Here is a 57,671-nt window from a genome sequence, read left to right as displayed (position 1 = left end):
CCCGATTCAGGATCACGTCTTCGGGCGAACCGGTGTGCCCGACATTGAATTGGTGTTCATTGAGCGGGCCGAAACCGTCGAAAGGAAACGCGCAACGCCAGGCGCCAGTGTAATAACGCGGCGTGTCGCCTTCCACCCGATTCACGATCGCGTCGAGCCGGGCGACCCACGGCACCCTAGCGTCCCGTAAATTCCAGATCATGCCGAGCTTGCCCCCCGGTTTCAAGACCCGAAGAATCTCCGCAAGCGCGGCGTGGGTCGAGAACCAGTGAAATGATTGCGCGCAAACCACGGCATCAACCGATGCATCAGGAAGCGGGATTGACTCGGCCGTACCGGCGCACGTCTGCACTTGCGGGAGCGCTGCGGACAGCTTGCCGAGCATCGCGGCCACGGGTTCGACTGCGACCACCTTGGCGCCCGTGCTGATCAGGCGCGGTGTAAATTTTCCCGTGCCCGCGCCGAGATCCACGACGGTGGTCCCGGCGCGCAGCCCGAGCTGATCACGTAACCAGTCCCCGATCTCCGGCGGATAGTCCGGCCGGCCGCGCACATAGGTATCCGCCGTTTCTGCTGTCGCGTAGCCGTCCGCTGCGGCGTGATGCACGCCATGTATTGTCTTGCTCATCATGTGCTCCTGTTCAATTGATCCCATACGGCGTTGTCTGGAAACTGGAAACAGGATAAGCAATCGCAGCTTGATTTACCATGCAAACCAACGTCATTTTTGCTACTTTCAAGGTGCGGGAACCATCGATCTCCACGGGTTTCTGGCGCGGGTAGACGCGAGCTCGCTTGCTCAACACCAGCGTGCCCCCATGCGCCATTGCGATGCTTTTCGCAATGCTCAGCCCCAGCCGGGTCCCTTCGGTTTTGCCCGGCTGCGCGCGGAAATACGGTTTGACCGCCGTACCTTTCTGACGGCATTGCAACGGACCTACGGTGCACGCGTGAATTATTCGATTGGAGCAGGGAAGGTGGGGTTCGTCTGGACGCGCACACCGTCGAGGTGGTCATTCGTCACCCATCATTCGTAATTCGAGAACCGCGACTCAGGCTCAGGCGGTGAGGGCAATGGTGTGTAGCCGGGAATGCTCGCTTTGAATTGCTCGGACAGCCCGTTGTCGATCTTCGTCAATCCCTTGAGTTGAAGCTGCAACAGGACGCGAGTAGCGCTGCTGGCAGCGGTCGTGGTGGTCGACACATTCGTATATTTTTGCACCGCGAAGCTGAGCGACCAGCAATCAGCGTCATACTGAACGCCGAGCAATCCCGCAACCAGCCGATGAGCGACCATGTCGAAATTGGCCTGGCCAACAGCGTAAAGCTTGCGGCTCAGTGGCCATTGACCGGACGCCACGATCTGGTTTTCCGCCTCGTTGTCAAGGTCTTCATCGGCACGGGTATACCGGTAAGCAATGCTGATTACTTCCCGGTCCGCCGGCTTCCAGGTGAAGCCGGAGGTACCCTGGTCCAGCTGGTTGCGCTGCTCGTCGTACTGGACGGCCTGTTCGGTCGTAAAGCCCGGGCCAATCTTGAGCGACGCCCCGACAATGACGTCGCTGCCGCGAATGTCGGTCACGGATGCGCCCGAATCCAGCGTCACTTGCGGATTAGTGAAATAGTATTCCTGCGCAACCACAAAGCGAGCTCGTTCGTCGCCGGTCGCCTGGTTGATGAACCGAGTCGTCAGGGCAGCCGTGACACGGTTCAGGTCGGCAACCCGGTCGCCGCCCACGAAGGTGTTGTCGGTGAAAATCTGGGCGAGTCCAAAGTCCTCCTCACCTGTGTCGAAGACCGGTGCGAACGTCTGGTTCCGGTAGGGCGTATAGACGTAGTAGAGGCGCGGTTCCAGCGTCTGGATATAGTCCGTTCCGAACAGGCGAATGCTGCGTTCGAACACGAGCCCCGAGTCCAGGCTGAGTGTGGGCACATTGAACGAGAAACTCTTGGGCTGTCCGGTTGGCGCTGTGCTTCCGATCGACGACAGGTCGTAGGCCACGTAGTGCCACTGAACCTTTGGCGTGATGAACCATCCCGGTCCGGACAATGGATAGCTGACGTATGGATTGAACGTAAGACGACTGCCCTCCGTGGAGTCCGCCGTTGAAATAGTGAAGCGCGTGGCGTCAGCCTCGGCGCCGAAATCAAATCCGCCCACGTTGTACTGATTGTATTTGACGTCCAGTTCCGGCGCCCGGTTGTAGGGCGGCGCGGTACTGAACGATTGCCAGCGCTGCACCCGCGTCAGCACTGACCATGGACCGTTGTTGTAAGTCACCCCAGCCTCCTGCTGGAAAATGTCCTGCCCATTGACCAGCGATGCGGTATTCGAGTTCAGGTCCGTCGTGACGTTGACGTCCGACACCTGCGAATAGTTAACATACGCAGCTAAGCCGTCGCCGAAGTTCTGGTTGTGCTGGATGTTGATCGAATAACGGTTGGTCTTGGTCAGCGCATCGTCGGGCAGATAGGCGATAGTGACCGAGCCCGAATACGTGGGCGACAAATAGCGGAAATTCGTTGTCAACATTGCGCCGCGTTTTGACATGTAGCGCGGCGTCACCGTCAGGTCGTAGTTCGGCGCAATATTGAAATAGTACGGCACTGTGAGGTCGAATCCATTCGTCGAGCTCAGCGAGAAGGTCGGCGGGAGAAAGCCGCTCTGGCGAGCGTTGGACAACGGAAACGACAACCACGGACTCGCGAAGATGGGCACGCCCTGGAAGAACAGCACGCCATTGTGAGCAATGCCTTCGTTCGACCCTTGGTCCATGTCGAAACTTGCCGCCTTGAGATACCAGGCGGGGTCAGTTTCGCACTGGCACGCGGTGTACGTGCCGTGATGCACGACTGAACGTTCGTTATCGATCAGGTCGATGCTGTCGGCGCTCCCCGAGCCGCCTGTCAGATTGAAGTGATAGCTCGGCGTTGTCATGGTGCCCTCGTTCGCCTCGACCTGAAGATGTGCTTCGGGACCGGCAAAGACGTCGTAGTTGTCGACTATACGCACGTGTCCGTACGCATCGACCACGTTGCGGTCGATGTCGTAGTGAACAGCGTCGCCTCTGACAATGGTCGCGTCGCGCCGAAGCTCTCCGTGGCCCTTGAGCGAGAGGTCGCGGTCCTCGTCGCCGTCTGCCGCATCGGCGATGCCGAATATTGCCGCAGACGTGTTAGCCGGCAACGGATGCTCCGTCATTTCCGGCGCCAATCTAAGGCCCCAGGGCGGGTCGGCCGGCCCCGCCTGTGCCGCTGCGCCGCTCAGTTGTGCACGTGCGGGCGAGGGTGCGAGGGACATGACTATCGCCGCCGCAACGGCGATATGACGCATGCGCGGCGTGAACCGGATGAGCGTATCTGCTGACCGCACGGGTTAAAACGACGTGCCGATCTGAAACTGGAACTTCTGGTACTGGTCTCCCGCGTGCCGCACGATCGGCAAACCGAAGTCCAGCTTGAGCGGCCCTATCGGGGAAATCCATTCAAGTCCGGCGCCATAGCTGTAACGCAGGCCGTTGGCGCCCACACTGTTGCCCTCGTCGCCCCAGACGTTGCCGCCATCGACAAAGGTAAACACGCGCAAGGTACGGTCGTATCCCGTGCCTGGCAAGGGGAAGGTCATTTCTATATTGCCGACGACCATCTTCGACCCGCCGATCGGGTCGTTGGTCGTGGCGTCGCGCGGCCCTAGCGAACCGGACTCATAGCCCCGCACCGAGCCAATACCTCCGCCGTAGTAGTTCTTGAAGATCGGATAGGCATCGCCGCCTATGCCGTGACCATAACCCGCCTGGAAATTCAGGCCGAGAATGAAACCCCTGGAGGGCGTGTAATAGTACTGGGCTTGAAGATCTGATTTGTAGTACTGGGTATTTCCAGCCGGTGTTCCCAACTCTCCGTTAGCCTGGAGGAAATAGCCTTTGCTGGGTATGAGCGCGCTGTCGCGTGCGTCATGCGACCAGCCGACTGTCACCGGGACGTTGTTCACCACGCGCCCGAACTCAGCAACATAGTCCAGGTAGCTTTGTGGCGTTGACGAGTCCGTGTTGAACCGGTCCTGCTCGAATCCGGCACCAAAATAAACCACGTCCGATTCGGAGAACGGTATGCCGAACTTCATATCGGCGCCAATCGATGTAATTCGAAAACTCGTGTCGCTGAAGTTGTAGAGCGGGTAGGTGGTCCTGTAATACATGTCCGTAATGCGCTTGATGCCATCGATTGTAAAGTAGGGATCGGTTTGCGTCACCGACAAGGTCCGGTAGGTCTGCGCTGTATTGACGTTGACAGCCAGCGTGGTCCCCGAGCCGAACACGTTGTCCTGCGACACGCCCGCGGACAACACGACCTTGTCGCTTGAGTCATAGCCTGCGCCTAACGTGATTGCACCCGTTGGTTTTTCTTCAACCTTGACGTTAATGTCGACCTCGTCGGTGGTACCCGGAATCGGCACCGTGGTTACGTCGGTGTTGGTAAAGTAGCCCAGCCGATCAATCCGTTCCTTCGAGAGCTTCACGCGGCTACTGTCGAACCATGAGCTTTCGATCTGACGCATTTCACGACGTATCACCTCGTCGCGCGTCCGGGTGTTGCCTTCGATGTTCACGCGGCGCACGTACACGCGGCGTCCCGGATCGACCTGCAACGTCAACGCGACCGTATGATGGACCTGGTCAATCTCGGGCTGCGCATTGACCTGGGCGAACGCGTAGCCGTACTCCCCCAGCTTGTCTACCAGTCCTTGGGTCGTTGCCTGCAATTTTTCGGCTGAGAAACGCTCGCCCGCGCGGACCGACACGAGCTTTTGCAGCTCAGCTTTGCGATCGAGCAGGTTGCCGCCAAGCCTGATGCTGGAGATGGTGTACGGCTCGCCCTCGTGAATGGTGATGGTCAGGTACATGTCCTTCTTGTCGGGCGAGATCGATACTTGCGTGGAGTCGATGTTGAACTCCAGATAGCCGCGGTTCAGGTAATACGAGCGCACCTTTTCCAGATCCCCCGTTAGCTTGTCCTTCGCGTAGAGGTCGTTCTTCGTGTACCAGGAGAACCAGTTAGGGGTCGACAACTGCATTTCGTCGAGCAACGTCGACGAGCTTGCAATCTGATTGCCCATGAAGTTGATCTGACGAATTTTCGCGCTCGGACCTTCCGTTACCGAGAACAGGATGGATACCCTGTTGCGGTCGATCGGCGTGACCGTGGTGGTGACCTCGGCGGCGTAATAACCGCGCGTCAGGTATTGGCGTTTCAGTTCCTGTTCGGCTTTACTGACAAGGGCTTTGTCATAAGTGCTGCCTTGCGACAGGCCGACCGAATGCAATGCTTTGGTGAGGTTGTCCTTGTCGAACTCGTGGATGCCAGCAAAGTCGATTGACGAGACGGCAGCGCGCTCCTGTACCTTCACAATGACCACACTACCTTGAGTCTCGACCTGAACGTCGTCGAAGAAGCCGGTTGCATAGAGAGCACGAATGGTTTCTGACGCTTTGTCGTCCGAGAAGACATCGCCCCGCTTGAGCGGGACGTAGGCGAAGACCGAGCTCGGTTCGATGCGCTTCAGGCCCTCGATCTGTATGTCGTTGATGACAAAACTGCTGGTCGCCGCGTAGACGCTCGGCGCAAGGAACACGTTCAATGCGATGACAACGGCTGAGTGAGCGGTGCTTAAGGTGCTTAAGGTGCGGAAGGTTCGGAAGGTTCGGAAGGTTCGGAAGGTTCGGAAGTTGAGTTTCATTGGATGTACTTGACGAGCATATCGGCCCGAATGTGTTGCGCTGCTTTTCCGCGTCGCTTTTCGGCGTCGTTCCGGACGTGACCGGTGCCGTGCCTGGCCTGGACGTGTGTCTCGTGGATGCTCAGGAACTGCGTTGCATTAGCCGTTTATTGCAACGGGCCGCTCGCGTGGGCTGGAATCTGAACCAGTCGTGCTGCCGATATAAGCGCGTCGACCATGGGAGGGATCTGCTCCCGGGGAAGACAAAAGGAAACGTCGGCGCCGCCTTGCAGCCGGAACGTAAGGACGAGGCTTTTGCCGTTATCGATCGCGCCGAGCTCCCATCCTTCGCAGCCCATCGCAAAGTTGATGTGCGGCGTTCGCTGAAGCATTCGCTCTGACTGCATGATCGCGGCGGGAAGTACGGCGAGCAGTTCGCGAAATACCGAGTAGTGGAACGTCAGGGTCGACCGGTCGCTATGCACCACCATATGTTGGCCGTCGGGTGCAAGCTCAATGCGCTCGATGGAAGCAACCCGCACGGGATCGGGCAGGGCGTTCCTTTCGATCCCTTCAGCATGAGCCGGACTGCGCTGAGGATCGATCTTTCCTTTCACTAACGGCATACTATGTATTCCTTATTTATTGCGTAAGATATTGAATTGACAGGCAGCGGCCTTGTGAAAGGCTAGCTACCTTGCGGTTCGATTGCGAGCGGATTCGAAAATGCGGCGACGTCTGTTCCTTGTCCGCAAGCGGACAACGGAGATCCCCGGCGTTAGCGGCGGCTGCTTCGCCGCAAGGACGCGGCGCTGGTGGAACCATCGCGAAAGAAAGTTGCGCGTTGTCGCCCCGCTGACATGGCAACCAGCATTTCCGAAGATAACGGCGTTGAACTGGCTCGCAGCACTGCTGCAAGAACCTGTGCGGAAAGAATGTGTTTCATCATGGTTGCTGCCCTCGCGTGCAAGTCGCTAGACGAGTCACTAAAGTAGCTCGCTATATGACGCGGTGCGTTACGGCTTCATTACCGCATTTCTCACTGGAAATAGGGGGTACATCGGCTGAGCAGCAGGGCGCCGTAACGGGCGCGGTACGTTGGCTGGTCGTTCAGGCTTGTGGCTCAAGCCTCCGATCATGTTTGCCGCATGCTGTGGCTTCTCTTTCTCATGAGAGAAAGGAGTTCAAGGTGTCGTTCGTGACGAATACGGAGTTCGTGCTTAGAGACACAGTGAAATGCTAGGTGAGGAATTAGCGCGGCTTGGCTTAACTAGCGAAGCAATGGGGTCAACGTCTTTAGCACGATCCCATGCGCACGTTTCATCTTGGTTTGACGATAGAACGATTATGCTGTTGCACACTAAGAACGTCAGCGCGCACGCGCGCAGCGATGACCTTTCTCCCCTTACATGGAGCGCCGCCTGACGGCGTTCTATGCATCACCAAATTGTTCCAGAATGTTCCCCTTCATGACCGCTGGGTACGCGTCGCACAATTGATCACGCCTCGCGTCTCGCCGGCCATTGCACGGGAGTACCCGCGCATGCCTTGCCAGAGAACGCTTCGCTGGGCTTGGGCATTCACTGAGGCACCCTGTCTTTCGCAAATTATTACGTTACCGTTTTGGCCGAGTGCAACGCTTGGTAACGATGCTTGTTGTCCGCTTCCAACAGCCCGCGCAAAACGCTGCTGTTTAATGGTGCCCGTCTGATCGACGCACGGCGACGTCGGTCAGTACGTGCAGCGATGCACGTTTATCTGACGAGATCGCGGTGTTTGCAACCCTTGGCACTGGGTCAGGCAGACCGCGTTGCTCAATCGTATTTTCGGAGAAATTGAAATGAAGAAATCCCTTCTTGCTCTCGGTGTCTTCGGCACCTTCGCCGGAGCGGCACACGCTCAGAACAGCGTGACCCTCTATGGCCTGATTGATGCGGGCATCACCTACACAAACAACCAGGGCGGCAGCAAGAACGTCCAGGCAACTAGCGGCCAGGTCAACGGCAGCCGTTGGGGCCTGCGTGGCTCTGAAGACTTGGGCGGCGGTCTCAAGGCCATCTTCACTTTGGAAAATGGCTTTAATATCGACACCGGCAAGTTAGGGCAGAACGGCCTGGAGTTTGGTCGTCAGGCATTCGTCGGTTTGTCGAGTGATCAGGCGGGTGCAATTACCCTCGGCCGGCAGTATGACTCAATGGTTGACTACGTCGGCCCGCTGGCGCTTACGGGCACACAGTTCGGCGGCACGCAGGCCGCTCACCCGTTCGACAACGACAACCTCGACAATTCGTTTCGTATCGACAACTCGGTCAAGTACCAGAGCGTCAACTATGGCGGTTTCAGGTTCGGTGGCCTGTATGGCTTCTCGAACGACGCGGGCGGGTTCTCCGACAACCGCGCATACAGCCTTGGCGTGTCATATAACTATGGTCCTTTGACCGCCGCCGCCAGCTACATGCAACTCAACAGCGCGGGCTCCACGTTGAACTCCTCCGGCGCGGTGAACACCGATGCTACGTTCGCAGCGGGCCGTCAACGCACCTACGGCGGGGGCGTCAACTACGCGTTCGGAGCAGCGAATGTCGGTTTTGTGTTCTCGCAGACCCAGTTGAGCGACTTGACGGGTATTGGCGCGTCGGCCTCCGGCACGACAAACGGCATTGCCCTGGCAGGTGGCGGCGCGCGCTTCACCAATTATGAGGTGAACGGCCGCTACAACTTCACGCCTGCGTGGACGCTGTCGGGTGCCTACACGTTCACCAATGCGAGCCTGGATGGGGTCAGCCCGAAATACAATCAGGTGACCCTGCAGACGGCGTATGCGCTGTCCAAGCGTACTGACGTTTATCTGCAAGGCGTGTATCAGCACGTGAACGGTACGGGTGATTCGGGCTTGACCGCCAACATCAACGGCTTGAGCGCGTCGTCGACCAATAGCCAGGTTGCTGCAACCATCGGCTTGCGTGCTCGCTTCTAAGTGAACCGCTAAGCGAATGAATGCAGCCTTTGGCGTGAGCGACACGAAGGCCACGACTTAGCGCGGTGTGCTTGGCAGGATGCTTTGCTAAGCCGGGAAGTTCTCCCGGCTTTTTCCATTTTCAGTCTGCGGTTAACTGAAGACGGGACGAAAGAAGCTGCGCTCGTAGCTGACAATGCACTGCGTTTCTTCCGCATATTTGAATGCTGCCTGGCATTGCGGGTCAAGCTGCGATTGTTGACGGTAGCCTTCGTACGTTGTCAGGCTCGGAAACGAGAACAGCGCCAGCGCGACATTGTTCGCGCCCTCCGACGGAAGGAAATAGCCATGATGCTGGCCACCGAATTTCTCGACCAATGGAATCCACATCTTTCCATAGGCTTCGAATTCTTTGAGTTTCGATGGGTCGATCATGTAGCGAAGGTAGCAAGTGATCATGGTATGTCCGTTTAGGGAGAGAGGATCGATCGGATAATATCGTGTCCATTGATGAATGACTTTTCTCGAGGGACGCACTAAGCGCGGGCACCGGCTGATCAGGTAGGTTTTATTGCCAAGCACCGGATATGAATGTTCCCCTAGCGTGATCCCGGGCCGACCCCTTCGGTGATCGCCCGGCAAGCGTCCTTCAATGGCGCGATGTAAGTTTCCAGCGGCGTCGCGCTTTTTCTATAGAGGGGAATGCTGATGCTGATGCATGCGATCGGTTCGCCATTTGCTCCCAGGATCGCGCTGCCGTAGCAGAAGATCTGCTCCTCGTTTTCTTCGCGATCTTGCGCATAACCGCGAGCCTGGGTCGCATCGAGCTCGGCATCGAGCGCCGTGCGTTCAACGATCGTATTCGGCGTGAAACGCTCGAAGTTCAGGTTGGCAAGCAGCGCGTCGCGATCCGGCCGCTTGAGCGAAGACAAATAGGCTTTGCCGACAGAACTTGAATACAGCGTGACGCGTGTTCCTATTCGCGACGCCATGCGCACGGCGTGCGGACTTTCGAGCTTTTCGATGTAGACCATTTCGGAACCGCTGCGCACCGCCAGATGAACTGTTTCCTGGGTAAGGTCGCGCAAGGTCTGCAGCGCCTCGCTGGCGGCCACGCGCAGGTCGGAGCGCTCCCAGCTCCGGCTTGCCAGGGATAACAAACGAGGACCTAGCGAATAACTGCCACCGCGCGGCGTTTCGACTACCATGCCTTCGGCGATCAAGGCTCCGACAATGCGGTAAACCGTTGGTCTTGGATAGTTCGATGCAGCGGTAAGCTGGGCGATGCCGGGTGGCGCGGGTGCGTCGGCTATGCACTGAAGTACCACAAGGAACTTGGAGAACGCGGCGGTGCCGGTTGGCTTGGCATCGTCCGGCACGGGCTGCGCATGTGAGTGTCCGATTGCGGACTTAAGTGGTTTTGGCATGGCTTCCCGAGAGAACTTGACGGTGTACCGGTGGTGTTGAAAAGCAGTGATCGAGGCGCCGGAGATTATATTGGGCCCCCCTACACAACCAAATAACCCCCATCGACGGGGACTACCGCCCCGGTCATGAACGCCGCCGCTGGCGAGCAAAGGAACGCCACCACTTGCGCGACGTCGTGAGGCTGGCCCCATCGTTTCATTGGCGTGCGATCAAGAATTGCTTGCGAACGATCGTCGCTATCCTGCAGAGCCTGTGTAAGCGGCGTAGCTATCCAGCCTGGCGCGACTGCGTTGACGCGAATGTTGTCGGGGGCATAGGCAATGGCCAGCGACTTGGTCAATTGCACCACGCCACCCTTGCTTGCGCTGTAAGCGGGTACAAGACCGCCGCCGAAAAAGCTCAGCATCGACGCCGTGTTGACGATCGATCCCTCGCTAGCCTTCAACCGCTCGCGTGCCGCGGCGCAGACACGCATTGTCCCGCTTAGATTGACGGCGATCACACGTTCGAATACGTCGATAGCCAGTTCATCGCCGCGTCGGATCATGCCTGCGCAATTCACTAGCATGTCGATGGAGTCGGCCCTCGCCATCAGCGACGCTACGCTCGCGTCGTCGCTGACGTCGAGTTCGACGACTTCTATCTCGGGGCCTAGCGCCTCGCGTTGAGCATCGGCCGGGGCGATGCCCGCAGCGAGCACGCGTGCTCCGAGCGCCGCGAAGCATTGGGCGATGCCGGCGCCAATGCCCTGCGTGCCGCCAGTCACAACGGCGGTTTTACCTTTGAAAAGATCGGTCTGGAAGGTCATGGTCGCTCAGGGAAGGTCCGATAGCGCAACGGGCGAAACGACGGTCTCGCTATCCTCGATTCTCGTGCGCACCACGAATATATAAACCAGCGCCGCGGCGAATGCGATGCCCGCGCTGATCAGGAACGCGTTGACGAAGGAATGCGTTTTATCCACAACAATGCCCGTGATGAACGGGGCAAATGAACCGCCGAAATACCCGCCGAAGTTTTGAATGCTGCCCAGCGAGGCCACCATGTGACGAGGGGCTGCGACAGTCGCCAATGCCCAGCACGCACCGCTTGCCATGTTGACGAAGTACATGGCGGCGCAAAGATAGATCATTGCAAGCGTCAGGTTCGGGGTGAACGCCGCTGGTACCGTGAAGAGCGCAGCGCCCAGCAAGCCGACGCAGATCGGCCACTTGCGGCTTCTCATGGGCGCCATGCCGCGCGCCATCAGGCCATCGGCTACGAATCCGCTGGACAGCATTCCAAGCGTGCCGAAGAGGTAGGGAATCGATACGAGCCAGCCTGTATGCGCAATGGTCAGGTGGCGTTCATGCTCGAGGTACGCGGGCAGCCAGGTGAGATAAAGCCACACCATATAGATCACACCCATGTTGCCGAAGATCATGCCCCATGTGGTCGATTTACTGAACAACGCGCGCCATTCCCGCATGGTCATGCGGCGATCGGCGCGCTGCTCCGGTTCTCCCTGGGTCAGGAAGGCGACCTCTTGAGAATCGAGGGGGATGTTGCGGCGATCACGGTACGCGAGGTACCAGCCAATCGACACCGCGATGCCAAGCACGCCCATGACGATGAACATGGTGCGCCAGCCAAAGGTCAGCAGGAGCACGGTGAGAACGGGCGGTGCAAGAGCAGGTCCAATGGTCGATGACGTGATGAAGATGCCTGTCGGACGGCCGCGCTCATGCACGCCGAACCATTCGCTGACCACCTTTGCACCGGCAGGAAAATTCGGCGCCTCGCCAATACCAAGCGCGACCCGCGCGACCAGGAACTGGGGCAGGCTCGTCACAAGACCACCGCACAATTGCGCGGCTGACCACACGAACATGCCCAGGCCGAGCATCACGCGTGCGCCGAAACGATCAAGCAGAATGCCGATGGGTAACTGCGAAAACGCATAGGCGAATGAGAAGGCGGACAGCAGCAAGCCCATCTGCGATGCGGACAGCCCAAGTTCCTGGCTAACCGAATGATTCGCTATGGAAAGCGTGCTCCGGTCGAGATAATTCACGATCCCGGCCAGTGTCAGGAATGTGATTGCGACCACCTGAATGCGCTTGAGGCGCGGCGATTTCTGCAACATGGTGTCTCCTCCGGTGCTCGTTGAGAGTCTGGGTGGAAGGTGCTGCGGGTGTTAAGTTTTGCTCCGGCTTAACGGATGAACTGGTCGACGAAATCTTCTCCCAACCCTACCGATGAAAAATGCCTGCGGCACATGTCGACCTTGGTGAAAACGTCTTCGTAGCCGGTGTAGTTGCCATACGGATCACAATAGAACATCACGCCATTGACCTGGAAGTAGGTGATCATTTCTTCTACGTCTTCAGGCACATATAGCGTATGGGTTTCACCGGGCGGCTCGAATACATAGCTGCCCTCGGTGGCTTCCCAATTGTGTTCGAGATAACGCCAGCGGCCCTTGAGTACCATGCCGTGCACCGCTTGCGGATGCCGGTGCCGGCTTAACACGCCGGATTTGCGCACGCGCAGCAGATTCATCCAGTACCCGGTCGAGACATTCAGGCACAACGGGCGGAACCAGACGTTCTCAGCTTGAGGGACCCAAAGGCGTTCGTCTTTAGGGATCGCCGATTCAACCACGATCTCCTTGGCCGCTTCTTTAGGGAATGGAAGCTGATACGGCGTCATTGCGTCCGCGGGTTTAGCCTCTGCCATGAGCTAGCTCCTTGTCCATATTGTGGATATATCAATCATTTTGTGGACACACTATTCTTCATGCGAACCCTCTCTGTCAAGAGGCGCTGATCGTGCGGTGCGTCATGAATTTTCCTTACGTAGGTCCGCTGAAAAGACCCTTGGTCGCGAAGCTTTCGACAATGCAAGGACTGAATCCGCCGTGATGCCGGGCCGCCGAACGCGTCCATGGCCCATGACATATCGCTGAGTGTTACGCGATAATGCCGAGCGGGTTAACGCGTATCCAACTGCGTATCTTGCGCAAGGCCCTACGATATCGCTGGATCTATCGGCGCTGCAAAAGCGTCAATCTCAACTATCGCGCGTCGCCCAAGGCGACGTCGCCGCTCAACCCGGGATTCTCGATGAGCAACAGTTCGTTGCCAACATCCTCTGTCACTCGCTGGCTGCCTTACATAGTCGCGGGAACGTTCTTCATGGAATATCTGGATACCACGGTCATCGCGACCGCGTTGCCGCAGATGGCACATTCGTTTGGTGTTGGACCGAATGCGCTGAGCATCGGGATGACCGCCTACATGCTCGCGCTGGCGATCTTTATTCCGGTAAGCGGTTGGGTGGCTGATCGAGTCGGCTCACGCACGGTGTTCTTTAGCGCGATCGTCGTGTTCGTGATTGCTTCGGTGTTATGCGGCTTATCGAACTCGGTTGCCGAGTTCACGGCAGCGCGTTTGCTGCAAGGGGCAGGCGGCGCGATGATGGTGCCGGTAGGGCGACTGATCGTGGTCCGTAGTACGGAGAAAAGCCGCCTTATGCAAGCCATCTCCACCATCACGTGGCCTGCCATTGCCGCACCAGTGATCGGGCCGCCCGTTGGCGGTTTCATCACGACTTACGCGACATGGCGTTGGATTTTCCTGTTGAACGTGCCGTTCGGAATCTGTGCGTTGGTAGCGGTCGCCATGCTGGTCCCGAACCTGCGCGGCGCTGAGCGCAAGCCTCTGGATATAGTCGGCCTTGTGCTTAGCGGCGCAGCCCTGACCGCCATTCTCTACGGCGCCGAACTTGCCAGCCAGCCCGGCAGCAGTCCATGGATTGCTGGGGGCGTAGTCCTGGCCGGCCTCGTGGTTGGTTTTGCCGCGGTTCGCTATGCGTCGGGTCATCCGCATCCGCTGATCGATTTTTCGACCCTTAAGATTCCGACCTATTCGGTAACCGTCCTGACCGGTTCGCTGACGCGTATCGGCATTGGCGCTGTGCCGTATTTGATGCCGTTGCTATTCCAGATCGGCTTCGGTCTTTCTGCTTTCAAGTCGGGTCTGTTGCTGCTTGCCAGTGCGCTGGGCAATCTCGGCATGAAAGCGCTGACCACGCGAATTTTGCGGCGTTTCGGCTTCAGGTACGTCTCGATTGTCGCCGTGGCGACAGCGGGCATATTTACGATCATATGCGGCCTCCTTACGCCTTTGTCTCCGCTGGCGTGGGTCTTGATCGTGGTATTCGTCTATGGTGTGGCGCGTTCCATGCAGTTTTCGTTGCTGGCGACGCTCGCTTATGCCGACGTAGGTGCCCCGCAAATGAGCGCCGCGAGCACACTATGGAGTGCGGCTGCACAGATGACGATAGGGCTAGGCATTGCCTATGGCGCCGTCGCCTTGCGGGCCGCCGCGCTGCTTAACGGCGAGACGGCTAGTGCAGAAGGTATGCATTTCACGCTCGACGACTTCCGGCTCGCGTTCCTGTTCGCCGGCTTGCTGACGCTGCTCTCCGTATGGGGTTACTTCAAGGTTGCGCGCGACGCGGGGCAAAGCGTAGGCGGAGGATCTATGCGGCAGAATGTGCCGCGAAGGGGCAGTTAGGACGCGAATGGGCCAGTTGAGGAGGAGGGCATTGCAGTAGCCCCTTGAGTTCGGCGTACAGCGGAGAATGATCGTAGGTATGGCTAATGAAATCGATACACCCGCGTGGTTGTCCCTGGCTTTCTCCGAGCGTGGGGTTAGGCGCTTAGGCCCGGGAGAGAGTAATCCGCGTATTGTCGAATACAACGCGCACACCAATCTGGTGGGCTACGACGACAAAATCTCGTGGTGTTCGTCTTTCCTGAATTGGTGTCTTGCGAATACCGGCCAGCGTGGTACGGGGTCCGCGCTTGCGCGTTCCTGGCTTGAGTGGGGCCGGGCCTTGGACGGCCCCGCTTACGGTTGCGTCGTTGTCTTGTGCCGTGACGATCCCGCCAGTTGGAAGGGGCATGTCGGTTTTTATCTTCGCCACGACACCGAATCCATTTACCTCTTCGGCGGTAATCAGCTTGGAGAAGTACGCGAGCTTGACTATCCGTTGGAGTCGGTGCTGGGTTACCGCTGGCCTGAGTCTATCTGACATGGTTCCTCCGGGTCCGCCTCGCAAGACGTACACGGATCGATATTCCGCTCAGGCGGGATCGTGGCAGCACACGCAGATCTTGTTGCCGTCGGGGTCACGAAAGTAGGCACCGTAGTAATGCGGGTGATAGTGCGGCCGCAAGCCCGGCGGCCCATCGCACATGCCTCCGTTCGCCAGTGCGATGGCGTGGCATTGATCGACGGTGTTGCGGTCGTGCGCAAGAAGGGCAGTCATCTGTCCGTTGCCGGGGCTGGCAGTGTTTCCATCGAATGGCGTTCCGATCAGGAATAGAGGCCGCGGCGCGTCGGCCGCGACCCAGCCGGCCCACTGTTCGTTATCGTCGCGGAATTTTAATGGCAGCCTTAGCGTTTCCATGATCGGCGAGTAGAAACGGAAAGCACGAGGAAAGTCGGTAACCCCTACATGGACGTGTGAAAACATCTGGCCATTCCTTCTAACGGTGGGTGACAAGCGAATGAGCGCATGATCCCGCTGGCGCTGCCCGATGGCAAGCCGTAGCGCGAGCTCATCGAATGCGGCTTTGTCTGGTAGCCGCCGCAACCCGCGCTCAGGCGGTGACGAGTTTCGCAGGGCGCGGGCGTTTCTACGCTAAGCCTTCATACAGCTAGCGAATCAGGTCAGGGATTGGATGCACACGGGAAGTCGTGGCTGTCGGAAAAGAGCACCGGCAAGCTGCATCTATTCGCCAGAACGTGTTTCGAATCGTGATCCGCGCCCGGCACCAGCACAAGACTCTGATGCAAATTCGTCGGGTGCCGCATGCGCATGTAGTTCATATAGGAAACGCTGCGGCTAAGGCGGTCGGATCCTTGCAGTTCGCCCCCGCAGGATCGGTCCAGTTCCCTGTGATCCGGGTCGTTGTCCGCGGTCCCAGCAAGGTAGACAACATCGCGCGCGGCGTACGCTGCCTCAACGGCTTGCGCGGATTGACCGCTTACATACGGCGGCGCGTTATCCAGGCCATAACGCCACTGGGTGGCGCCAGGACAGGTAGCCGGATCGACCGCTTTGAAGCCCCCTGCGGCGGATGGCCGGAGGGCGTCGAAATAGAGAAAACTACTGGGTTCCACCACCACATAACGGGTGTGTATTCCTAGCGCGGTCAACGCTTGCTCGCCGTGTCCAACGGCTGCGTATCGTTGCACGAGTTGCGCCCCCGCCGAGTGGCCCACAAGTACAACGGTGCGCAAGTCCGGGTATCGCGTACGGTCCGCAAAGTGGCCTAGTAGACGATCAAGTACCTCGAATCCGCTAACAGGCACGGGCGATAGTGCCGGCCAGCCGCGCGACCAGTCATGCATCTTCCAGCGCAACACGGTAGCAGGCAGCTTGTGGGCGGTGATGTCTTGCGGGACCAGGAACTGAGGGCCGACGATCAAGGTTGTTCCAGTCACCGCCGCCATCCTTGCCGCCTCAACGGTTGAGGACCAGTTCGATTTCGCGTTGCGGCTCTCCCCATGCACGACGATGACAACTCGCTCAATACCCGCAGCGTTGGTATTCAGCGGGATGGTTGAATACACGGGAACGGTGCCGTTGCCGGATGCTGTTTCAACGTCGAACTGCTCGGCCGGCGTAGCCCGGACCGGCTTGACTGGACCGGTCTCGCGGTCTGGATCGTAGCCAGCCAGGATGATTGATCCGCGGTGTTCAACTGCGCCTCGCATGTCAGGGGAAAGCACGAGGCTTTTCGCTGGCGCATTTATGGCTTGAGCACTGACTTTGTGGGGGATCGTCAGGCCGAATGCGACGCTGCATAGCAAGGTAAATAAAAGCGCTAGTCTCATGCACTTCCCTGAGAGTTAAACGAAGCTTGCATATCATGGATTGAGCCGATACATACTGACTCTGCAGCATGCAGATATGCAGATATTAGAATGAGCAATCAAGCCTGCAGTCGAAAGCGTTGAAAGGGAGTCACGCTTGAATCTGCTTGCCGGTTTGCTGGAGCATCTTGGCAGGCACACTGCATTAAACGTACAGGATCGAGAAATCCGTCGCTGTAAGGACGTTCGTGAGAGGCGAGCCACGCTTAAGCAGGGTGGCCTGAGAGTAGCGAGAAAAACGACGAGAAAACGGGGTCTTCTGTATGGAGGCACGGCGCTGGGCGCCGTCTATTGCGCAATCGGCCTCTGCATGGTTGTTCGCAAGCTTCGCCGTAGCACCTGCGTTAGTAATTTTGCTGACGCGTCGAATTACAAAGGCGCGTGTCTAACCACGCTAACCAAAGAAGCTGGGAATTTGACTAAAGAAGCGCCCTGGTCAATGAGTGCGCCAGCAAACCTTTCAATTCGGTTGGCCGCAATATTCGCACGATCCTGAACGCGCTAAATGCTCATCGGGCTTTTGCATGTCGGCCTAACGCTGTATAAGCATTAGGCCGGCGATCGACCGACCGCTCATGCTGTCCTTACAAATATTAATAAAATGGCTTTAGCCATCCAGCTTATTTGCGGTCGATAACCTCGGCGTCTTAAGTCCGCCATGCGTTCTTTGTAAATGTCACGTCATCGTTTGCAACGGAATGTATGTAATGTGAAGTGTGTCATCCATCGGTGGCAAACCTGCGTTAGACAGTGCGTGTCTTAGGTCGAAGCTAACCTGACAAACTGAAAACTAACCGGAGATTGCACCATGAAGGTAAGCTTGCGCCGCACCCATGCAGCAGTCCTTTCTGCCATTGCGTTGTTAGCGGTGGTCTCGCCAGGATGGGCTCAATCCGTCCCGTCACCTACCGCGTCGGCAGCATCCGCAATCGATCCCCCGGGCCGCGTCGCCCGTCTTAACTACTTCGACGGCAGCGTGACCATGGAACCCGCCGGTGCAACCGACTGGGCTTATGCCGAATTGAATCGTCCGCTTACCACCGGCGATCAGTTGTGGGCAGACAGTGGTGCGCGAGGCGAACTGCACGTCGGCTCGACCGCGTTACGGCTGAGTCAGCAGACGGCCTTGAGCATTGTCGATATAGATGACAAGAACCTGCAATTGAAGGTAACGCAAGGTGCACTTTCCACGCGGGTGAGGGCACTGCCCCCCGGACAGAGCGTCGAAATAGATACCCCGAACGTCGCGATGCAGGCGTCGAGCCCGGGCGAATTTCGTGTAGACGTGGCGCCCGACGGTAACTCGACCACCGTGACGCTGCGAAGCGGCACTGCCAACCTTTATGGCGACGGCGGTGTATTTCAAATGACCGCAGGCCAGCAGATCACGTTCATCGGCGTGAACCTCCAGCAACAGGCAAGCGGACCGGCGCCGGCTCTCGACGCCTTCGATCAATGGGTCATCAGCCGTGATCGTTTGGAAGATGGTTCGGCCTCCGCACGATACGTATCGCGAGAAATTCCCGGTTACGAAGACCTGGATGCGAACGGCACGTGGCGCAGCGACCCGAACTACGGTGAAGTATGGGTCCCGACGGTTGCAGTAACGGCGCAATGGGCGCCTTATCACCAAGGCCATTGGACGTGGATTGCGCCGTGGGGCTGGACCTGGATAGACGATGCCCCCTGGGGCTTCGCTCCTTTCCACTATGGTCGCTGGGCGCATCTGGGCGATGCTTGGGCGTGGGTTCCGGGACCCGTGGTCGTCGCGCAGCCGGTGTATGCGCCGGCGCTCGTGGCCTTTGTTGGCGGCGGAGGCGGTTCGCATTGGGGCGTCGACCTGGCGATCGGCGGTGCAGTGGGCGTTGGGGTTGCATGGTTTGCATTGGGGCCGCACGAGCCGTGGCACCCGGGCTCGGGTTATAGCCCAAGCTATTACAACCGGGTCAACAGCGTGAACATCACGAATGTGCACAACACGACCATCGTCAACAACATCACGAACGTTCACAACACCTATATCAACCAGCGTGTGCCGGGTGCTATTACGGCCGTGCCGGCGAACACGTTTGTGCAGGGCCAGCAGGTGGCGCAGGCATCGCGCAGGCTGACAGCACAACAAATTGGCGGCGCGCAGATTGGGGCAGGCATGCCCGGTATCGCACCGGTAAGAGGAAGCTTCACGGGCGGGATGCGACCCGCTTCTGCAGGTGCGCCCGCGATGGCCATGCAACGTCAAGTGGTCGCTACCCGCGCACCGGCTGTTCCAGCGGCATACCGGGACACGCTCGCGCAACACTTCGCCAGCAGCGGAGCTCGCGTCGCTGGCGCAGGTGAGCCGATCGTGCGCACGACCGTACCCGCGGCCTTCACACGTCCGTTGAACCAAGGCGCGTCTGCGGCGCCTTCGCCGCAAGGTTATCGATTGGTGAACCGGGCACAGGCTCGTCCTGTCGGAGCGCAAGGCACGCCAGCCAGGAACGTTCAAGCGAATGCTCCGCGCGAAGAAGTGCGGCCGCCGCAAGGTGCCCATCCCGCCGAAGCCGTGCAGCAGCGGGCACCTGCAGCCGCTGAAAATGTCGCGCCGCGTCCGGCCGGCGTAAACGCTGGCCATGAGCCCGCGGTCCATGCCGAGCGTCCGGCTCAGAACGAGCCGCAAGCGCCCCGGCAAGAGCAAGCCATGCATGCGCCGAACGCTCAGCAACAGCATGCCGTGCCGGAAGCCGCGCCTCGTGCCGAGGAGCATGAAGTGCAGCACGCGCGTCCGGTCGAACCGCCGGTCTCGCATGCGGAAAGGCCACAGCCTGCTCGTCCACCGGTTCAGCAGGAAGCGCATCGCGCGGAGCCGGAGCATCCGCGTCCGGAAGCACGTCCGGAACCACGTCAGGAACCACGCCAGGAACCGCATCCGCCGGCAGCCAAGGGTGGTGAGCATCACGACGAGCAACCGAAGTGAGCTTGTGATTTGCTGACGGCTTCCCGCCAAAGCGCGCATGTCGAGCCGGGGCGGGCGCCAATTGCGGCCCGCGTTGTGCTCCCCGGGGCGTGCCTTTGGTCGGTATCGCCAACCGCGCGCTAGACGCTAAGCGCGTTGACTGACAGGCATGGGGTCGCTGACGGCATGCAGGTAACACCAGGCGTGAACCTATAAGCCTGTTTCCTGATCTCCAGCGCTAAAGCCTTTTTTGTCGCATCACCAAGCGCTGCGATAATCGCGGACCTCCCTTGGCAGGACACGCGTCATTGCCTTGCGGGAGCGGCACCAAACTCCCATTGCCACGCGAATAACCAGTCTTAACGGCGGAAACCTGATCCATGTCGAATGAAAATGCCCCTCACGAGCATGCGGTTGAACATGCAGCGCATTCGGGTGATCCTTTATCCCGCTGGGTTGCTGTATTCACCGCCATTCTCGCGGCGCTCTCGGGCCTCTTGCACTACGAGGAGGGGGTTTTGCAAACGCAGTCCCTGCTGTTCAAGAACGACGCTGTGCTGCTGCAAAGCAAAACCAGCGATGAATGGAATCTGTATCAGGCGCAATCCAGCAAGGGTCATCTGATGGAGCTTGCCGCTGAATTGTCCGGTCCTGACAAGCAGGCGTACTACCGCGACCAGATCGCCAAATACGAGCTTCGAAAGAAAGAGATCCAGGCCAAGGCGCACGACATGGAAAAGCAGGTGGAAGAAGCCAACCTGCAATCCGAGCGCAAGGGCCATCCGCAACACATGTTCGGTCAGGCGTTAGCGTTGATCAACGTGGCCATTTCACTAGCGGCAATTACATCGCTTACAGGCAGTCGCAAGCTGTTCGTTGTCGCCGGGCTGGCGGGTATCGCAGGGATCGTCGTGTCGATTCTCGGGTTCCTGAATATCTGAGCTCGTAGGCCCGGTTCGCTATTTGGCTGGGGCGTTAGCTAGGCGCCCGGACAGGTCACGGAGCGATGATTCAGGCCCTCATGGTCAACGCTGAAGATCGCGTTGACCTTGTCCGCGCTTTGCGTAATACGCAGCACATAAATGCTGTCGTAATCCGCGCTCGCCCAATGAGGCACGCTCGCCGCATCGCCGCCGGCGTCGCTGACAATCTTGCGGGCAAGCGCCTCGATAATCTTATGTTCCCAAGCGACTACAACCAGACTGCTTTTGTATTGAGGGGCCAGCAGGGTCGCATGCAGGTCGTCGGTCCTTGAAAATCCAATCGATGCGTTCACCGGCAGACCAAAATAAATCGCAGTCGGTTCGATTGTCGCTAGAGGGCGGACATAGTCATACTTGATGCCGCTATCGTTCTTTTCCTTAGCGGGGTCAGGCGCAAAAATGAAGTCCGGTTTGCCGTATTTGCTTTCGATGACTCTCGGTAACGCGAGCGCACGATTCAGGCCCTGACAACTTAGCTGACCGAGGCCGGCGGCGGGCTTCTCCCCGTGCCGAACCATGACGATGGTTTCAACCTGGTCGCTGGCGGCGCAGGCCGGTATCGACCCAAGCGCCATGATGGCGAGCACCAGCGATAGGACGCCTGACGGCGGGCGGCTGCAATTTTTCATGAGGGGTCGGCCACGTTGCGTGTGAGCCGCGATTCTAGCAATTCCCGGCCCGGCAGCTATTAAGCGAGGTGGGACGACGTGCTTCCAGGTGAAACACGCTACGAAATTGCGCGGTCGCTCACTGGGAGCAAGCAGTCGCATGAAGCGACCGATCATCCGCTACCGCTTCACTGCAAGATAAGCTCGGCTCAGGGCTGGCCGGCTATGCACCCACAACCTTGATGCAAGCCATGACGGCGGCCGGTCCCGCACCTCCAGCCGATAAATCGATCGTTCGCCGGCTTCTTTCGCCCCGCGAATGTTGGGGGCCATCTCGCACGTGTAGAAGTGTCTAAAACCGGTTTCGCGGGCGACTTGCCGGTAGTCGTCGTCGTAGAAGCCTTGAGGCCAGCACAGGTGGTCAGAGACCTCACCCATACGCGTCTCGAGTTCTGCACGCGCAGCGAGGAGGTCACGCCTTAGCGCCGCACATTTCTCTTCGCGGTTGCGCGCAACCTTATCCCAGCGCACATGGCTATGCGTGTGGCTATGAAATTCGAACGTCCCCGCGCGACGCATTGCATCGATCTCGGACCACCGCAGGATGGCGCGGTCCGTTTCGCCCCTCTCGATAGCCAGTTCCCCTTCACGATGCCCAAGCAACTCGGGAAGTTCGCCGCCCGAGTGCGCGTGAACGCGTGGCGCGCCGTCGCCGGGCCAACTAGTGACCAGAAAGCACAGGGCGGTAAAACCGTGCCGCTGCAGCACAGGATGGGCGTGCACCCAATTGTCGAGATAACCGTCGTCGAAGGTCAGCACGACCGACTTTGCCGGCAACGATCCGCCGGCCAGGTAGGCACTCAATTGCGCGGCCCCCACTGTCTGATAACCCGCTTGCGCGAGATAGGCCATCTGAGCCGCAAAGCGATCGGGCGAGACAGTGATCATTCCCGGTGACGTACTGATGTGGTGATACATCAGTACGGGCACCGCATGCGCTTGTGCTGTGCCTTGCCTTCTCACGCGTTAAGCCGCCGTTCGTTGATGCCACGCTCGTAGAAGTCGATGGTTTCGTCAGCCATGCCGTCGACCGTAAAGCTGGCATCGGTCAGGAGCCGCCCTGCAACGCCGAGTTGCACGCGCAGCCTCGGGTTATCGATCAGGCGGGCAATGGCAGCTCGCAGCGCTGCAATATCGTGCGGCGGCACGAGCAGGCCGTTCACGCCGTGCGTGATCAGCTCCGGCACGCCGTCGACGTCCGTGCCGATGACCGGCAACCCTGCCGCCATAGCTTCTATATAGGACTGCCCCAATGCTTCCTGATGCGTCGGCAGCACGAAAAAATCGCAGCCACGCAGCACATTGGGAATGTCCGTGCGAAAGCCTAGTAGATGGATACGATCGCTAATCCCCAGACTGTCGACGATATTCTTGATCTTGTCGAACCACGGCCCGTCGCCGGCCATCACGATATGCAGGTTCGGGCGCTCAGCGAGCATGGGCCGCACCGCATCGATCAGATCTTCGTGGCCCTTCTTATCGCGCACGATCGCAACCATGCCTGCGATGATCGCGTCTGCTCCGAGCCCGAGTTCACTGCGCAACGTGGAATGCGAAAGGGCCGGAGGCTTGACGATGCCGTCGTAGATGGTTTCAACGCGGCTCTTCGATACCCCGGCTGAAATCAGGTACTCGCGCACATGGCGGCTCACCGCGATGACGCGATGCGGAATCCACGTGTAGGTGGCAAGCGAACTGATGGGCAAAGCGAGGTGGCGCGTGCGAACCACGAGCGGCGTGCCGGCGAGCCGTCCCGCAGTGCCCGCAACAATACTGTCGTGTCCGCTATGCGTGTTGAGAACGTCGAAATTGCTGCGTGTCAGCAGTGCCTTGATTGTCAACATGGACGAGACATCCGCGCCGCCTTTCATCCTCGCGTGGTGGACGGTGAAACCTTCCTCCTTCGCGCGCACCCCGAGGCGGGCATCGACAGGGCAGACGACTTCCACAGCGTGGCCCCGGGAGCGCAATACGATCATTTCCTTGAGCGTCCTGTGCTCCTGGCCGCCCCAACCCCTGGACGACTCGCTATGTAGTATGCGCAATGCTTTCATCTGTTCGCTGCTCCCCGGCAGTACGTAAACGTTCTGTAGCGCTCGTAATATATCGTAATAATCCAAGAAAAAAGCAGCCGGTTTTAAAAAAACCTGGTGTTAATGAAGAGGTTACAAAGCCTTACCCAGCCTGCGGTCAGGCGAATTGATCTCATGTGGAAATGCAAACGTTTGCGCGGCGATCGAGCACGTTTTTTGATGGAATTCTGAATAAATGAATGCTTGACCGCGGAAGATCATCGCGGGCGAATTCATTCGGACTAAGAATGAAATATCGGGGCCCGAGGAGCCTGAACGTGGAGTCGGGTGTAAGCCGTGGAACTTAGTATTGGAGTACGAGTGTCAGCGGTGGACCATGCGGCCGGCAGGCTAAGAGGATGCAGACAGGCCCCAATCCTGACCCACACAGGTATATGGAATTAATATGGCAATAGCCGATAGAACATATTTTACATTCTGATCTTCGCTTTGTACCCTGTGCGCTTTTCCGGTCGATCAAGTCGGCGCGCCGGGTAAATTCACTTGGGCTGCTTAGCCCGACAGGAGCGTTGAATGTTTCAACCTGGGCCGCGTCACTTTCTATTTCGCATGTTGCTTGCAGCCATTTGCTGTGTTGCCGGCACGCATGCCTGCGGACGTGAAATAGAGTCGCGTCACTCCTCACCGGACAGCGTCAAGGCCGTGGAGGTATTGTCGGCCGGTGAGGGCTTAGTGGAAGACCTGCCTTTGCAAGGCGGAGGTTTCCAGCGTGTTTTGTACACTGCTGCCAGGCGCGAAACAAAAGGCATCATCGTGATGTTTCCCGGCGGCACCGGCGAGATCGACATCGAGAAGAGCGGGCAGGTCAAGAATGCGAAAAACTTCGTCGTGCGCTCGGACGATCTCTGGCGTGACCAGGGTTATGGCATCGTGCTGGTCGATGCGCTGGGTCACCAGTCCATGCGAGGGCAGCGTAGCAGCGCCGCGTATGCAGAGGTAACGAAAAAGATCATTGAGTTCGCCCATAGGCAGGCAAATGTCCCTGTATGGGTGCTTGGTACCAGCCAAGGTTCCATCGCCGCCATGAACGCCGCATCGCATGCGGGAGGAAGTTCTCTTGCCGGCCTGATCCTGACCGAGTCCGTGTCCATTCTCGGCGGCTCTCATGAAACAGTGTTCGATGCACATCCTGACGATGTCCGTGTGCCTTCGCTGGTTGTTGCTAACGTGGATGACCGATGCAAGGTCGCACCGCCGTCCATGGCGCAGTCAATCGCGCAATCGATTCGCCACGCTCCTGCAGCAGTCCTGACCGTGAGCGGCGGCGCTCAACGTACGCAGGATGAGTGCGGCTCCCTAACCCCGCATGGCTACTATGGAATAGAAGGAAAGGTAGTCGATGGCATTGCGGACTGGATGCAGAAGACGCAAAACCGGCCTTGATGCGAAGCGGTTTTGGCGACCAGCAGGGCAAACGGACGATGGGTCGTCCAGGACCCGGCCCGACCTTGACCGGAGTTCCGTGGTTGCCCCAAACCGGAATCTCTTGTCCGGGTTTGACTTATGATTAAGGCCCTCAAAAGCAAAGTTGCTGGCCATGATCCCTGACGTTTCCCATGATATCCAACCTACGCTGACCGGTCCCAGCATTGAACTTCGTCCTTTGCAGTCATCGCATCAGGGGGCGCTGGTGAACGCCGCGTCAGATGGTGAATTGTGGACCATGAAGGTGACGGTCGTTCCCGGTCCCGAGACGGCAGGGCAGTATATTGCCACTGCGCTGGCAGGTCAGCAGGCGGGAACGGTGATGCCGTTTGTTATTGTCAAGCGAGAGACCGGAGAGGTGGTGGGCAGCACCCGGTTCTGGAAGATCGATCGCGTTAATAGAAAGCTCGAAATCGGCCACTCCTGGCTGAGCGCCTCGGTACAGCGGTCGGGTGTCAATACTGAAGCGAAGTATCTTCTGCTGACCTACGCGTTCGAAACCATGAACGCTGTGCGCATCCAATTCACCACTGACGAGCTGAACGAAAAATCCCGAGCGGCTATCCTGCGCATTGGCGCGAAGCAGGAAGGCATTGTCCGGCACGAGCGCATCATGCCCGACGGCCGCAAGCGCAACTCGGTGCGGTTCAGCATCATTGATTCAGAATGGCCGGAGGTAAAGGCATTGCTGCGGCAGAAGATGCGCTTGAAATAAGACCGGACCGGCAAACCAGCGGATTATGCAGTGCAGCAAAAGACTCACGCGTGGCATTTTCGCCTCGTTGCGAGCCATATTAATTATGAAAGAAAACAGTAAGCTTTAGTTAATGAAATTATTATATCGCCCATATTCGTTTCTTAAGATTAATGCCACGAAATGATTCGGTTATATTTACCCATAAGATTAACAAAAGGTAACGTCATACGATTCCATTTAGTTAAATAACCAATAATTCGCCCAGCTGCATTAAGTTGAGAATAGATTTCCTCTTTCTCGCCTCTTTTGGGATGGCGGTCGTTCATCGCATAACGTGTGAGGAACTACTACTTATTTCCCAGTCTTCGCGAACGTTACATGAATGAAACGTTTTTTTGCGAATATAATTCGTTCATCCAAAGTGCACTGTAACTAATACCAGATCGCAGCGAGACGACTTCATATCAGAAGTATTTACCCTATGTGAATTGATTGCTGCTTTCAACGTGCGAAAACCTGTGCGCCCGAACCGTAGAAGGGTATCGCAGTGCAGCATTAACACGCTCGCCTCGGATAACCGGTCGTTTCGCCTGTATGACGTCTTCGGCCAGGGCGCGCGCTTGGCGCTCTGTGAGTGGTCATGCGTGCGGCACCAGGGCGGCCGCGAGAGGTGAGTCGATGCACGAATTGGCGATCAGGCATGCCGTTACCCTGCCGTTATCTATCAAGGCTGTGCATTTTTTTCGTTTACATGGAGTTGATTTTACATTTTGTATAAATAGGTGTGCAAACGACTTGAGCGAAACCATCACCTGCTGAGTTGCTGATAGAACGCCGCGTGCGGCCTAGCCGCAGTCGGGCATGTGACAGCAGGACGATTTCGCCTGACTAGATTCCGTGAAGCAAGCCCCGTTTCCTGTCTTTGATCCTATAGAGACGGGAGGGATCAATTCGCCATTAATCAGGATGACAAATTATATGAAAGCCTATTTCATGTAATTGGCCGATTCTCCACTCGAGAGCCTCGGTCGGTCGGAACCCGTAAGGGCAAGCGCGTTCGACATTGTCGAAGGGCGCCGTTGCTGCAGCACGGTAGCGATCAGCAGCATCCTCGCATCAAATCTCTCAGCTCCAAAATAAACGCGAACGCGGGACGACTTCGGTTGATCTTGTCGATCCTCGGGGAATACTTGTAGCAGCACAACAGGGACTATGATGAAATATTTAAGACTACTTCCGATTTCGGTCGCAACGACGCTGGCTATCTTCGGTGTCGGTCACGCCCATGCGCAAAGCAGCACCATCACTGTCAGCGGCGTGAAATACACGTTCTGCGGGAGTGAGAACGACAACTGCACGTTTTCCGGCAAGGGCTCCGTGGTGTTCGGCGCCGTTCCGCCGAACTCGCCGTCCACCATGCTGACCAGCCCGCGTGCCTTTACGAATGGGGTCGGCTGCTATGTCGGTGCTGTCTCTCAGACCGATCCCGCTTACGGCTACGGGAAATCGTGCTGGGTTAGCCTCGCATCTACCACCAAACCTGTGACGCCTCCTGTGACGCCGCCGCCCGTCACGACGCCGCCTGTGACCACGCCGCCCGTCACGACGCCGCCGGTGTCCACGCCACCGGTTACGACTCCGCCTGTGACCACGCCACCCGTCACAACGCCTCCCGTCACAACGCCGCCGGCTACCACGCCGACTCCAGGTACTTCGGCCATCTCATGTGGCTCGCCTGCACAAACGTCAGGTGGCACCGCTAATGGCTTGATCAGCGCCGACACGCCGACAACTGACGGCATGCGCATTTTCCCGAATAACACAGCGTTCAACATAGCGGTCACGACCAACTCGCCGAACGCAGACACGGTCATCTGGTCGGTCGCCGATGCTAACGGCGCCACCAAGACGCAAGGTAGCTTCGCTGTGAAGTCCGGTGTGCAGACCGCCACCATGTCGTGCAAGTCGACATGGTCCGGCTATGGCTCGATTACTGCCACGTTGCAATCCAATGGCGGCACGTTGCCGAACATGGGTACACGCCCGATGGGCATTGCCACTTTCGGTGTGTTGCCGAACCTCACGTCTGTCCTTGGCACGGTGACGTATGCACACCAGGATCAGCATCGGTTCGGCATGCAGGGCTTCAACGACAACATTGCCGCGTTGCACGATTTGGGAATTTCGTGGACCATCGACGACCGCGAAGTGTCGGCCATGGAGCCGAACGGCCCCAACACCTATACGCCGAGCGTCAGCGACCTGGACCCGTTCTACAAGGCTCACCCCGACCAGATGCGCATTGTGCGTCTTGACGGACTGCCGGCATGGGATTCGAAGACGGGTCAGTTCAACGACAGCTACTATGCGCCGGTGAACATGACCGAGTTCCAGAACTTCATGGGCCGCGTGGGCACCGACACGAGCCTGATCCGTGCTGCCAATTATCCGACCCAGCAGAACAACTACTACCAGGTGACCTGGGAGCCAAGCCTCGGATGGGCTGACAGTCAGGCAAACTTTGTTGCGATGTACAAGGCTGCCTATCTGGGCTTGCACTCCACTGATCCGAACGCCATCGTGATGGGTCCCACCAACCCATTCCCGGCCAATTGCGACACTTGCACGACGGGTTACCTGCAGACCTTCGGCGCGCTCGGTCTGTGGAACTATATCGACGCAGTGTCGACGCACGGTTACTGGAATGCCGGTACCTATCCGTCCCATCCGCCTGAACTGCAGGATTCGGATCCGAACCCGGCTAATCAGGCAAATGCGCTCGACAACCTGATGAGTCAGTTACGTTCCGTCATGCAGGCCGGCAAGCCAAACATGAAACTGTTCGTCACCGAAGCGGGGACTAGCTACGATCCGGGCATCAACTACGGACCTACGTCACCGTCGCAGAATCAGCTGTTTGCTCAAGCTGCCGTTGGCGTACGCTCGCACATCATTACACTGGGTGGCGGCGCGCAAGTGTCCACGTTCTTCTATGGTGCGGACTACCCCGGCGAGACTGGTTATGGCACGTTCTTCGACCTGAACGACGCTCAGGGCGCGTACGGTGCATCGAACCTCTCACCCAAGCCCGAAGCACTTGCATTCGCGACACTGACCCGGGTGCTTGACGGCACCAATACGCTTGGCCGCGTAACAGGTACGGCCGCCGGGACGTATGCCTATGCGTTCCAGCAACTCGGTAACGGCAAGGTCGTGACGGCCGTGTGGGCACACAGCAATGCGCAATGGCCGGCATCGGGCGGGCTCTATAGCCAGACCTACTCGACCAGCTACTCGCTCCAGGTGGACGCGGCCGGCGCATCGGGCAACGTGACGGAGATCGATGGTTATGGCAATGTCAGCACGGTGCCCTATACCAACGGCAAAGTGACGCTAACGCTGACTGAAGTTCCGCAATATATCGTCTCGAGCAATGCGACGGTTGCCAAGTCCAACGCTACGGTTCCTGTCGGCTACACGGGTCAGTAACGCTTGATGGGACTATGCCTGACGGGCCGCTGGTGACTGCAGCACCCCGTCAGTAAAAAGCCAATGCCTCGCGGTTGAACGCGAGGCATTGGCTTTTATGGCTCCGGTTCCGTTTCGGCTCAGGTAAGCAGGCTTTCGGCGGCCACGTAGGCAAACCCGAGCGCGCGTGCAACGGCCTTGTAAGTGACGTGCCCCTCGCACACGTTCAAGCCGGCTCGCAGATGCGGATCATCAGACAGCGCACGCCGCCAGCCTTTGTCCGCGATCGCCAGCGCGTGCCCGATTGTTGCGTTCGTAAGCGCGAACGTCGAGGTTCGCGCCACAGCACCCGGCATGTTGGCCACGCAGTAATGCACGACATTGTCCACGATGAACGTCGGATCGGTATGTGTCGTGGGGTGGGACGTCTCGAAGCAACCGCCCTGATCGATGGCGACATCGACAACAACGGCGCCCGGCTTCATATGCGAAATCATGTCGCGGGTCACGAGCTTCGGCGCCGCGGCGCCGGGAATAAGCACGCCGCCGATCAGGAGATCGGCGGCGTGCGCTGAGTCCTCGATCGTCTGCACATTCGAGCACAGCGTGGTGACGCGGTTGCCGAAGATTACGTCCAGTGCGCGCAGACGCTCTAGGTTCTTATCGATTATCGTCACGCGGGCGCCCATGCCAACTGCTATCTGCAACGCGTTGGTCCCGACCACGCCTGCACCAATGATCACCACGTGCGCCGGGGCCACGCCCGGAACACCGCCCAGCAGCAACGCCATCCCTCCCTTCGATTTCTCCAGATGCGCCGCACCTGCCTGGATCGACATGCGGCCCGCGACTTCGCTCATAGGCGCGAGCAACGGCAAGCCGCCGCCAGGACCCGTGATTGTTTCGTATGCAATGCAGATGGCCTTGGAGTCGATCAGGGCGCGTGTCTGCACCGGGTCGGGGGCAAGATGCAGGTATGTATAGAGAATTTGCCCCGCGCGCAGCATCGCGCATTCGGCGGGTTGGGGCTCCTTCACCTTGATGATCATCTCCGCGCGCGCGAAGACCTCCTGCGCCGTGTCGACCACAGAGGCGCCCGCAGCCTTGTAGGCATCATCCGATAAACCGATCTCCGCACCCGCCGCTGTCTGGACGACAACTTCGTGCCCGTGAGACACCAACTCGCGAACGCCCGCGGGCGTCAGCCCGACCCGATATTCGTGGTTCTTGATTTCTTTCGGCAGACCGATACGCATGATGCACTCTCCTCCTGGGAAGACCGGTGCGGGCGTCCGCGGCCATGGACGCCCAAGCGAACCCTTGTACGCGGATACACGGCGATCCGCAGCCGCCAAGGGTGTATTGCTGCAAAGCCAGGGCAGTCGCCGTCGCGCATTGACGATGCCCTGTGCAAGATTACTTTTACGCCTTACCGGGAATACCTCGCCCGCGCAGCGAACAGCCGGTGGTCTCTGTCACGAAGATCAAGGCTAGCGCACCGATCACACACGAGCCCATCATGTAGTAAGCCGGAATAAGGTTGTTGCCTGTACGCCCGATGAGCCATTCGTTCACCATGGGTGCAGTACCGCCAAAGATGGAGGTCGACACGTTATAGGCGATCGCCATGCCTGCATAGCGGACTTGCGTGGGGAACATTGCAGGAAACATCGCCGAGATGCTCGCTAACTGAGGCACATAAAGCAGACCTAATACCGCGAACCCTATCAGCGCGCCAGCCGTGCCATGCGACATGAGCAGGAACATAGGCACCGCGGCAATGAAGAGACCAATCAAGGAAAACCACCACACGTTCTTGCGGCCGACTCTATCGGAGAACGTGCCTGCGAAGGGCAGGAATACCATCATTGCCAGCATGCCGATCAGCGGCACCAGCAATGACATGTTGTCACTCATGCCCAACTGCTTTTGCATGAAGGTCGGCATATAGGCAAGCAGCACGTAGTTGACGACGTTCAGTGCCACGACCAGGCCGCCCAGCAATAGCAGTGGCTTCCAGAACTCGGTCAACAGTTCTTTCAGGGATATTTTAGCGTGCTGCTTCTTTTCGGCCGATTGTTCCATCTCGAGGAATACGGGTGTGTCCTCCATCCTGGCGCGCAGATAGAACCCGATCATGCCAAGCGGTGCGGCTATCAGGAACGGCAGGCGCCATCCCCAGGCATGCATGGCTTCGTTACCTAGCAAAACTGAACAACCGAGCATCAACAGCGCGCCGAGAGAGAAACCGGCCAACGTGGCGAATTCGAGGAAACTGCCGCAGAAGCCGCGTTTCTTGTCCGGAGCGTATTCGGCCATGAAAGTGGCTGCTCCGCCGTACTCGCCGCCGGTCGAGAAACCTTGGACGAGGCGCAGTACGATCAGCAAGGCCGGCGCCCATAAGCCGATGCTGGCGTAGGTGGGCAGCAGCCCTACGAGAAGCGTGGCGGCCGACATCATGATGATTGTCAGCGCGAGCACATATTTACGTCCCAGCCGGTCGCCGAGCGGCCCCCAGAAAAGACCTCCTAGCGGCCGTACGAGAAACGATATGGCGAAGGTCGCCAGCGCGAACAAGGTGGCTTCGGCGGTGCTGCCGGGAAACAGGGCGGCCGAAATGTAGGTGAGACCGTAAGCGTAGATGCCATAGTCGAACCATTCGGTGGCATTGCCTAGCGCTGACGCAGCGATTGCCCGCCGCAGAAGATTGGATGGGGTGTGTCGAGCTGTATGTTTTGCCGTTGGCTGTGCGTAGCTCATTGTCTTCCTCCGGAATCATGGACAGCGGCAACACGAGCGCCACTGCTGATTCAAGATACCGCCAGTGTGATCGCAAACCGATGTCCTAGGACGATGAATGAGCCGGGGTTTTCCATGAGACGGGCGAGGGTGGCTGCAGGTCGCTCCAGCATTCAAGGTAAGGCTTGTCTGACTGTGTTCCTTGCGGATTCTGACACCACGAATTGACCGGAATATCCGCTAAACGCTCGTCAAGCCTGACGCGTTGTTCTAGGACATTCATGGCTGAGTGCGCCAACTCTCTACTTGTTTAAGACAATAGACGACTTGATTGGGAGTCGGTTTTTTCCGAACGGAATGCAAACCTGAGAGCGCCCGGCCGCTTGCGTCTACGGGAAAGCGCCCCGCGAGGGTTTATGCAAGTCTCACACGCGGAACCGGCGAGATTGAAATCGACGGCGGATTGGGGCAGATCTAAACCTGCTGCCATGCGCAATAAAGTATCTGACTACTCGCCGCTGATCACTGACCGCTCACCGCTCGGCATTCACCGCTGACTCTCGCGATGCCGGCACGGTCAGCACCTCACCCGTGCGCTCATGTTGTGCGTGTGCGAGGCGTTTCGTGGTCCATTGCACGGCCATTGCCAGGATGGCGGCTTCCACGAATGCCAGGGAAGCCGCTTGTCTGGGAAGTGCGAAGATAAGGCAGAGGCAGAACGCAGCGAATGAGAACCGGCCGAGTACCATGCCTCGCAAAAGCGACACTACGAAGTCAGGGCCGTGCGCCCGATGCGACGAGACAGAAAGCACGATCCCCAATAGCGGGAACACCGCAAGAAGTCCGCTCCATTTGGCGCCAAGCGCAGACGATAGCGTGGTGACCGCAACCGTCAGCGCAGCGCCGGCAATCATGCGTCCTGCTAGGTCGTTGCGGCTAAGCGGTGCAACTCTGGCAATGGCATTGCTGCGAGGGAGAAAGGTTTGTCCAAACGCGACGGCAACAAGCGCGGCCGCGATAGCCCACGCCGGGGATGCCGGCATTGAAGCGAGGGCAATGGCTGCTACGAGCCAGCTTCCCAATCCTGCGGTTAGCGCAAGGGGCCACGACCTGGTTCGGCAGGTCCATGCATACGCGAAGTTGAATGCCTCGGAAGCGAGTATGGCTGACAAGGAGAGGGTAGCCGCATGCGCTCCGAAAACCGGTCCATGATCCAGGACTAGAAGGAACAGGATCGGTCCGGCAACAAAGGGCAATCCAGCAAGCCAGCCGGCGATAGTCGGTCCCCACCATTTGCCCGACATGGAAACGACGAAGAGAAAGAACGGGACCAGCGTCAGCTTTAGCGCGAGCATGGCAAGCCAGGCAGATTTAAAACCGGATCGTACACGAATTCGCAGTGCGCTTAGCCGGAATGAAGGCGATGTCTATTGAAGGGCGCTTCGCTCCAACAAATTTCTGCCTCTATCTGCTAAGCGTTGCATCGAGATAAACACCGCAACGAAAGACGCATCGCTTGATCAATCGCTAGAAAAGATGCTGTATCCCGGCGTATGCGCCCGACTGGCTATGACCGGGAAGCGGGTTGTCGGTACTGGTTGTATCGCCGAAGGAATTGGCGTTCAAGCCAAAGTTCGCATGGGTGCTGTTGCGGGCGGTCGCAATCTGGAAATCGAGCAGGGTACGCTTCGTCAGGTTGTACGTGCCACCGACTGTATAGATGGTCGCGTTGCCACCGCCGTTGTTCGCATTGACGTGATACACCGCGGCAATCAGTGCGGCCGCCGGCGTAGCTTGCCATGTCACGCCGCCCCATTCTTGCTGGGTGAGCGTGATGCCGCCCGATAAAGCGCCGGAACTTGAATGCGATTGCTGATAAACCGCCTGGAGCTTGAATTTCCCCAAGAACACATTGACGCCGCCGAAGTATTCGCGAGAGAAATTGAACGCATCGTCCAACGTTCCGTTAGCGGCGTCGCGCCATTCGTCGTAAATTGCGCGGATCTGAAAAACCGGCTGTGTATAGGTTAACTGGATAGCGTCCGCACGGCCTTGCCCAGTAGTGCCGTTGCCATTCCAGTTGGTCGCGTTGGACAGCGCGTATTGCCCGCTGATGTCAAAGCCGGCAATGGTAGGAGACTGGTACGAGATGTTGTTGCTCGTGTGATTCCAGTTACGGCCGCGAACAAGTGATGCCGATGACCAGTTGCTTTGCCCAAACGGGTCGAAGTCCCAGACCCCATTGGAGAGGAAAAGCTCTTTGCCAAGCAGCACCGTACCAAAGCGGTCGTTGGCGATTCCCACCGTCGCATACCGGTCGAACAAGCCGTTGTTCGAAGGACCTTGACCGGTCATGGTGTTGAATGCGCCTTCGAGGTGGAATACGGCCTTGGTGCCTCCGCCAATATCCTCCACGCCCTTGATGCCCCAAAGACTCGTTCCCCAGTCTCCGCTTTCAGCCCTGAAGCGACTACTGCTTCCGGTCGCTGCACCGGTCACGGGGTTTTGTCCCGTGGGTACGCCACTCATGTACTCCACGCCGGCGTCTATCCGCCCATACAAGGTCACGCTGCTTTGAGCGCACGCGGCTCCTGCGCCAGTAGCCAACACCGATGCCAGCGCAACGGCTGCGAGCTTGTTCATGTCTCCTCCAATAGTCCATTTTGACTGCGTTGTCGGTTTAACTGACGTTGCAATTACGCAGCTGTCGTCATGTTCTTTGCGTTTATCGAGCTCACAACGGGTAAAAAAGCCCCGGATCTCTTGGGTAAATCCGGGGCCGGCCGTGGAGGCAGGGGAGGATTTTCCCCCACGGGTTAAAGTGCTCATTAAGTTATTCAAACATCGACACTAGATAAAGGCGTTTGAAGCGAATAGATTTTTGTTGCTACGCGAATAATCTCGCATCTTGGAACAGCACGGTGGCAGATCGACGGGTAGGCCGGCAGAGCGGCCGGCAATCACCGCACGCCTTGCCCGAGTATTTCTTGCGCCTCTAAAGAGAATAGAATCTGCCCGGGAGGAGTCTCGCTTGACGTACGAAGCTTGCATCAATCGATCAAGGCACGCGAACGATCACTCGTTGCATAGTTGCAGAAGATTCACGCAAGGAAAACCGGGGGCGTGTAACCCGTTGCCTGAAGTCGCCGAACTAGCATACAGGTCGCCCTTTATCATCCGACACCGCGACACCGCTTGACGACGTTTACAGATGCCTTTCGAGGAGAAGCGTCACCAGATGGATATCAATTTTGAATGCACGATGTGCGGCAAATGCTGCCATGACCTCAAGCTGCCTTTGAGCGTCGACGAAGCGCTCGTATGGCTTGAGCGCGGCGGCGATGTCCAGTTTCTCTGCGAAGCCGTTCCGTGGCCTGACGAGCCCTCTGCTGACAACCTGCAGGCGCAGCATAAGCGGCGCCGGTCGTTCGCCGCTTCCAGCGGCGAGCTGCCTGTGCGGGTGGTGGTGGTCCTCGCGGCATCGTTCGAGGGCGCGTGTCCGCACTTGCAAGCGAACATGAGTTGCGGTGTGTATGAGCAACGTCCGACTGTCTGCCGGATCTATCCTGCGGAGATCAATCCTTTCAATGAATTGAAACCTGAGCAGAAGGAATGTCCGCCGGAAGCGTGGGCCTCGGACAAGCCGCTTCTGATGAGCGCACAACGCGTGGTCGATCCCGAGACGTTCGCGTTGATTGCCAGATCGCGCGCGACCGATGTCAGCGACGCCCCGGCCAAAGCGCGCGCATGTGCTGATCTGGACATTGATGCGGCAGCGCTGGCTAACGAGGGACTCGTTGTCTACTCGCCGCCTGGCGACCTTGCCATAGCCGCGTTGAAACGCGCTCGCGAGAGCCGTGATGCAAGCGAGGACGTGCTGCAGTGGAAGGTCGTGTCAAACCGTCGCGAAACAGTGGACACGCTCACGTCCATAGGAGCAACAGGCGTTCATTACGTGAAGACCGACGCGCCCGCATTCGATTACCTCGGCTTCTTCCCCGCCTCCGCGTGATCCACAATCAATGCCCGGACCGATCGATCAGGATGGGTCCGGGCTCACTGGGTTCACACTGGATTCACGCTAGGTCGCTTCCCGGACAGCACGCAGGAACTGCTGCGTGCGCTCATGTTGCGGTGCTCCGAAGAACTGCTGCGGCGGCGCCTGTTCAATGATCTTGCCTTGCGAAAAGAAACATACGCGGTCCGCGAATTCTTTCGCGAAACCCATCTGGTGAGTCACCATCAGCATGGTGAGATCGTGCTCGTGGCCCAGCCTCCGAATCACGTTCAGCACTTCGCCGCATAACTCCGGATCGAGTGCCGAGGTCACTTCGTCGAACAGCATCACTTTCGGCCGCATCGCCAGCGCCCGCGCAATGGCTACGCGCTGTTGTTGCCCGCCTGATAGCTGCGACGGGAAGTGATCGCACTTGTCGTCGAGCCCGACCATGGACAGCAGCTCCCGGCCACGCTCGTTCGCATCGCGCTTGGACATGCCGAGTACCCGCAGCGGGGCCTCGATCGTATTTTGCAGCGCCGTCATATGCGGGAACAGGTTAAAGCTCTGGAACACCATGCCAATCTTGCGGCGCACTTCGCGGACATGCCGTTCGGATGCAGGCACCAGCACCCCATCGCGGCGCATGTGCGTGAGCGGCTCGCCCTCCACCTCGATCACCCCGTCGCTTAGCGGATCGAGCGTCATCAGCACGCGCAGCAAGGTGGATTTGCCCGACCCGCTTGGGCCGATGATCGCAACCTTTTCATTGCGGGCGACCTCCAGATCGAGTGCATCCAGGACGGTAAGCGAGCCATAGCGTTTCGTGACGCCGGCAAAGCGCACCATCGGCTGGACGTTGGGTGCGACAGCGTTTGCGCCGAGCGCGGGGTCGAGATCCCGTTTCATCTGCTTCTCCTGGAGTTCCATCAGCATGCCCCTGCCGGTCGTTCGAATAGAACATGTGTCATGGCAATCTCACGCGACGTTCGAGGTGACGCACGCCCGAGGCGAACGTCACGCTGATCAATAAAAAGAACAGGCCGGTCATGGTGATCGGTTCGAGATAGCGGAACGTTTCCGAGCCGATGTTTTTCGCCTGCTGCATCAGCTCGACCACCGTGATGGCCGACAGCACGGGCGTGTCCTTGAACATGGCGACCAGATAATTGCCGAGCGCTGGAATGACCGGGCGGATCGCTTGCGGAAGAATGACGCCGCTGTACGTGCGCCATGGCGACAATGACAATGCGCAAGCCGCTTCCCACTGTCCGCGCGCCACGCCGTTCAATCCCGCTCGATAAACCTCGGACACGTAGCATGCGTAATGGACCGCAATGCCGATCGTGCCCGCGCTCAGCGCCGACATCGTGAGACCGTAGAGCGGTGCCACGTAGAACAGCACATAGACCTGGATCAGCAACGGGGTGCTTCGAATGAACTCGACAAAAAAGCCCGTCACCCGTGCGACCGGCGCAATGGTGCTGCGTCGCAGGATAGCGAGAACGAGGCCAAGTACCAGCGCGATTGCGAAGCCGACCAGCGTGATGCCGATGGTGTACATGGATGCGCGCAGCAACTCGGGCAGGATGTGCACTGCATACTTGATGTCGAAAAAGGAGTTCATTTCGCCATCCTCTGCGTGATGCCGTGACTGACGCGGCGTTCGAAATGACGCATGATGGTGACCACGATCTGCGCCATGACGAAATAGATCAGCAGCGTCAGCGCAAAGATTTCAGCGGTCTTGAAGGTCGCTTCGTCCAGTTGGCGTGCGCGGAAGGTGAGGTCGGAGAGGGTGATCAACGAAACCAGTGAGGTCCCTTTCAACAATTCGATCATCAGGTTCGTGGCGGGCGGCAACGCGTTGATCATGGCCTGTGGCAAGACAATGCGCCGCATCCTGGTCGACGCGGGCATGTTCAACGCAAGCGCCGCTTCATATTGTCCACCTGGTACTGAACGCAATGCACCGCGCAGGATCTCGGAGCCATAGGCGCCGTAATGCAGCCCAAGCCCAACGATGGCAACGGTGAGCGGCGTCAGCTCCAGATTGAATGGCGGCAAGGGCAACACGAAGAAAAGCCAGAATAGCTGTACCAGTAGCGACGTACCGCGAAATACTTCGACGTACGCGTTGGCGGTCCAGCGCAAAATGCGCCATGTCGACGCGCGCAGGACGGTCGCCATGCCGGCCATCACAATTGCCAGCAAGATTGCGGACACCGCAATCTCGACGGTGACGAGCGTGCCCTTCATCAACAGGGGCAAGAGTTCATGCAAGTCGCCCATGGCATTCCTCGCTTAAGGCTTGAGGCGGTAAGAGGAGGTGATGACCGGCACATGCCGGCTCGTCAAACGAAGGCGGTCAGCCGCCGCAAAGTTGCGCGGTGGTCTTGTCCGTGAGGTTGCTTTTGTCAAAGCCAAACGGGGCCACTGTCTTGAGATGATCCGGCGTGCCGAGCCACGCTTTCAGTTGCTGATTGACGGCGTCGCGAAGGTCCGTGTCGTCCGGGCGGAACGCCAGCGCGCCGTAACCGGTGTGCTTGGGATCGTCCGTGAACTTGGGGATGGCTTCCACCGTCGGGCCCGCCTTGGCGGCAAGCCCCTTCATGGTCAATGCCGTGCCGGCGGCAGCGTCGGCGCGGCTTGCACGCACGGCCTGCAACTGCGCGGTGGTATCGGGTACTTGCAGCAATTGCCCGTCCTTCACGCCGGAGTCTCGTGCGTAGCCCAACTCGACCGAGCCCGCCATGACAGCCAGTTTTGTGTCGGGGTTTTTGGCTACGTCAGCGTAACTCCGCAGGTTCTTGGGGTTGCCATTCAGCGTGAGCAGGGTGTCCTTGATCTGGTATTGAGGGTTGGCGAACGCGACTTGCTTGCAGCGCTCCGGCGTGACGTACATGCCCGCTGCAATCACGTCGAAGCGTCCCGCGCGCAATCCGGGAATGAGCGAGCCCCACTCCGTCAGGACGGCATCGACTTTGTTGACACCGAGCTTGGCGAACACCTTCTTCGCAATCTCGGGTGACTCGCCGGTGACGGTGCCGTCCGGCGTGGTGTACGCAAAGGGGCTTTCGTTTGCGTAGCCAATGCGCACTTCTCCCGTGCGCTGAATGCGCTGCAAGGTCGTTTCAGCGTTCGCCGCCGCTGAATGGGCCACCAACCCCGCCGCTACTGCCCCAATGCACAGCATGGACAGCGCTCCCACCATTCCAGATACTCGTTTGAGTTTCATGTCGATCCGTTCCCGATTCCGTAGCGTGGTTGATTGCGCCGCGTCCGCGCGGCACTAGTGGCGAAAATGCTCGCAAACCCTTGGTTTTATTCCAATTTCGAGGCTGCGTTACACCGCCATGAACGCAGCATACAAAGCCATATTTTTGTTCCAATTGCTCTAGGACAATAATTTTTGCGGCCGCTTCTGCGCCACTATGGGAGCTACTGAACGGAGGCGAACGTGAACGAGCGGTGGCGTGACGCAGTGCGTGCAGTGCATGGCGTCGAGTCGAAATACAAACGTCTGGTGAAAGCGATCGCGGCGGATATCGAAAGCGCCACGCTTGCGTCAGGCGCTCGCCTGCCGCCGCAGCGCGAGGTCGCGGCGGACCTGGCTATCAGCGTGCAGACAGTGACGAACGCCTATAAAGAACTGGAGCGCCAAGGGCTGATTCGTTGCGAGGTGGGGCGAGGCAGCTTCGTCGCGGCGCGCGTGACCGAGACCATGTCGAAATACATGCTCGATACTGCCGAGCGCGAGGTCATCGACTTTTCCATAGCGCGGATCGTGCATACCCCTGAGCACGATGCCATGTGGCGCAAGGTGTGCGCGACGCTTGCCACGGTGGAGGATCAACCATGGATACGCGCGTTTCGGCCGATTGCCGGTTTTGATCATCACCGCCAGGCGGGCGCGGCATGGCTCGCCACGCTCGGCATGCCGGTGAATCCCGAAACACTGTTGGTCACCAACGGCGCCGCCCATGGCATCTTCCTGGCGCTGGCATCGTTCGTCGGCCCCGGCGACACCGTACTCTGCGAGAGCCTGACTGACCATGGCGTAATTGGCTCGGCCAATGTGCTGGGCTTCACGCTCAAAGGTCTTGAGATCGACGAATACGGCATACGTCCCGAACATTTCGAAGAGATGTGCGACAGCGAGCGTGTCAGCGCGCTGGTCTGCACCCCGACGCTGAACAACCCCACGGTCGCCCTGATGCCGGATTCGCGTCGCCGCTCGATTGCACGCATTGCCGAGCGTTATGGCGTGTACGTGATCGAGGACGACGTCTATGGCGCGTTACCGGCCAAGACGCAGACGCCTATCTCCAGTCTGATTCCAGAGCTGTCGTTTTACTGCACGAGCATGACGAAGTCAGTGTTGACCGGCTTGCGGATCGGTTATCTCACCATGCCGCGACGCCTCGCGCTGCGCGCTGAAAGCGTGCTGCGCGTAAGCAGCTGGATGGCGACTTCGCCCATGGCCGAGGTCGCCACGCGCTGGATCATGGACGGGACCGCGCAACACTTGGTCCAGGTGCAGCGTGAGCGCCTTGGGACCCGGCAGGCAATGGTTCGAGAGGTGCTCGGCCGTTATCTGCTAGGGAGTCATCCGCAGGCGTTGTCTGCCTGGTTGAAGGTGCCCGATTACTGGCAAGCGGACCGCGTCACGCGCGAGTTGCGCAACCGGGATATTGCGGTGACATCGCCCGATCCGTTCCTCGTGCGTGGCGCCGAGAGGCCGAACGCGGTGCGGTTGTGCGTGGGCGCCGAAGTGACGGATCACACCTTTAAAACCGCGCTTGAAACCATCGGCGAAGTGTTCGAGCAGTACCCGCATGTGCACGACTTCAGTTGACCCCGGCAATTGACCGGGCGTCGACGTCAGGCACCTGCCGTATCGATTGAACTAGGACATTAAAAAGCGCTTTTTAGGACATTAGACTCGATCGCATCGACTTCATCCATGCGGTTGCGTTCATGCCTGTTCTCTCGCTTGCCGATGTCTATCGTGCGCGCCGCCGTATCGAGGGGCGTGTGACACACACGCCCTTGCTCGCGTCAGCGTCGCTGTCGCGGATCGCCGGCACGGAAGTCTATCTGAAGCTCGAAACCGTGCAGCCGACCGGCAGCTTCAAGCTGCGCGGAGCGACCAACGCGCTGGCCGATCTCGCGGAGCGCGGCATCGCCAGGGTCGTGACTGCATCGACGGGAAATCATGGACGTGCCATCGCATATGCCGCGCGTGCACTCGGCATGGAGGCTGCCGTGTGCATGTCGGCGCTGGTGCCAAAGAACAAGGTCGATGCCGTCACTGCGCTCGGCGCGCGTGTCGTGATCGCGGGGGAGAGTCAGGATGAAGCACAGGCGCAGGCGTTGCGTCTTGCCAGCGATGAGGGCTTTGCATTCGTCCCGCCTTTTGACAACCTCAATGTGATTGCGGGGCAGGCGACTATCGGCCTGGAGATCATGGAGGCATTGCCGGACACGGCGAGCATTGTCGTGCCCTTGTCGGGCGGCGGCTTGTTCAGCGGCGTCGCGTTTGCCGCCAAGCGGATCTGTGCCGACGTCGCGATGATCGGCGTAACGATGGAACGCGGCGCCGCGATGCACGCGAGTCTCGCAGCAGGGCGCCCCGTGCTTGTCGACGAAGTCGAGACGCTTGCGGATTCGCTGGGCGGCGGGATCGGCCTGGACAACGAACATACTTTCGCGCTGACACGAGAACTCGCCGATAGCGTCGTGCTGCTGGACGAAGCGTCTATTGCGCGCGGGATCGTGCATGCGTATCGCGAAGAACGGCTTGTGATCGAAGGGGCGGCGGCGGTGGGCATCGCCGCTTTACTCGACCGACGTATCGATCGCGCCGATCTTATGCGCGGCCCGGCCGTACTGGTCATGAGCGGCGCGAATATCGATATCGGCCTGCATCGCCAGCTGATCCTGGAGGCTTGACATGTCCGCCATCACACTCGTCGGCGAAGCGCAGTTGCGTGCACTCGTGCCACTTGATCTCGCCGCGATCGATCAGGTTGAATCAGCATTTCTTTCACTCGCGACTGAAGCCGTGGCCATGCCGCCGGTCCTTCGTCTCGACCTTCCCGAGCATGCCGGTGAAGTCGATGTAAAGACCGCGTGGTTGCCGCGTTTCGATAGCTTCGCCATCAAGGTCAGTCCCGGATTCTTCAACAATCCTGCGCTCGGTTTGCCGAGTCTCAACGGCCTGATGCTGGTGTTGTCGGCGCGCACCGGATTGACCGAGGCCGTGCTGCTCGACAACGGTTATCTCACCGCGGTTCGCACCGCTGCGGCGGGCGCGGTCGCCGCGCGCTGGCTCGCACGCAAGGGTGCTAGGCGTGTGGCCGTGATCGGGGCGGGCGAGCAGGCACGCCTCCAGTTGGAGGCGTTACGGTTGGTCTGCGAGATCGACCACGTCACTGTCTGGGCACGTGACATGGAACGTGCGCGGCGCTTTGCGAAGGGTCTGCAAGGAATTCGCGGCGAGGTAGCCCCAAGTGTGCATGAAGCGCTTGCGCTTGCCGATATCGCCATCACGACTACACCAAGCCGAAGCCCGTTGATACACGCTGAAGACCTGCACCCGGGTTTGCATATCACCGCGATGGGATCTGATGCCGAACACAAGAACGAGCTCGCGCCGGCGGTTCTCGTCGCCGGGCGCTATGTCTGCGATCGTCTTCAGCAAACGCGCATTCTCGGCGAGCTTCATCACGCTATCGAGGCTGGTGTTATTGCAAAGGACGCCGGCTTTGCCGAGTTGGGACATGTCATTGCGGGTAGCCGTCCGGGACGCGCGCATGACGAGGACATCACCATCTGCGACCTGACGGGAACTGGTGCACAGGACACGGCGATCGCCGCATTGGCGTTGCAACGCGCCCGCGGGCAAAAGGCAGGGATCATCTTTAACAACGACGTGACGCTCTGAGAGGGGACGATGTCATTCATGACGCAACAAGCACAAGAGCAAGAAAGACGCGCAGCGGCACCCGCCGCACGCCTGTATTTCGAACAAAGCGAATTTGACGCGCGCATTGCCAAGACGCGGCGAGCGATGCAAAAAGCGGAGGTCGATCTGCTGATTGTCTCCGATCCGACCAACATGAGCTGGCTCACCGGCTACGACGGGTGGTCGTTCTATGTGCACCAGTGCGTGCTCTTGCCAATGGAAGGGGAGCCGCTATGGTTCGGTCGCGGACAGGACGCGAACGGCGCGAAGCGCACTGTTTTCATGCGTCACGACCAGATAGTGGGCTACCCTGACCACTACGTACAGTCACAAGTTCGGCATCCTATGGATTATTTATCGCGTGAAGTGATTGCTGCACGTGGCTGGGATAAATGTCGAATAGGCGTGGAGAAGGATAACTACTATTTCAGCGCGGCAGCGTATGCATCATTGATGCATCATCTGCCGCAGGCAACATGGGTCGACGCCACGGGCCTGGTCAACTGGCAGCGGGCGATCAAGTCGCCTCGCGAGATCGAGTACATGCGAGTTGCCGCGCGGATTGTCGAGAAGATGCACGCACGCATTCTCGAGCGGGTCGAACCAGGCATGCGCAAGAGCGATCTTGTCGCGGAAATCTATTCGGCAGGCATCACGGGCGTAGAGGGATATGGCGGAGACTATCCCGCGATCGTACCTTTGCTGCCGACAGGTTCTGATGCAGCCGCGCCGCATCTGACCTGGGACGACTCCGAGTTCACGAAGGGCGCAGGAACATTCTTTGAGATTGCCGGCTGCTTCAGGCGGTATCACTGTCCGCAATCGCGCACGGTCTATCTCGGCCGTCCGCCGCAACATTTCATCGATGCAGAAAAGGCCGTGGTGGAGGGCATAGAAGCAGGACTTGCGGCGGCGAAGCCGGGCAATCTTTGCGAAGACATAGCCAACGCGTTTTTTGCGGTGCTGCGCAAATCCGGAATCGAGAAGGACAGCCGCTGTGGTTATCCGATCGGCGCGAGCTACCCGCCCGACTGGGGCGAGCGCACGATGAGTCTTCGTCCGGGGGACAAGACGGTCCTCGAACCCGGCATGACGTTTCACTTCATGCCGGGGCTGTGGCTCGACGACTGGGGCCTGGAGATCACGGAGAGCATCCTGATTACCAGCACGGGCGTGGAGACCTTCTGCAACACGCCTCGACAATTGTTCGTGAAGGAGTAGCCATGCGTGCGTCACCCATTACGCCGACGGTGGATCTAGCGGCCGTTGGCGAGCAGCACGGGTTCCTCAAGCTGCCGTATTCGCGCGACGATTCAGCGTGGGGCGCCATCATGATTCCCATTACCGTGATCCAGCGCGGCGAAGGGCCGACCGTGCTCCTGACGGGCGGCAATCATGGCGATGAATACGAAGGGCCGATCGCGCTGTCCAAGCTTGCGTCAACGCTCAAGGCAAGCGATGTCACCGGACGCGTGATCGTCGTGCCCTTCATGAACTATCCGGCATTCAAGGCCGGCACGCGCACCTCGTCGGTGGATTCGGGCAACCTCAACCGGACTTTTCCCGGCAAGCCGGATGGCACCGTCACAGAAAAAATAGCGGATTATTTCCAGCGCCATTTGCTGCCCATTTCCGACTACGTACTCGATATTCATGCAGGTGGCCGCACGCTGGATTTCCTGCCGTTTGCCGCCATTCACGTATTGCCTGACGCCCAGCAGCAGGCGCGATGCGAAGCCGCGATGCGTGCGTTCGGCGCGCCCTATTCCATGCGCATGCTCGAACTCGATAGCGTCGGACTGTTCGATTCCGCGGTGGAAGAAGCGGGGAAAGTGTTCGTTTCCACCGAACTCGGCGGCGGCGGAACGGCGACGGCCGCAAGCGTCGCGATTGCCGAGCGGGGTGTGTACGGCTTTCTCGCGCACGCGGGAGTCATCGACCGGGAAGGGATATCGCCGCGGGACGATCTGCGGGGCAACAACCGGACGACGACGTTGTTGGACATGCCGGACGGCACTTGCTACACCACGAGCGAGCATAGCGGCCTGCTCGAAATGTGTCGTCATCTGGGGGACTTGGTTGATGAGGGCGATGTGCTGGCCCGTGTCTACGACGCCACGCGTACTGGTGCGCCGGCAGTTGAATATTTGGCGCGGCGCAGCGGCTTGCTGGCCGCGCGGCACTTCCCAGGACTGGTCCAGATCGGGGACACGGTAGCGGTGGTCGCCGATCTGGTGGAACGTCATATTCCCGTGGCCGTCTGATCGTGATCAATCTCGACCGCTACGACATCGCCATCCTGCGGATCCTTGCACGTGATGGGCGCATCACGAAATCGCGGCTCGCCGAGGAGGTGAACCTATCGATTTCCCCTGCGTGGGAACGTGTGCGCAAACTCGAGGAAAGCGGTGTCATCAAGGGGTATCGGGCAGAGCTCGATTGGGTGGGCGTGATCAAGGCGAGCCGGATTGTGGTGGAAGTGACATTGGCAAAACACACCGCGCACGACATGCGGCGCTTCGAAGACCGCGTGCTGGCCGCGCCGGAAGTTGTCCAATGTTATGCGACGGGCGGCGGCGTGGACTATGTGCTGCATGTGGTATCGCGCGATATCGATCATTACCAGCGCTTCATTGACTCCCTGTTGATGGATGAAATCGGGATCGAACGCTATTTCACGTACATCGTCACGAAGGTTGTAAAAAGCATGCCGGACAGCGTTCCGGACTGGGAATAAAGCAAACCCGAGGCAAACCCCAAGAAAAACTCAGGAAATATCGCGGAAAGGGCCCGCAGGACAGAAAAAACGCCATGCCTAGCGGGTCACATCGAAAAAATCGCGCGGCGGCGAGGACGAAAATGGACGTCATACAGTGCAATCAGGAGCCTCTCATGTTGCTGGGTCATCCCGTCCTTTTCAAGTCGCTTTGTTATGTAGATGGCCGCTGGATCCATAGCGACAGCGCGGCAACGATCGCCGTGCAGAATCCCGCCGACCAGGAAGTGATCGGTCATGTGCCCATGCTGGATCGCGCGCAAATAGAAGCGGCGATTAGCGCCGCACACCATGCGTTTGAATCCTGGCGATGGGTGCCGCAAGAGCGCCGCAGCGCGATCCTGCTGCGCTGGCACGAATTGATCTTGCGTCATCAGCACGATCTGGCCGGCATTCTGTCGCTGGAACAGGGCAAGCCTTTGGCTGAGTCAAGGGGAGAAATCACGTATGCGGCGAGCTTCGTCGAGTGGTACGCCAATGATGCTAAACGCCTCTGCGGCCGCACGATCCCCACGCATGTCAATGGTGCCCACCTCGGCACGGTGATGGAGCCGGTCGGCGTCGCCGCACTTATCACCCCGTGGAATTTCCCGGTGGCAATGATCACCCGCAAGGCTGCCGCCGCACTTGCCGCGGGTTGCACGGCGATCGTCAAACCCGCGCACGAAACCCCATTCTCGGCGCTTGCGCTGGCTCAACTGGCCGAAGAAGCGGGGTTTCCAGCGGGCGTATTCAACGTCGTGCTGGGGGAGCCGCAAATGGCGATGGAAACACTGGTACGCGATGTGCGCGTGCGGGCCGTCAGCTTCACCGGATCTACTCGTGTGGGTGGGCTCGTCGCGCGCGCGTCGGCCGAGTCGGGTATCAAGAAGCTGGCGCTGGAACTTGGCGGCAACGCGCCGTTCATCGTCACGGAGGACGCTGATCTCGATCAGGCCGTCAAGGTGGCCATTGGCGCGAAGTTCCAGACGTCGGGACAGGATTGTTGCGCGGCGAACCGCATCTTCGTGGCCGCGCCGTTGTATGAACGGTTTGTTCATCAATACAGCGAAGCGGTGCGAGGGTTGAAGGTTGGGACTGCCTTCGAGGCAGGCGTCGAGGTGGGACCGCTGATGCATCAGGCCGCGTTCGATACCACCGCCGCTCGCGTGGCCGACGCCCGGACGAAGGGCGCGCGGATTACCGTGGGCGGGCAAGCGCATGCGCTTGGCGGGTGGTTCTTCGAGCCTACCGTGGTCGCCGACGCTGCGCCCGGCATGCGTATCTACGATGAAGAAAACTTCGCGCCGACATCGGCCATATCGTCGTTCAACACGCTGGACGAAGTGGTGGCCAGAGCCAACGATACCGAGCACGGGTTGGCCGCCTACATCTGCGCCACGCGCATGGACACGATCTTTCAACTGGTGCGCCGGCTCGAGTTCGCCATGATCTCGGTCAACGGCGTCAAGTTCACCGGCGCGCCTATCCCCTTCGGCGGCATGAAGGCGTCGGGCCTCGGCCGTGAAGGGGGAGCGGAGGGTTTCGAGCCGTTCGTCGAAATCAAATATTTTTGCCTCGGTAACCTCGGCTTGCCGCTCAGCGTCACGGCTTAGTGGAATTAACGCAATGACAGGAATCTAAGGAGCAACTCATGACACAGCAACTCGAACAACTGTTCAACGAAGACCGTGCACACTTCATGCATCCGTCGACCCATGCGCACGATCACGCAAGCGGCGCTCTTCCCGGCAAGATCGTTCGGGGAGCGAAGGGTATCCGGATTGAAGACCACGAGGGCAAGAGCTATATAGACGCTTTCGCAGGCCTGTACTGCGTGAACATTGGCTATGGCCGTACCGAAGTGGCCGAGGCGATCTACGAGCAAGCCAAGAAGCTGGCGTACTACCACACGTATGTGGGCCATTCCACCGACACCATCATCGAGCTGTCGTCGCGGATTATCGACTGGTCGCCGGCGGGGATGAAGAAGGTTTATTACGGCATGTCCGGTTCGGACGCGAACGAAACGCAGATCAAGATTGTCTGGTACTACAACAACGTGCTGGGTCGCCCAAACAAGAAAAAGATCATCTCGCGTCAGCGTGGTTACCACGGTTCGGGCATCGTCACGGGCAGCCTGACCGGTTTGCCGAGCTTCCATCAGCATTTCGATTTGCCGGTCGATCGCGTGAAGCATACGGTCTGTCCGCACTGGTACCGGCAGGCACCGGCCGGCATGAACGAAACGCGGTTTGTCGCGTATTGCGTGGAAGAACTCGAGAAGCTGATCGCGCAGGAAGGCGCCGACACGATTGCTGCGTTCATTGGCGAACCGGTGATGGGGACCGGCGGCATCATCGCGCCGCCGGAGGGTTATTGGGCCGCGATCCAGCAAGTACTGAAGAAGCACGACATCCTGCTGATCTCCGATGAAGTGGTATGCGGTTTCGGCCGGCTCGGGTCGAAGATGGGCGCGCAGCACTACGGCATGCAGCCGGACCTGATCACCGTCGCGAAGGGTCTCACCAGCGCTTATGCGCCGCTGTCGGGCGTGATTGTGGGTGAACGAGTGTGGGACGTGATCGAGAAGGGCTCACAGGAACATGGCCCGATGGGACACGGCTGGACTTATTCGGGCCACCCCATTTGCGCGGCGGCCGCTATCGCGAACCTGAACATTCTCGAACGTGAGAACCTGACGCAGAACGCCGCGGATGTCGGGGCTTATCTAGGCGCGCAATTGCATGCTGCATTCGACCAGCATCCGCTAGTGGGTGAAGTGCGCCAGACCGGCATGCTGGCCGCGCTTGAATTCATGGCGGACAAGCCAAGCCGCAAGCCTTTCGATGCAGCGTTGAAGATCGGGCCGAAGGTCTCGGCGGCCGCATTGCGGCGCGGGGTGATCGCGCGGGCCATGCCGCACGGCGACATCCTCGGGTTTGCACCGCCGCTCGTGATCACGCGGGCAGATGTGGACGAGATCGTCGGTATCGTGCGCGAAGCAGTGGATGAAGTCGCCACGCAGACGATCGCTTAACGTCGCATTACCGCTGCATCACGATCTCGTCTGGTGTTGAAAAATCAGGCCGCCGGTTTTGCCCGGCGGTCTTTTTTGTGCCGAATTTTTGCGCCGACATTGCCCAGGCCGACACGACCGCGTTCTCCGTGGCGCTTGAAAGAGTGAATGAAAGAGTGAATGAAAGGCTCTATTGCGACGCAGCATTTTCGCGCACAGCAGAGCGTGTCTCCGGCTGGCGCGCTTCTCTCACTCTTCCGGATTGACGATATCGCTTGCGACTATCTGTTCGCCGCGCATCACTGCCGCCTCGCGCGCCTCTTCTCGCGAAGGGTATGGTCCCAGCACGGGCGCTCCCTGGAACGGGAACAACAGGCGGCCGTCGGTTTTTCTAATAACCTTTAGCGTTCCTACAAACAATCCACCGGCGTTGATCTGGTACGACGCGTACACGGCGAAGTCATCCGGGTGCATGTGTTCGCCTGATCCCCGGCTTTGCAGTTGATTCACGGATAGGACAATTTTCGGCTTTTTCATGGCTTTTTACGTGGTTCAATCGTGTCCATAAACAGGCATGGCGTGTGTCCGGCCGAGCGCTGAAGCGGTCGATTTTTCCTGTCCGCGGACATCACGATGTTCACTGCAATTGCACAACATTTATCGTTTAGCAATTACCAGTCCGCGCTCGCAGTACGCTTCTTGCCCGTAAGCCGGGGCGTAGGCAGGGTGACGGTGGACAGCGAAATGCACCGCGTCCGGCGGTCGTTCGAGTGTTCAAAATCCGCGCTATCTGGACGCGTGCGGCATGCTTCGATTCACGAGATGCCAAACAGACAGGAGCGCACATGAACGCCCTCATCGCAGCGTTCGGCAGTGGCCAAGACCTCGATTCGCTACAAATGGCGGCTCGCGCGGCCGCTGCCTTCATGGGCGCGTTGGTCTGTATTCGAATCTGCGGCCGGCGTTCGTTCGGCCAGCGCTCTCCGTTTGACTATGTCGTCGCGATACTTCTTGGCGCGACGATGAGCCGCGCGAATCGTGGTGCTTCGCCCGCGATTCCGACGGTGGTTGCCTCTGTCGTGATTGTCGTGCTGCACCGCGTGCTTGCATGGGGCTGCCTGCATTCGCCGACGCTTGAGCGGCTCGTGGGCGGCGCCGAACGAGAGCTGTATCGCGATGGCCGCTTCGACGAGAAGCAGATGTCCGCTGCGCTCATTACGCGAACCGACTTGTTCGAAACAGCGCGGCAACAACTGGGCGCCGACGACCTGTCCGGCGTGCGCGCCGCTACGCTCGAACGCAACGGGGAAATCAGCCTGATCCGCGACAAGGGCACCCACTAGGGAAGTCTGCGGGGCTCGGTCTTACGCTAGCCGGGAGCGGGGAAGGATCGGGCCAGGAGACTGCTGGCAGCAAGAATCATCCCCAGGCGCGGCAGGTTGGAAATCTGTGCCGGAAGCCCCTGCGGCCCTCTACGAGCGGATTTTGGAAGGTAAAATAAATGTCTATCTACTGACGTGTCAAACTCTGCAACGCTTAAGCGCGTCGTGCGGTTAAACGTTTCTTATCGATTCCTGGACATGAACGAAAGACAACCGATCGCCGACCTGAATCACGCCTTCCTGGAGGGCGGTGGCGAAGTCGCCAAGATCATCGCATCCAGAGACTGGTCCGCTTCGCCACTGGGACCGGTAAAAGACTGGTCGCAGACGCTGACCGGCACTATCGCCCTGATTTTGCAGTCGCCCGTCCCGATCGTGACGCTCTGGGGGGTGGATGGCGTCATGCTCTACAACGACGCCTATTCCGTTTTCGCAGGCGCCCGGCATCCCCAGCTTCTCGGCTCCAAGGTGCGGGAAGGGTGGTCCGAGATCGCGGATTTCAACGACAACGTGATGAAGGTCGGCCTGGCCGGCCGAACGCTGCGATACGAAGATCAGGAGCTCACGCTGCACCGCCACGGACGCGGCGAGCAAGTATGGATGAACCTGGACTACTCGCCCATTCGCGACGAGCAGGGTGTGCCGGTCGCGGTCATCGCGATCGTGGTGGAGACCACCGCAAAGGTGCGCGCGGAGCGCTGGCTGAGCGGCGAGCGCGAGCGGCTGCGGCGGATGTTCGAGCAGGCACCCGGATTCATGGCCATGCTGACCGGCCCCGAACACGTCATCGAATTGACGAACGCATCCTTCACGCAACTGGTTGGGGATCGGACAATCCTGGGAAAACCGGTGCAAGAAGGATTGCCCGAACTGCGCGGGCAAGGGTTTGTAGAGATCCTGAACCAGGTCTACGCCTCTGGAATGCCCGTCTCGGGCAGTGCGCAGTCCATCGTGCTCAATCGGCTCCCCGGGGCGCCTGCAGAGCAGCGTTATGTCGACTTCGTCTATCAGCCGGTACGCAACGAAGCCGGCGCTGTAATCGGCATCTTCATCCAGGGAACCGACGTGACGGACCGCCTGGTCGCCGAGCGCGCCGTCCATGAAAGCGAGGAGAAGTTCCGCACCTTCGCCCAGGCCATGCCCAACCAGGTCTGGTCGGCGCAAAGCGACGGCGAACTCGACTGGTTCAACGACCGGGTCTACGAGTACAGCGGCGCGGCGCAGGGCAGTCTGGACGGCCAGGCGTGGGGCAACATCATTCATGGTGACGATTTGCAGGCCGCCGCCGGACAGTGGGCCGACGCGGTGGCATCGGGCACGACCTACGAATTCGAGTTCCGCATTCGACGAGCCGACGGCGTGTTCCGCTGGCATATCGCCCGAGCGCTGCCGATTCGCGACAACGCGGGATCCATCGTCCGCTGGATCGGCACGAATACCGACATTGAAGGCCAGAAGTCCGCGGCACGGGCGCTGGAGCGCCTGAACAAGACGCTCGAACAGCAGGTGGCGGAAAGTGTTGCCGACCGGGAGCGCATGTGGCGGCTCTCCACCGACATGATGCTGGTCGCCGATTTCAAGTCGAACATCGTGGCGGTGAATCCGGCTTGGCAGCAGATCCTGGGCCGGGATGAGAAGAACCTTATCGGCCATTCATTCCTGGAGTTCGTGCATCCCGATGACCGGGTTGCGACGCTCGCCGAATTGGGCGAACTGAGCGAGGGGATCCGCACGTTCAAGTTTATCAACCGGTACCAACGGCAGGATGGCGCGTATGTCACGCTGTCGTGGACGGCTGTGCCCGATGAGCATTTCATCCATGCCGTGGGGCGCGACATCACCGCGGATCGCGAAGCGGCAGACGCGCTGCGGCGTACCGAACTGGCGCTTCAGCAGGCGCAAAAGATGGAAACGATCGGCAAGCTCACCGGCGGCGTCGCGCACGATTTCAATAATCTGCTGCAGGTTATTTCAGGCAACTTGCAGCTGCTTGCGTCGGACGTGGCGGGCAGCGAGCGGGCAGAGCGGCGCCTGGCGAATGCGCTTGCCGGCGTGAGCCGCGGCGCGAAGCTGGCGAGTCAGTTGCTGGCCTTCGGCCGCCGGCAGGCGCTCGAACCGAAGACGATCAGGATCGGACGGCTCATCACGGGCATGGAAGACATGTTGCGGCGTAGCCTGGGCGAAGCCATCGAGATCGAGACGATTGTTTCCGCCGGCCTGTGGAATACATTCGTCGATCCCACCCAGGTCGAGAACGCGGTACTCAATCTCGCCATCAATGCGCGCGATGCCATGGACAACGCGGGCAAGCTGACCCTTGAAGTAGGCAACGCTTTCCTCGACGACCGCTATGCGCTCGATCACGCCGAGGTGAGCGCCGGGCAATATGTGATGCTCGCGGTGACGGATACCGGCTGCGGGATGACACCCGAAGTGCTGGCCCAGGCCTATGAGCCGTTCTTCTCCACCAAACCGGAGGGCAAGGGTTCGGGGTTGGGACTCTCCATGGTCTATGGCTTTGTTAAACAGTCCGGTGGACACGTCAAGATCTACAGCGAACCGGGCGAGGGCACGACGGTGAAGTTGTATTTACCGCGGACCCACGACAAGGAGGATCTAGGGGGGGTGATGGAAAGCACGCCGGTGCTCGGTGGCGCCGAGACGATCCTGGTGGCGGAAGACGACGAGCAAGTCCGGGTGACGGTGGTGGAGATGTTGTCCGAACTGGGATATCGCGTGCTCAAGGCGAGCGACGCCAGCAGTGCGCTTGCGATCATCGAAAGCGGCGTGTCGATCGACCTGTTGTTCACCGACGTCGTCATGCCGGGCCCACTGCGAAGTCCCGAGTTAGCTCGCCGTGCGCGGCATCTCATTCCCGGCATAGCTGTGCTGTTCACGTCAGGCTATACGGAAAATGCGATTGTTCACGGCGGCCGGCTGGATGCCGGAGTCGAATTGCTCGGCAAGCCCTACACGCGGGAGGCGCTCGCCAGAAAGATCCGGCACGTGCTCGCAAACCAAAAACAGCACGCCGCGCTCACGGACGCGCCGGCGCCTTCAAGCGTGCCGTCGGCAGTCACGCTCAGCGCGCCTGCCGGACGCGCGCTAAACATCTTGTTCGTTGAAGACGATGACCTGATTCGCTCCAATACGAGTGAGTTGCTCGCGGTGCTTGGGCACGTGGTCCACGAGGCCGCCAACGCACAAGCGGCTTTGGCGCTCATGCAAAAGGAGGCGGTCGATCTGCTCATCACGGACATCGGCTTGCCGGGCATGTCGGGCGAAGAGCTCGCCATACAAGCGCGTGTTTTGCGCCGTGACCTGGCGGTCATATTCGCAACCGGTAACCATCATGTTTCGAGGGTGTCCGGATACTTTGTCTTGCGAAAGCCCTACGATACCGTGAGCTTGGCTGCGGTCTTGCGGCAGGTTCAATGACGGCTGCCACGCGTTCGGGCAAACGGTTGAACGTGTTGCAGCCGGTCCATCACGATATAGTCCGAACGCCTGACCTTGTTGATCCCGTACGCGGGAAAGCAGGTCGCCTGATACAAGCTCAAGCCGAGGTCGAGGAACAGCAACGGCACGATCAACCCGTAGATGAAAGGCGCAACCACGGCAGTGGAGGGACGGCTCTTGAAGAGCCACTGCAGCATCCCTGTCTTCGAGCGCCGATGTACCTGCCTGACCGCCTTGTCGAACGTGATGCGCTTGCCGTCCATGCTATGGAGCAAGGGGCACTTCCGCCTGATGCACGACGGTTCTCAGCTCATCTTCCAGCACGTTGATCTGCGCCATCAGTCGACGTATTTTCTCGTTCACATGACCCCCGTTCCAGCTGGATACGCCGGACAATGCTGCCAACTCATGGCTGTTCGAGAAAGGCAGCAGGGCCCTTTCCGCATCACGCACAGCGACTCGTTACGCACAGCGACTAAGAGGAGGCATTCGCGACGGGGGCCTCATCTTCGCCGGCCGCCTTCCGGAGATAAGCGGCTGCAAGTCGCCGGAGCTCCTCTTCAGAGGCATCCTCGATGCCGATCAGGTGATTGTCCGCAGACCGGTGAGACGCAAGTAACTCATTGAGTTTCAGGTGAAGCGCGACGCTGTCCTTGTTCTGGCTTTGCTGGATAAGGAACACCATGATGAAGGTGACAATGGTCGTCCCGGTATTGATCACCAGTTGCCAATTTTCCGAGTAGTGGAAAACTGGCCCGGTCACGGCCCAGACCACAATGCTGATTACCGCAAGGCCGAACGCCACGGGGGAGCCGGTCCAGCGAGTCACGGCGCTCGCGAAAATATCGAAGGCGCGGGTAACAGGGTGATGGGTCGCGTACGCAGGACTCGATGTGTCAGGGACTGTGTCCAGCGCGTCCGTTGACGATTGCAATGGGGGCGAAGTTTCCTTTCGCATCGCTTTCTCCTGGTTATCCTTGCTTCGTGTCGTCAGAGCCTGAGCAAGAAGCATTCCGGATAGGCAGGCGCTTGAAGTTTGAAGATATCGCGCCCGGACAGAGACACGTGAGGGCCATCAGGCTTCATTCACCGAGCAGCCGCGCCCCACTTCTGATCAAGACGCTGCGCCTTCGGGAAGCGCCGACAGTTGCGTGACAGGAGACAGAACAATCACCCCTAACTGGATCGCGAAAGCCACGCTCGACACCAGCAGACACGCGCCCACGCCTGTTTGCGTTGCGAGGGCTGCACCGAGCAGTGCGCCAACGGGACGCGCTCCATAGGTTGCTGTGCTCATGATGGCTGACACTCTGCCGAGCATGGCGTGAGGTGTGATCGCCTGACGCAGGGTGGTTGACCCTATCGTCCACAGTACCGGCCCGGCGCCAAGCAAAAAGAAGCTCGCGCAAGCCATCCATACTTGCGGGAAAAACAATGTAGCGCTCATCAGCACTGATGCCAGGAAGCCGCATACAGGGCCGATCACGAGTGTCCGGCCGAAGGAAATTCGCCTGGACACGGCGGGTCCCGCCAGCGCACCGGCCACCATGCCCGCGCCATAGGCCGCCAGGCTCACGCCGATCACCCATGACGACATATGCAGGTGGTGCGCCGCGTAAGCCACGTAGATCGCCTGCAACACGAAATAGCCCAGGTTGAAGAAAACCGCGGTCAGGAGAATGGGGCGGAGCAGCGGGTCGCGGAATACGAAAGCGGCGCCCTCGCGGAGCTCAGCGAGGAAATGCCTACCCGTCCTGGGCAGATGCGCTGAGACGGGCAACGCGCGCAGCAGTGCAACGGCGAAGGCCGACAACATGGTCGCTAACGCGTAGGCCCAACCCGCGCCGACCGAGCCCACGATCACCCCGCCTATCGCCGGCCCCGCCGAATACGCGACGCTTCTAGCCAATTCGATACGGCTGTTTGCAGCCGGCAGCGCAGCCCGAGGCACGAGAGATGGAATGAGGGATGGTGCCGCGACGCTGTAAGCGACCGTACCCGCCGCGCCGATAAAACCGCAAACTGCAAGCAGCGGTAGTGTGAGCAGATGGGTTCCGATCAGCACGAGGATCGTGATCATTGCAAGTACGCGAACCGCTTCTGCGCTTGCCATCAGGGCGCGTCGCGAGTGACGGTCGGCATAGACACCCATTGGCAACGAGAGCAGCAGGAATGGCAGGGTCTGGGCGGTTTGCAGCAGGCCGGTTTGCGCGGCGCTTGCACCCAGCAGGAATACGGCAACGAGCGGCGCGGCGGCAAGACTGATCTGCTCGGCGGATTGTGCAAGCAGGTTCGACCATGCTAAACGGTGAAATGCGGGCGGCAGGGTGATGCGATGGTTTGACGAAGAATGCATGACGTGAGGCTCCTTGGAAGGCGGCCTGACCATCATGGTGTGCGAAGGCGTTCGATACGCCCCGGATCTTGCGCTTACGTTCAGCTACGCCAAAGGTTTCGTCACGCACGGCTAATAGTAGTCGTCTTCTAACTGATGTCGTACCGCCAAGATCGTCACTGTGTCGCTGTCGTCTATTTCGAAAAGCGCTACCTATCCAGATCGTCCGAAAGGAATGATCTGCTCCCGCAGAAAGGGAAGATTCGGCTGCGCTTTTCGGCAGGTAAAGGGTGAAGCGCGAAGCGTGGCGATACCCTCATGGAGTGCGTGAAGAGCGCCACGTGGACTGAAATGACCGCGTGGCGCTTTTTGCTTTGCGCATTTGGCCGCCGTTACCGGACGTTCGCTAGCGCTGCGACCTTGCGGATCGTATCGGCGCAAGCGGTTGCCGCTTCAACGCCCTTCACGACGAAATGCTCGCGGAAGAACTTCGTGTGTTCTTCGCCCGAGTGGAAGTGATGGGGTGTCAATACAGCGGACAAGACCGGCGTGCCGGTTTCCAGTTGCACTTGCATCAAGCCGGTGATGACAGCCTGCGCCACGAATTCATGCCGGTAGATGCCACCATCCACCACGAGACCTGCGGCAACGATAGCCGCGTAGTCGCCACGTTGAGCAAGTAGCTTCGCGTGCAGCGGGATTTCGAAGGCACCGGCGACTTCGTAGAGGTCGACGTCGTCGCGGCTGAATCCTTGTGCCTGGATGGCATCGAGGAAGGACGCTTTGCATTGGTCGACAATGTCGCGATGCCAGCACGCTTGGATGAATGCGATACGCGCACGCGGCTTGGCTGCCGAGCTAACGGCGGGATTATTTTCGAGAGTTGTTGCGAGCGTCATGAATGTAAGCCTGTTTGTGTGAACAGGGCGAAGGACGGCATGGCACGCAAGCGCAAATGCAGCAAATGCAGCAAATGCAGCAAATGCTTTCGCGCAAGTGGACATACGCCGTCCCGTTCTCTTTCATCCGGACTATGACCGTCGGCCCCGGGATCAAACCGGGTCTGCTGACCTTTGTGTTTCGCCATGCTTTCAGGGGAAACACAAAGCGCTCGCGGGCTACGCGCAGAAGCTGTACGCGATCACCGCCGGTGGGGAGTTTCACCCCGCCCCGAGAACTCGTTCTAAGTGAACGGAACGTAAATTATCACGATTTTTAAAGATGCGCCGATACCAATTGGGTTTTCGCTCACGCCGGTGGACGGGGTTTGGGGTTCTGGCGGTCGCGGGTTAGCGGTTGGGGGTTGATGTCGGGGTGCCAGGTTGTGGTGTTAGCGGTCGGAGTCAGTGCCGGGTTGCCAGGTTCCTGGGTTAGCGGTCTGGGTCAATGCCGGGTTGCTGCTGTTAGTGTTAGTGGTCTGCTTGAGTTGGCTTATTTCTTTAGCACTATTAGCCACTGCGCGTGGCGGCGCGTCATTTCTTTGTCCAAAGCGACAAAGAAACGAAGCAAAGAAAACGCTTTCAAACCACGCTACCCTAAGTGTCCACAGCGTGCAGTTTCCATTCATAGGTGCCCCAAAAGCACGGTGCTCGCCAGAGCCACGGATGTGTGAACCCCTCCTTCTCCGTACACGGGTTCTGACACGCTTCGCCACCAGTGACTGAACCTGCCCAAGGTTCACCCCGCGCTATCCGCGAACAACCAACCACCAAATTAG

Annotated in this window: 47 protein-coding genes, 2 pseudogenes and 1 riboswitch (1 of these 50 running past the window's edge); of the genes and pseudogenes, 19 read left to right on the top strand and 30 right to left on the bottom strand. The window is 59.1% G+C overall.

Annotated features, from left to right (window positions below; all coding sequences use genetic code 11):
* From BSU04_RS04535 to BSU04_RS04515, 5 genes and pseudogenes are all read right to left on the bottom strand, one after another.
* Positions 1–616 carry the 5' portion of a class I SAM-dependent methyltransferase gene (locus BSU04_RS04535; RefSeq protein ID WP_218827230.1) on the bottom strand. It extends 164 nt beyond the left edge of the window, so the window shows 616 of its 780 coding nt (coding positions 1–616); it begins with the start codon at positions 614–616; its stop codon lies beyond the left edge, outside the window.
* A gap of 25 nt (positions 617–641) precedes the next feature.
* Positions 642–932, bottom strand: coding sequence for a sensor histidine kinase (locus tag BSU04_RS04530; RefSeq protein ID WP_089159474.1), 291 nt, complete (start codon positions 930–932; stop codon positions 642–644).
* A gap of 95 nt (positions 933–1,027) precedes the next feature.
* Entirely contained in the window at positions 1,028–3,301 is a 2,274-nt protein-coding gene (locus BSU04_RS04525; protein WP_256982151.1) for an LPS-assembly protein LptD, read from the bottom strand.
* A gap of 75 nt (positions 3,302–3,376) precedes the next feature.
* A pseudogene (gene bamA / locus BSU04_RS04520) lies at positions 3,377–5,593 on the bottom strand (outer membrane protein assembly factor BamA); the annotation flags it as partial.
* A gap of 290 nt (positions 5,594–5,883) precedes the next feature.
* Positions 5,884–6,342 carry a hypothetical protein gene (locus BSU04_RS04515; RefSeq protein WP_089159472.1) on the bottom strand — a complete coding sequence of 153 codons (459 nt, stop codon included), beginning with the start codon at positions 6,340–6,342 and terminating at the stop codon, positions 5,884–5,886.
* 1,214 nt (positions 6,343–7,556) lie between these two features.
* Here BSU04_RS04515 and BSU04_RS04510 point away from each other — a divergent pair.
* Positions 7,557–8,693 (top strand): porin, encoded by a 1,137-nt coding sequence (locus tag BSU04_RS04510; RefSeq protein WP_089159489.1) that lies wholly within the window; start codon positions 7,557–7,559, stop codon positions 8,691–8,693.
* Between the two features lie 132 nt (positions 8,694–8,825).
* On the opposite strand, the gene BSU04_RS04505 is transcribed toward BSU04_RS04510, so the two are convergent.
* The 5 genes from BSU04_RS04505 to BSU04_RS04485 form a co-directional block, all read right to left on the bottom strand.
* Positions 8,826–9,131 carry an NIPSNAP family protein gene (locus tag BSU04_RS04505; RefSeq protein WP_089159471.1) on the bottom strand — a complete coding sequence of 102 codons (306 nt, stop codon included), beginning with the start codon at positions 9,129–9,131 and terminating at the stop codon, positions 8,826–8,828.
* A gap of 140 nt (positions 9,132–9,271) precedes the next feature.
* Positions 9,272–10,099 (bottom strand): IclR family transcriptional regulator, encoded by an 828-nt coding sequence (locus tag BSU04_RS04500; RefSeq protein WP_089159470.1) that lies wholly within the window; start codon positions 10,097–10,099, stop codon positions 9,272–9,274.
* A gap of 80 nt (positions 10,100–10,179) precedes the next feature.
* Positions 10,180–10,908 carry an SDR family NAD(P)-dependent oxidoreductase gene (locus BSU04_RS04495; RefSeq protein ID WP_089159469.1) on the bottom strand — a complete coding sequence of 243 codons (729 nt, stop codon included), beginning with the start codon at positions 10,906–10,908 and terminating at the stop codon, positions 10,180–10,182.
* Positions 10,909–10,914: 6 nt separating this feature from the next.
* A complete protein-coding gene (locus BSU04_RS04490) occupies positions 10,915–12,225 on the bottom strand; it encodes an MFS transporter (RefSeq protein WP_089159468.1) in 1,311 nt (436 codons plus the stop codon).
* A gap of 68 nt (positions 12,226–12,293) precedes the next feature.
* Complete coding sequence (locus BSU04_RS04485) at positions 12,294–12,818, bottom strand: 2,4'-dihydroxyacetophenone dioxygenase family protein (RefSeq protein WP_089159467.1); 525 nt, start codon at positions 12,816–12,818, stop codon at positions 12,294–12,296.
* Positions 12,819–13,204: 386 nt separating this feature from the next.
* Here BSU04_RS04485 and BSU04_RS04480 point away from each other — a divergent pair, with 386 nt between their 5' ends.
* On the top strand, positions 13,205–14,659 hold the full coding sequence (locus tag BSU04_RS04480; RefSeq protein ID WP_089159488.1) for an MFS transporter: 1,455 nt from the start codon (positions 13,205–13,207) through the stop codon (positions 14,657–14,659).
* Positions 14,660–14,738: 79 nt separating this feature from the next.
* Positions 14,739–15,179: a TIGR02594 family protein gene (locus BSU04_RS04475; protein ID WP_256982149.1), complete on the top strand. Its 441-nt coding sequence runs from the start codon at positions 14,739–14,741 to the stop codon at positions 15,177–15,179.
* Positions 15,180–15,230: 51 nt separating this feature from the next.
* Here the strand turns inward: BSU04_RS04475 and BSU04_RS04470 are convergent, their stop codons facing one another.
* Together BSU04_RS04470 and BSU04_RS04465 are read right to left on the bottom strand one after the other, a co-directional pair.
* The gene (locus BSU04_RS04470) at positions 15,231–15,623 is read right to left on the bottom strand and encodes a VOC family protein (protein ID WP_089159465.1); all 393 of its coding nucleotides are present in this window, start codon (positions 15,621–15,623) and stop codon (positions 15,231–15,233) included.
* A 197-nt stretch (positions 15,624–15,820) separates the two neighbouring features.
* Positions 15,821–16,885 carry an alpha/beta fold hydrolase gene (locus BSU04_RS04465; protein ID WP_179258202.1) on the bottom strand — a complete coding sequence of 355 codons (1,065 nt, stop codon included), beginning with the start codon at positions 16,883–16,885 and terminating at the stop codon, positions 15,821–15,823.
* A 952-nt stretch (positions 16,886–17,837) separates the two neighbouring features.
* Between BSU04_RS04465 and BSU04_RS04460 the strand changes: the two genes are divergently transcribed.
* Together BSU04_RS04460 and BSU04_RS04455 are read left to right on the top strand one after the other, a co-directional pair.
* Positions 17,838–19,985 (top strand): DUF6600 domain-containing protein, encoded by a 2,148-nt coding sequence (locus tag BSU04_RS04460; protein ID WP_089159463.1) that lies wholly within the window; start codon positions 17,838–17,840, stop codon positions 19,983–19,985.
* Between the two features lie 359 nt (positions 19,986–20,344).
* Positions 20,345–20,905, top strand: a complete 561-nt coding sequence (locus BSU04_RS04455; RefSeq protein WP_089159462.1) for a DUF4337 domain-containing protein — start codon at positions 20,345–20,347, stop codon at positions 20,903–20,905.
* A gap of 38 nt (positions 20,906–20,943) precedes the next feature.
* On the opposite strand, the gene BSU04_RS04450 is transcribed toward BSU04_RS04455, so the two are convergent.
* The 3 genes from BSU04_RS04450 to BSU04_RS04440 all read right to left on the bottom strand — a co-directional run bounded on the left by BSU04_RS04450 (position 20,944) and on the right by BSU04_RS04440 (position 23,669).
* Positions 20,944–21,576: a histidine phosphatase family protein gene (locus BSU04_RS04450; protein WP_218827229.1), complete on the bottom strand. Its 633-nt coding sequence runs from the start codon at positions 21,574–21,576 to the stop codon at positions 20,944–20,946.
* 159 nt (positions 21,577–21,735) lie between these two features.
* Positions 21,736–22,533: a polysaccharide deacetylase family protein gene (locus tag BSU04_RS04445; RefSeq protein WP_089159461.1), complete on the bottom strand. Its 798-nt coding sequence runs from the start codon at positions 22,531–22,533 to the stop codon at positions 21,736–21,738.
* Between the two features lie 41 nt (positions 22,534–22,574).
* Positions 22,575–23,669, bottom strand: coding sequence for a glycosyltransferase family 4 protein (locus tag BSU04_RS04440; RefSeq protein WP_089159460.1), 1,095 nt, complete (start codon positions 23,667–23,669; stop codon positions 22,575–22,577).
* Positions 23,670–24,221: 552 nt separating this feature from the next.
* Between BSU04_RS04440 and BSU04_RS04435 the strand changes: the two genes are divergently transcribed.
* From BSU04_RS04435 to BSU04_RS04425, 3 genes are all read left to right on the top strand, one after another.
* The gene (locus BSU04_RS04435; protein ID WP_218827228.1) at positions 24,222–25,091 is read left to right on the top strand and encodes an alpha/beta hydrolase; all 870 of its coding nucleotides are present in this window, start codon (positions 24,222–24,224) and stop codon (positions 25,089–25,091) included.
* A 154-nt stretch (positions 25,092–25,245) separates the two neighbouring features.
* A complete protein-coding gene (locus BSU04_RS04430; protein ID WP_089159459.1) occupies positions 25,246–25,848 on the top strand; it encodes a GNAT family N-acetyltransferase in 603 nt (200 codons plus the stop codon).
* A gap of 1,194 nt (positions 25,849–27,042) precedes the next feature.
* Positions 27,043–29,319 carry a hypothetical protein gene (locus tag BSU04_RS04425; RefSeq protein ID WP_089159458.1) on the top strand — a complete coding sequence of 759 codons (2,277 nt, stop codon included), beginning with the start codon at positions 27,043–27,045 and terminating at the stop codon, positions 29,317–29,319.
* Positions 29,320–29,438: 119 nt separating this feature from the next.
* Here BSU04_RS04425 and ald read toward each other — a convergent pair whose 3' ends face one another.
* From ald to BSU04_RS04405, 4 genes are all read right to left on the bottom strand, one after another.
* Positions 29,439–30,554 carry an alanine dehydrogenase gene (ald, locus tag BSU04_RS04420; protein ID WP_089159457.1) on the bottom strand — a complete coding sequence of 372 codons (1,116 nt, stop codon included), beginning with the start codon at positions 30,552–30,554 and terminating at the stop codon, positions 29,439–29,441.
* Between the two features lie 166 nt (positions 30,555–30,720).
* Entirely contained in the window at positions 30,721–32,058 is a 1,338-nt protein-coding gene (locus BSU04_RS04415; RefSeq protein ID WP_089159456.1) for an MFS transporter, read from the bottom strand.
* A gap of 512 nt (positions 32,059–32,570) precedes the next feature.
* Positions 32,571–33,392: a hypothetical protein gene (locus tag BSU04_RS04410; protein ID WP_089159455.1), complete on the bottom strand. Its 822-nt coding sequence runs from the start codon at positions 33,390–33,392 to the stop codon at positions 32,571–32,573.
* A 172-nt stretch (positions 33,393–33,564) separates the two neighbouring features.
* On the bottom strand, positions 33,565–34,680 hold the full coding sequence (locus tag BSU04_RS04405) for a porin (RefSeq protein ID WP_089159454.1): 1,116 nt from the start codon (positions 34,678–34,680) through the stop codon (positions 33,565–33,567).
* A 595-nt stretch (positions 34,681–35,275) separates the two neighbouring features.
* On the opposite strand from BSU04_RS04405, the gene BSU04_RS04400 reads away from it, so the two are divergent.
* Positions 35,276–36,049 carry a YkgJ family cysteine cluster protein gene (locus BSU04_RS04400; RefSeq protein WP_089159485.1) on the top strand — a complete coding sequence of 258 codons (774 nt, stop codon included), beginning with the start codon at positions 35,276–35,278 and terminating at the stop codon, positions 36,047–36,049.
* A 69-nt stretch (positions 36,050–36,118) separates the two neighbouring features.
* Here BSU04_RS04400 and ehuA read toward each other — a convergent pair whose 3' ends face one another.
* The 4 genes from ehuA to ehuB form a co-directional block, all read right to left on the bottom strand.
* On the bottom strand, positions 36,119–36,943 hold the full coding sequence (gene ehuA, locus BSU04_RS04395; protein ID WP_089159484.1) for an ectoine/hydroxyectoine ABC transporter ATP-binding protein EhuA: 825 nt from the start codon (positions 36,941–36,943) through the stop codon (positions 36,119–36,121).
* A 58-nt stretch (positions 36,944–37,001) separates the two neighbouring features.
* Positions 37,002–37,661, bottom strand: coding sequence for an ectoine/hydroxyectoine ABC transporter permease subunit EhuD (gene ehuD, locus BSU04_RS04390; RefSeq protein ID WP_089159453.1), 660 nt, complete (start codon positions 37,659–37,661; stop codon positions 37,002–37,004).
* On the bottom strand, positions 37,658–38,326 hold the full coding sequence (gene ehuC, locus BSU04_RS04385) for an ectoine/hydroxyectoine ABC transporter permease subunit EhuC (RefSeq protein WP_089159452.1): 669 nt from the start codon (positions 38,324–38,326) through the stop codon (positions 37,658–37,660). Before ehuC ends, ehuD begins: the two co-directional genes overlap by 4 nt.
* A 76-nt stretch (positions 38,327–38,402) precedes the next feature.
* Positions 38,403–39,272: an ectoine/hydroxyectoine ABC transporter substrate-binding protein EhuB gene (gene ehuB / locus BSU04_RS04380; protein WP_089159451.1), complete on the bottom strand. Its 870-nt coding sequence runs from the start codon at positions 39,270–39,272 to the stop codon at positions 38,403–38,405.
* Between the two features lie 222 nt (positions 39,273–39,494).
* Here ehuB and ehuR point away from each other — a divergent pair, with 222 nt between their 5' ends.
* The 8 genes from ehuR (at position 39,495) to BSU04_RS04340 (ending at position 48,799) form a co-directional block, all read left to right on the top strand.
* On the top strand, positions 39,495–40,892 hold the full coding sequence (gene ehuR, locus BSU04_RS04375) for a MocR-like ectoine utilization transcription factor EhuR (RefSeq protein ID WP_089159450.1): 1,398 nt from the start codon (positions 39,495–39,497) through the stop codon (positions 40,890–40,892).
* Positions 40,893–41,014: 122 nt separating this feature from the next.
* The gene (gene eutB / locus BSU04_RS04370; protein ID WP_089159449.1) at positions 41,015–41,989 is read left to right on the top strand and encodes a hydroxyectoine utilization dehydratase EutB; all 975 of its coding nucleotides are present in this window, start codon (positions 41,015–41,017) and stop codon (positions 41,987–41,989) included.
* A 1-nt stretch (position 41,990) separates the two neighbouring features.
* A complete protein-coding gene (locus BSU04_RS04365) occupies positions 41,991–42,983 on the top strand; it encodes a cyclodeaminase (RefSeq protein ID WP_089159448.1) in 993 nt (330 codons plus the stop codon).
* Between the two features lie 9 nt (positions 42,984–42,992).
* Positions 42,993–44,225, top strand: coding sequence for an ectoine hydrolase DoeA (gene doeA / locus BSU04_RS04360; protein ID WP_089159447.1), 1,233 nt, complete (start codon positions 42,993–42,995; stop codon positions 44,223–44,225).
* A gap of 2 nt (positions 44,226–44,227) precedes the next feature.
* Positions 44,228–45,268: a N(2)-acetyl-L-2,4-diaminobutanoate deacetylase DoeB gene (gene doeB, locus BSU04_RS04355; protein WP_089159446.1), complete on the top strand. Its 1,041-nt coding sequence runs from the start codon at positions 44,228–44,230 to the stop codon at positions 45,266–45,268.
* Positions 45,269–45,270: 2 nt separating this feature from the next.
* Positions 45,271–45,741 carry an Lrp/AsnC family transcriptional regulator gene (locus BSU04_RS04350; protein ID WP_089159445.1) on the top strand — a complete coding sequence of 157 codons (471 nt, stop codon included), beginning with the start codon at positions 45,271–45,273 and terminating at the stop codon, positions 45,739–45,741.
* A 155-nt stretch (positions 45,742–45,896) separates the two neighbouring features.
* Positions 45,897–47,375 (top strand): NAD-dependent succinate-semialdehyde dehydrogenase, encoded by a 1,479-nt coding sequence (locus BSU04_RS04345; RefSeq protein WP_089159444.1) that lies wholly within the window; start codon positions 45,897–45,899, stop codon positions 47,373–47,375.
* Positions 47,376–47,413: 38 nt separating this feature from the next.
* Positions 47,414–48,799, top strand: a complete 1,386-nt coding sequence (locus BSU04_RS04340; protein WP_089159443.1) for an aspartate aminotransferase family protein — start codon at positions 47,414–47,416, stop codon at positions 48,797–48,799.
* A gap of 228 nt (positions 48,800–49,027) precedes the next feature.
* On the opposite strand, the gene BSU04_RS04335 is transcribed toward BSU04_RS04340, so the two are convergent.
* A complete protein-coding gene (locus tag BSU04_RS04335) occupies positions 49,028–49,315 on the bottom strand; it encodes a DUF6723 family protein (protein ID WP_256982139.1) in 288 nt (95 codons plus the stop codon).
* Positions 49,316–49,623: 308 nt separating this feature from the next.
* Between BSU04_RS04335 and BSU04_RS04330 the strand changes: the two genes are divergently transcribed.
* Positions 49,624–50,121, top strand: coding sequence for a DUF421 domain-containing protein (locus BSU04_RS04330; protein WP_089159442.1), 498 nt, complete (start codon positions 49,624–49,626; stop codon positions 50,119–50,121).
* A gap of 237 nt (positions 50,122–50,358) precedes the next feature.
* Positions 50,359–53,598: a PAS domain S-box protein gene (locus BSU04_RS04325; RefSeq protein WP_089159441.1), complete on the top strand. Its 3,240-nt coding sequence runs from the start codon at positions 50,359–50,361 to the stop codon at positions 53,596–53,598.
* Here BSU04_RS04325 and BSU04_RS04320 read toward each other — a convergent pair.
* The 6 genes and pseudogenes from BSU04_RS04320 to BSU04_RS04295 all read right to left on the bottom strand — a co-directional run bounded on the left by BSU04_RS04320 (position 53,592) and on the right by BSU04_RS04295 (position 56,853).
* Positions 53,592–53,894: a hypothetical protein gene (locus BSU04_RS04320; protein WP_144021117.1), complete on the bottom strand. Its 303-nt coding sequence runs from the start codon at positions 53,892–53,894 to the stop codon at positions 53,592–53,594. The genes BSU04_RS04325 and BSU04_RS04320 overlap by 7 nt on opposite strands.
* Positions 53,884–54,072, bottom strand: a complete 189-nt coding sequence (locus BSU04_RS04315; protein ID WP_089159439.1) for a hypothetical protein — start codon at positions 54,070–54,072, stop codon at positions 53,884–53,886. Before BSU04_RS04315 ends, BSU04_RS04320 begins: the two co-directional genes overlap by 11 nt.
* Before the next feature lie 22 nt (positions 54,073–54,094).
* Positions 54,095–54,577: a low affinity iron permease family protein gene (locus BSU04_RS04310; RefSeq protein ID WP_089159438.1), complete on the bottom strand. Its 483-nt coding sequence runs from the start codon at positions 54,575–54,577 to the stop codon at positions 54,095–54,097.
* A gap of 156 nt (positions 54,578–54,733) precedes the next feature.
* On the bottom strand, positions 54,734–55,975 hold the full coding sequence (locus tag BSU04_RS04305) for an MFS transporter (protein ID WP_089159437.1): 1,242 nt from the start codon (positions 55,973–55,975) through the stop codon (positions 54,734–54,736).
* 111 nt (positions 55,976–56,086) lie between these two features.
* Positions 56,087–56,290, bottom strand: a pseudogene (locus BSU04_RS47350) (type II toxin-antitoxin system RelE/ParE family toxin); the annotation flags it as partial.
* Positions 56,291–56,346: 56 nt separating this feature from the next.
* Positions 56,347–56,853: a 6,7-dimethyl-8-ribityllumazine synthase gene (locus BSU04_RS04295; RefSeq protein ID WP_089159482.1), complete on the bottom strand. Its 507-nt coding sequence runs from the start codon at positions 56,851–56,853 to the stop codon at positions 56,347–56,349.
* 111 nt (positions 56,854–56,964) lie between these two features.
* Positions 56,965–57,136: riboswitch (FMN riboswitch) on the bottom strand.
* Positions 57,137–57,671 lie beyond the last annotated feature (535 nt).

Source organism: Caballeronia sordidicola, from assembly GCF_002220365.1.
Lineage (GTDB): Bacteria > Pseudomonadota > Gammaproteobacteria > Burkholderiales > Burkholderiaceae > Caballeronia > Caballeronia sordidicola_C.
This window is presented reverse-complemented; position numbering and strand designations above follow the sequence as displayed.

What these genes read in the sequence shown, in the direction of transcription:
- BSU04_RS04435 (WP_218827228.1), top strand. Translation starts at nt 24,222, where the DNA reads ATGTTTCAACCTGGGCCGCGTCACTTTCTATTTCGCATGTTGCTTGCA.
- eutB (WP_089159449.1), top strand. Translation starts at nt 41,015, where the DNA reads ATGCCTGTTCTCTCGCTTGCCGATGTCTATCGTGCGCGCCGCCGTATC.
- BSU04_RS04510 (WP_089159489.1), top strand. Translation starts at nt 7,557, where the DNA reads ATGAAGAAATCCCTTCTTGCTCTCGGTGTCTTCGGCACCTTCGCCGGA.
- ald (WP_089159457.1), bottom strand. Translation starts at nt 30,554, where the DNA reads ATGCGTATCGGTCTGCCGAAAGAAATCAAGAACCACGAATATCGGGTC.
- BSU04_RS04305 (WP_089159437.1), bottom strand. Translation starts at nt 55,975, where the DNA reads ATGCATTCTTCGTCAAACCATCGCATCACCCTGCCGCCCGCATTTCAC.
- BSU04_RS04460 (WP_089159463.1), top strand. Translation starts at nt 17,838, where the DNA reads ATGAAGGTAAGCTTGCGCCGCACCCATGCAGCAGTCCTTTCTGCCATT.
- BSU04_RS04495 (WP_089159469.1), bottom strand. Translation starts at nt 10,908, where the DNA reads ATGACCTTCCAGACCGATCTTTTCAAAGGTAAAACCGCCGTTGTGACT.
- BSU04_RS04325 (WP_089159441.1), top strand. Translation starts at nt 50,359, where the DNA reads ATGAACGAAAGACAACCGATCGCCGACCTGAATCACGCCTTCCTGGAG.
- BSU04_RS04410 (WP_089159455.1), bottom strand. Translation starts at nt 33,392, where the DNA reads ATGCTCGCGCTAAAGCTGACGCTGGTCCCGTTCTTTCTCTTCGTCGTT.
- ehuA (WP_089159484.1), bottom strand. Translation starts at nt 36,943, where the DNA reads ATGAAACGGGATCTCGACCCCGCGCTCGGCGCAAACGCTGTCGCACCC.
- BSU04_RS04310 (WP_089159438.1), bottom strand. Translation starts at nt 54,577, where the DNA reads ATGCGAAAGGAAACTTCGCCCCCATTGCAATCGTCAACGGACGCGCTG.
- doeA (WP_089159447.1), top strand. Translation starts at nt 42,993, where the DNA reads ATGTCATTCATGACGCAACAAGCACAAGAGCAAGAAAGACGCGCAGCG.
- BSU04_RS04470 (WP_089159465.1), bottom strand. Translation starts at nt 15,623, where the DNA reads ATGTTTTCACACGTCCATGTAGGGGTTACCGACTTTCCTCGTGCTTTC.
- BSU04_RS04445 (WP_089159461.1), bottom strand. Translation starts at nt 22,533, where the DNA reads ATGTATCACCACATCAGTACGTCACCGGGAATGATCACTGTCTCGCCC.
- BSU04_RS04400 (WP_089159485.1), top strand. Translation starts at nt 35,276, where the DNA reads ATGGATATCAATTTTGAATGCACGATGTGCGGCAAATGCTGCCATGAC.
- BSU04_RS04475 (WP_256982149.1), top strand. Translation starts at nt 14,739, where the DNA reads ATGGCTAATGAAATCGATACACCCGCGTGGTTGTCCCTGGCTTTCTCC.
- BSU04_RS04340 (WP_089159443.1), top strand. Translation starts at nt 47,414, where the DNA reads ATGACACAGCAACTCGAACAACTGTTCAACGAAGACCGTGCACACTTC.
- BSU04_RS04525 (WP_256982151.1), bottom strand. Translation starts at nt 3,301, where the DNA reads ATGTCCCTCGCACCCTCGCCCGCACGTGCACAACTGAGCGGCGCAGCG.
- BSU04_RS04330 (WP_089159442.1), top strand. Translation starts at nt 49,624, where the DNA reads ATGAACGCCCTCATCGCAGCGTTCGGCAGTGGCCAAGACCTCGATTCG.
- BSU04_RS04365 (WP_089159448.1), top strand. Translation starts at nt 41,991, where the DNA reads ATGTCCGCCATCACACTCGTCGGCGAAGCGCAGTTGCGTGCACTCGTG.
- BSU04_RS04505 (WP_089159471.1), bottom strand. Translation starts at nt 9,131, where the DNA reads ATGATCACTTGCTACCTTCGCTACATGATCGACCCATCGAAACTCAAA.
- ehuD (WP_089159453.1), bottom strand. Translation starts at nt 37,661, where the DNA reads ATGAACTCCTTTTTCGACATCAAGTATGCAGTGCACATCCTGCCCGAG.
- ehuC (WP_089159452.1), bottom strand. Translation starts at nt 38,326, where the DNA reads ATGGGCGACTTGCATGAACTCTTGCCCCTGTTGATGAAGGGCACGCTC.
- BSU04_RS04345 (WP_089159444.1), top strand. Translation starts at nt 45,897, where the DNA reads ATGTTGCTGGGTCATCCCGTCCTTTTCAAGTCGCTTTGTTATGTAGAT.
- ehuB (WP_089159451.1), bottom strand. Translation starts at nt 39,272, where the DNA reads ATGAAACTCAAACGAGTATCTGGAATGGTGGGAGCGCTGTCCATGCTG.
- BSU04_RS04450 (WP_218827229.1), bottom strand. Translation starts at nt 21,576, where the DNA reads ATGAAAAATTGCAGCCGCCCGCCGTCAGGCGTCCTATCGCTGGTGCTC.
- BSU04_RS04415 (WP_089159456.1), bottom strand. Translation starts at nt 32,058, where the DNA reads ATGAGCTACGCACAGCCAACGGCAAAACATACAGCTCGACACACCCCA.
- BSU04_RS04480 (WP_089159488.1), top strand. Translation starts at nt 13,205, where the DNA reads ATGAGCAACAGTTCGTTGCCAACATCCTCTGTCACTCGCTGGCTGCCT.
- BSU04_RS04485 (WP_089159467.1), bottom strand. Translation starts at nt 12,818, where the DNA reads ATGGCAGAGGCTAAACCCGCGGACGCAATGACGCCGTATCAGCTTCCA.
- BSU04_RS04440 (WP_089159460.1), bottom strand. Translation starts at nt 23,669, where the DNA reads ATGAAAGCATTGCGCATACTACATAGCGAGTCGTCCAGGGGTTGGGGC.
- BSU04_RS04405 (WP_089159454.1), bottom strand. Translation starts at nt 34,680, where the DNA reads ATGAACAAGCTCGCAGCCGTTGCGCTGGCATCGGTGTTGGCTACTGGC.
- doeB (WP_089159446.1), top strand. Translation starts at nt 44,228, where the DNA reads ATGCGTGCGTCACCCATTACGCCGACGGTGGATCTAGCGGCCGTTGGC.
- BSU04_RS04490 (WP_089159468.1), bottom strand. Translation starts at nt 12,225, where the DNA reads ATGTTGCAGAAATCGCCGCGCCTCAAGCGCATTCAGGTGGTCGCAATC.
- BSU04_RS04425 (WP_089159458.1), top strand. Translation starts at nt 27,043, where the DNA reads ATGATGAAATATTTAAGACTACTTCCGATTTCGGTCGCAACGACGCTG.
- BSU04_RS04455 (WP_089159462.1), top strand. Translation starts at nt 20,345, where the DNA reads ATGTCGAATGAAAATGCCCCTCACGAGCATGCGGTTGAACATGCAGCG.
- BSU04_RS04335 (WP_256982139.1), bottom strand. Translation starts at nt 49,315, where the DNA reads ATGAAAAAGCCGAAAATTGTCCTATCCGTGAATCAACTGCAAAGCCGG.
- BSU04_RS04430 (WP_089159459.1), top strand. Translation starts at nt 25,246, where the DNA reads ATGATCCCTGACGTTTCCCATGATATCCAACCTACGCTGACCGGTCCC.
- BSU04_RS04500 (WP_089159470.1), bottom strand. Translation starts at nt 10,099, where the DNA reads ATGCCAAAACCACTTAAGTCCGCAATCGGACACTCACATGCGCAGCCC.
- BSU04_RS04515 (WP_089159472.1), bottom strand. Translation starts at nt 6,342, where the DNA reads ATGCCGTTAGTGAAAGGAAAGATCGATCCTCAGCGCAGTCCGGCTCAT.
- BSU04_RS04295 (WP_089159482.1), bottom strand. Translation starts at nt 56,853, where the DNA reads ATGACGCTCGCAACAACTCTCGAAAATAATCCCGCCGTTAGCTCGGCA.